The sequence below is a fragment of the Sphaerisporangium melleum genome (assembly GCF_014646695.1).
GTDB lineage: Bacteria > Actinomycetota > Actinomycetes > Streptosporangiales > Streptosporangiaceae > Sphaerisporangium > Sphaerisporangium melleum.
Genome location: NZ_BMNT01000030.1, coordinates 47,961 through 105,631 on the forward strand (window position 1 = coordinate 47,961; position 57,671 = coordinate 105,631).

Sequence of the window (57,671 nt, forward strand, 5' to 3'; positions counted from 1 at the left end):
TCTGCTCCTGAGCGGCCGTTTCGGGGCCGGTCGATTCGGAAGCGGCCGATTCCGGGCCGGTCGGTGTGGAGGCGAACAGCCACACCGCCAGGTCGTACAGGCCGGTGATCGAGCCGCCGGCACTGACGCGCAGCTCGTCGTGGACGGCACGCCCGCGCAGATCCTCCGCCGACCGCAGCGCCTCCAGCAGGCTGTCGCGGGCCAGATCCATGCTCCCGACGAACCTGGCGAGCTGCGACAACCCGGTCAGCGCGTTCATCTCCCAGATGATCTGGCCGGCGGCGCGGGCACGGGACGCGGCCTCGGTGAAGAGCCTGGCGGCCTCGTCGGCCCGTCCCTGTTCGGCCAGCTGGTCGGCGCGCAGGACGAGGTCGCGGATCGGGTTCCCCCACGCGGGAAAAGGGGCCATCGTGCGCGTGGACAGCCACGTGCGCATCTTCTTCTCCATGTTCCGGTGACCGCGGGTGCCCACCAGCACGGTGAAGGGCAGGGAGTTCATGGTGCGCGACTGCTCCCACCCCCACGCGAACCACTCCCGCGGCCCGCCGAGGGGAACCGCCGCGGCCTGCTCCGCCAGCCGGCGCGCGCCCGCCACGTCGCCGCGCCCCTGCAGCATCTGCGCCATGCCCAGCATGGCGATCCGGCGCAGGTACGGGCTGTCGTCCGGCGAGAGCAGCTCGTGGTCCAGGTCCACCGAGTCGATGCGGTGCCGGGTGAGCAGGCGGCTCCACGCGGTGTGCCTGGCCTGGGCGGCCATCCGGGGGAAGCCGAGTTCGGCGTACTGTCGGGCGCATTCCTTCCAGGTGGCCAGCACCTCGTCCTCCCACCCCAGGTACTGGTAGGCCCCCGCCCGCGTCCACAGACAGGCGGTGCGCTGGATCGCCACGTACCGCGCCAGGCGCGCCGCGTGCCGCCGGGCGATCCGCGGCGTCACCTCCGCCTCCACCAGGCCCAGGGCCAGCTCGGCCAGCTTGACGCGGCGAAGGGCCGTGTCGGCGGAATCGGAACCGGCGGTGAGGTGCGCCTCCGTGCACAGGGTGTTGATCAACGTGCGGTCGGGCCTGCGGGGACGGGACAGGACGCCGTCGTACAGCCACTCGCCCAGGTAGCCGGACACCCGCAGGGCGGGCACTCCGGGATCGAGGATCTCCGTCAGCCGGGAGAGCGTAGGTTCCCCGCGGCCGTCCAGCGCCGCCACGACGGAGCGCAGCACCTGGAACATGAGGTCCCCGGTGGCGGGAGCGTGGAACATCCGCAGGTCCGACTGCTGGGCGGTCAGCGCCCCGAAGACGACCTGGTTGACCGTCTCGGCCATCTCCAGCACGACCAGCGTGAAGGCGGGCACGGCGAGCCGCGGGTCGGGATGGGTCACGTAGGCCAGCAGGAACGGTGTCCAGGCGCACCGCAGCAGCACCGTCAGCGGCACCGACGCGGCCCCGGCCAGGACCCGCAGGAGCCCGCCGGGGCCGCGGGCCACGATGCCCAGCAGCCCCCGGATGATCCCGGCCACGACCGAGACCCCCAGTACGGCGGCCGCGAGCAGCGCTCCGCCGTACGCCGTTGCCCAGCCCGCCGCCGCCCACGCGCCGGCGAGCCACCCGCCGACGGGGGACAGGGCCAGCGCCGCGCCGGCGGCCAGGACGATGAGCGCACCCCAGCGCCGCAGCCGGGCCTGGCGGCGGAGCAGGCCGCGCGCCGCCCACATCCGGACCGTCACATGCCCGCTGACCAGCAGCCCGGCCACGGCCGGCAGCCAGGCGGGGACCCCGGTCGTCCGCCACGCCGCCCAGCCGCCGAGGACGGCCGGCAGCACGCAGGCGATCCGCCGGGCCCACGCCGACAGCCGGTCGGCCCGTCCGGGCGGGCGGATGACCGGGCCGTACGCGCGGACGGGCCGCTGCCGGAACAGGCCCCGAGGGGCATGGCTGCTGTCGGACATGACGCCTCCCGCCCACCAGGACGCCTCCCGGCCCGTCCCGGTTCACCGATAGTGCGCGGGTCATCACGAATCCGCATCACGTCTTCTCCGCGCCCTCCATCGCGGTTAGCTTCGGCATCGCGACGGTTGATCTGGCGGCGGGTGAATCAGCGCGGAGGGCCATGCCAAAGCGGGTGCGCGTCCGGAGCGGCGGTGAACCCTGGGCGCGGTACGTCGCTCGCGCCCGGCGGCGCCTGGCGACCGGCAGACCGGGGGAGGCGGCGGGTGAATACCGGCGGGCCTGCCGGGTGGCCGACCGGGCGGACGCCGATCCGGCGGTCCGGTCCGCACTGCGGCAGCGGCTCGGGCTCGCCCTGCTGAAGGCCGGCCGAGGTGACCGGGCGCTCCAGGCGCTGACCGAGGCCTGCGACCTGCTCCGCGACGACGAGGGCGACGGTCGCGGCGACGCCGGCGGCGCGGTGGCGCGGCAGTACGCCGCGACCCTGGACACCCTCGGTCTGGTGCAACGCGACCTCGGGATGCTCGCGGCGGCCGAGGAGTCCCACCGGGACGCGCTGGAGCGCCTGCGGCGAGCCGGCGCCACGCACGAGGCCGCCCGTGCCGCGGTCAACCTGGCCGTCGCCGTGAAGGACCAAGGACGGATCACCGAGGCACGCGGGCTGCTCCAGGACATTACGCCCCGGCTCCGGCGAGACGGTCCGCCAAGCCTGCTCGGGCACGCCCTGCTCACGCTCGGGCTGGTCCAGGAACTGCTGAACGACCTGGAAGCGGCCGAGCGGCTGGCCCGGGAGGCGGCGGAGGCGTACCGGGCCGCGCACGACAGGGAGAGCGAGGCCGCCGCGACGCACAACGTGGGCCGGGCGCTGGACGCCCAGGAACGGTACACCGAGGCCATGGAGTGCTTCGCGCTCTCGCTGGAGATCAACCAGGAGATCGGCGCCGAGCTCGGCGTGTCCGACGATCTCGGCGCGATGGCCTCCCTGTTCCAGCTCGCCGGACGGTACGACGAGGCCCGGCGGATGCACGAGCGGGCACTGGAGATCCAGCGCAGGGCGGGCTACCGCCGGGCCGCCGTCGCGACCCTCGGCGATCTCGGGATACTGGCCCGCGACGCGGGTGACTTCGCCCAGGCCCGCAGCCACCTCCAGGAGGCGCTGCGCGAGGCCGAGGCGATGGGCGACCCCCGTGAGGTGTACGAGACGCGGGTCCTGCTGGCCGAGATCAGCATGCTGGAGGAGGACTACGCGCAAGCCCGCGTCGCGTACGTCGCCGCCGCCGAAGCGGTGGGCGACGCCCGCCGGGCCCTGCTGGAGGAGAGCGACGCCGTCGAATACTTCAGTGAATCGCGCCTCGACGCCCTGGACATGCTGGTCCGGCTGTCGCTCCACCTGCACGACCCGACCGGGGCGCTTGAATGGGCGGACGCCGCGCGCGGGCAGGAGCTGGTACGCAGGCTCGCCCTGGCCTCCCTTCCCGCGCCGCACGGGGCGCCGCAGGAGATCCTCGCCGAGGAGGCCGAGGCGCGACGCCGGCTGCGCGATCTGGAGGCGGCGCTGGGCGGCGGCGGATCCGCGGACGCGGCGTTGTCGGCCGCCCACCGGGAGACGCTGCGCCACCTGCGGCGTCTTGAGGACCGGCTCGGCGAGCAAGCACCGGAATACGTGGCGATGCGCCGCGGCGAGCACCTCGGCTGGGCCGGCATCGCGGCCCTGCCGGTTTCCGCCGGACGTGGCCGACCGCACGAGGAGCCCGATGTGACCGACCTTGCCAACCCCGCGCCGCCCGGGTCCGGCACGTCCGCCGGTGTGGTGCTGGCCGAGTACTACGTGACCGACCATGAGACGTACGTCTTCGGTGTGACGGCGGACGCCGCCGAACCGCACATCGTCACCGTGCCGGTCACCCGCGACGAGATCCGCGAACTGGCCGGTGCGGCCCACGCGACGCTGGCCGATGAGCGGGCGGGCCTCGGCGCGCACCTCGCCGACGACCGGCTGGTCCGGCTGCTCGCGCCGGTGGCCGGCTGGGCGGCGCCCGGAGACGTCGTGTACCTCGTGCCGCACGACGCGCTGCACCTGCTGCCGCTGCACGCCGTCCCCGCCGACGGCCGCCCGCTGATCGACCGCAACCCGGTCGCCCTGGTGCCGTCGGCCTCCGTACTGCGCTACTGCCAGGCCAAACGCAGGCCGCGCCGCGACAGCGTGCTCGTCGTCGCCGACCCGCCCGCCGAGCACCCGCTGGCCTTCGCCAGGGAACAGGCGCTGGCGGTGGCGCACGAGTTCGGCGACCGGCAGATGCTGACGGCCGCCAGCGCCTCCCGCGCGGCGCTGCTCGCCGCCCTCGCCGCACCCGGCCCGGCGCCGGACGTCCTCCACTTCGCGACGCACGGGGTCTTCGACCCCGAGGAGCCGATGCGCTCGGGCATCGAACTCGCCGACGGCAGACTGACCGCCGAGGACATCCTCGGCCTGCGGCTGGAAGTGGACCTGGTGACGCTCGCGGCCTGCCAGACCGGCGTGAGCGAGCGCCGGCCGGGTGACGAGCTCATCGGCCTGACCCGGGCGCTGCTGTACGCCGGCGCGCCCTCGGCGCTGGTCGCCCTGTGGCGGGTCGACGAACTGTCGACCAGCATGCTGTTCGCCCGGTTCTACGCCGAACTGCGGGCCGGCGTCTCCAAGGCCGCGGCCCTGCGCCGGGCCCAGCTCTGGCTGCGCGACCGGACCGTGGCCGACGTGCTCGACCACGCGCGGGACGCCCACGCCCGCCTGGCCGGCGCCCCCCGGGCCCAGGCCGTCCTGCGCCTGGAGGAGGCACGGCTGCGGCGGGCCGCCGGTGACCTGGCGGCCGCGGCCGGCCTGTACGCCGAGCTGATGACCTGTCCGGACCTGGCCGAGGAACAGCGGGGGGCCGCGGAGGTGGGCATGCTCCGGACCAGGTTGACCATGGACACCGGGATCGAACCGGATTTCAGCATCCCGGCCTTCGCCGACCCCTACCACTGGGCGCCCTTCACGCTGATCGGCGACTGGCTCTGATCACCGACAAGGAGGTCGAGTGGAACGGCTACGGCCCATCTCGGAACTGAGGACGGACGACTTCACCATCGCGCGAGCGCCGGACCCGGCGAGCACCGGCGCGGGACCGGACACCCCGATCACCGTGCTGATCGGCCAGGACGGCCTGCCCGCCGGGCTCGTCATGGGCGGCCGGGCCGGCCCGGCGTACGTCGTGGACGCCGGCACTCCGGTCATCGACGTCACCACCTCGGCGGACCTGCTGCACGCGCTCGTGGCCGGCCTGCCCGGGCTGGTCCTGCTCGACGGGGACGGCGTCGCCGGTGTGGTCACCGCCGAGGCGATCAGGGCCGAGATCGCCGCCGCCGACGCCGCCCTTCTGGTCGCCGGACGGCAACTGGGCGACGCCCAGCCGCTCGGCAAGCGGGCGAAAACCGACAACGTACGCATCCAGTGCGCGGTCTGCGGCGCCACCAACACCTTCCGCCGCTTCAGCCAGGCCGAGGAGCACACCTGCCAGCACGGCGACCACATCTTCGTCCCCTACTGGAACGGATGACATGGGAGGGCTGGTCGAGGCGGCCTCAGGAGTGGCCGACCGGCGGCTGCTCACCACGACCTTCCTGCCGGTCCTGCTGTTCCTCGGCGCCCTCGCGGCCGTGGCGGTCGCGGGCGTGGGCCCGGCCGCCGCGACCCGGTGGTGGTCCGCGCTCGGCACGCAGGTGCAGGTCACCGCCTCGGGGCTCGTGCTCGCGGCGACGCTGCTGCTCAGCCAGCTCATCGCGCTGCACCGCGTCGGCCTGATCAGGATCTACGAGGGCTACTGGGACGCGCTGCCGTACGGCCGACGTCTCGCCGAGCGCTGCCGGCTCCGGTTCACGGCGGCCGACGATCAGCGGTGGTACCTCTACCCGGCCGACGAAGCCCGCCTGATGCCGACCATGCTCGGCAACATCCTGCGCGGAGCCGAGGACCACAGCCGCGAACGGTACGCCATCGACGGCGTCACGGCCTGGCCACGCCTGTATCCGGCCCTCCCCGACACCTTCCGGCAGGTGTTCGCGTCCGCGTCCGCCGACCTCGACCTCATGATCACGGTGAGCGGGCTCGGCCTCGCCTTCTCGCTGCTCGGCGGAGCGCTCGGTGCTTTCCTGCTCCCGTGGTACAGCGCCCTGCTGTGCTGCTGGATCGGCCTGTTCACCGCCTGGTGGGGCTACCGGGGCGCGGTGCGCGCCGCCGAGCCGTACGGCGAGCTGTTCCGCGCGGCCTTCGACGTGCACCGCTGGACCCTGCTCGACACGATGGGCCTGCGGCGGCCCACCGAGTACCGCGCCGAGGCCGAGCAGTGGCGGCAGCTCGACAAGCTGTGGACGGCCGGCGCGCCCGACAGCGACCACGCCGCCTCCCTCGGCTTCCCCACCCCCACAACAGGCGAACCCGCTCCCGCGCAGGCTAAGCCCCCCGCGTCGGGGCGACCCGCTCTCGTGGCAGGGGAACCGGACTCCGGGACTGGAGAAACCGTCCCTGAGGCGGTCCCGGCGGTGACCTCGGCGGGCGAGCCGGTCGCGGCGGCCGGGACACCGGCACTGGACGGATCCCAAATGCGGTCTCTGCGCCTCGCGCCATGGCTGGTGGCCGCCGCGGCCATGCTGGGACTCCTGGTGGTCGCCGGGAACCTGGTGATCCGTACGGTCACCTCGCCCGCCCACCCGCGGGCCGTACGCGCGCTGGCCCCGTACCGGGTGCTCACGGCCGCCGACGTCGAAGGCCCCTCGGCGGCGGACGCGGTGGGACGGTACCCGCTGCGGAACGTGGCGGAGGACGCGCCGCTGGGGCCGGACGTCCTCGGCCCGCGGCTGCCGCCCGGCGCGGCCGACGGGAGAGCCGTCGTCAGCCTCCGTCCCAAGCCCGGCCGGCTGTTCGCCGATGCCGCCGCCCGGGGTACGACGGCCGCACTGCGCCTGGTACCGACGGCGACGTCGCGGGGCAGGACCGGCACGCCATTGATCTTGCCCGAGGTCACGGTGCTCGACCTGCCCGGCGATGGACGTACCGGCCTGGTGGTCGCGGTGCCCGCCGAGCGCCTGACGGCACTGCTCGGCGCCCTCGCGGACAGCGACGTCTACCTCGTCACCACCCTGCGATGACCATGCTCTCGTGCCGGACGCAACTCCGGCTGAGATGCCTGCCGAGAACAGATCAGGATGGCGTCGCCGGGGTGCCGGAGGCGGCACCCCGGCGAGCGCGGTCAGCGCTGGGCTTCGGCCAGCTTGGCGCGGAGCGTGGCGGCGTCGGCCGGCTTCGCGGGCGAGTCCCAGAACGTCGCCGGGTTCTGCGCGTAGATCAGGCCGTACGCCGGGGTGTCCCGCTCGAAACGCCAGCTCTCGGCCAGGGGGCCCGCGTCGACCGCGTCATAGCCGATGCCGTCGAGGAAGGCCGTCGCCTCGGCCTTCGCGTCGGCGTCGTCGCCCGCGATCGCCAGCACACTGCGGTCGGCCGCGTCCGCGGGCCGGGCCAGGTCGTGCAGGTGCTTGAAGAAGATGTTGTTGAAGACCTTGACCACCTTGGAGTCCGGCAGGTGCCGCTGCAGCAGCTCGCTGGTGGTGGTGGACTTGTCGTCCAGCTCGGGGAAGGTGCCGTCCCGGTCCGGATAGTAGTTGTTGGTGTCGAGCACGAGCTTGCCGGCGAGCGGCTCGGCCGGAACGTCGCGGTAGGCGCGCAACGGAACGCTGACCACGACCAGGTCGCCGGCCGCCGCGGCCTCGGCCGCGGTCGCCGCCCGGGCCTTGGGCCCGAGTTCGTCGACCAGGTCCTTCAGCGTCTCCGGGCCGCGCGAGTTGCTGAGCACGACGTCGTATCCGGCCGCGACCGCGAGCCGGGCGACGGTGCCACCGATGTTCCCGCTGCCGATGAATCCAACAGTTGTCATGACCGTCTCCAACCCTCGCCATGTGCCCGACATTCCCGATCGGCTTCCAGTGCTGCGCCAGGCCCGGTGAACCGGCCGTCCGCCGCGCCGATCAGGGCTCGAGCCCGACCGGTACTACCGGTCCGACGAGGGCTTGCCCGCGCGCAGCTGGGCGATGCCGTTGTCCAGGGCGGCCTCCAGGTGGGTGGTCTGCCCGGTGGCCATGTGGATCAGTACGCCGCCCTGGATGCCGGCCAGCAGAGCGCTCGCCGCCTGGTCGGCGTCCAGCCCGGGGTCGGCCTCGCCCGCGCGCTGCATGTGCCGGATGCCCGTGGCGATCTCGTCCTGCCAGCGCCGCATCAGCTCCACGAGCACGGCCCGCGCGCCGGGAGTGTGGGCGCCCGCCGCGGACAGGACGGTGTTGATCGGGCACTGCTCGCCCTGGCCGCGGTACCGCTCGACGACCTTGTCCCGCCAGGACCGCCACGCGGGCCAGGAGGTGAGCTCGCCGAGCTCGGGCCGCTGGTCGTCGAGCACGCGATCGGCCTCGTACCCGGCCACGGCCAGCAGCAGCTCTTCGCGGCCCCCGGGAAAGTAATGGAACATCTGGCTCTTGCTCGTCGCCGTCATGGCCAGCACGTCGTCAAGGGTGGTGGCGGCCACCCCGAACTCCCGGATGTGCGCGGCGGCGCCCTCGATGATGCGCTGCCGCGTAGCGGCTCCCTTACGGGTCAACGTGCGCATGGTCGTCCTCCGCGAGTGGACTTGACAGCCCAACCTAACACGACCGCCGGACCGCGGATCGAACACCTCCAGGAGAGGCCGAGCGGCGCCGACGCGTGCGTCATCGCAGTGACCGGAACCGGGCCGGTACTCGGACCGTTGATCGATCTGGCATCTCTCTTCCGTACGGTTGTGAGGACCTTTGACCCGATTACCCATGGTCATCGTGGCGACGTCCCTGTGCATGGTCGCCGCGTGCACCACCTCGCCCCCCACCCCTGCCCCCGATGAATCCTCCGCGGGCTGGCAGCCGGTCCCGCAGGCCGTGCCCGATGACGATGAGGAGGACGAGGAGGGGTTCATCGAGATCTGCGTCACGAAGAACACGCGGGTGCGGGTCGGCTACCGCGGATGCGACGACGCGCGGCCCGGTGTCACCTGGTATTTCCTCCCGATGGACGCCCGGGTCCCCGCCGTCGGGTCGACGGCGAAGCGCGGCTCGGTCAAGAAGCCGCAGACCGATGAGATCCTCCGGGCGCCCGCGAAGGGCGGCAAGGGTGAAGACGTGGGGATCGCCGACGTCGAAGACCGCGTCGAGGTCTGTGTGGTCAGGACCACCCGGATCCGGGTCTCCGACAGCAGGTGCGAGCACCACCGGAAGGGATACGGCTGGTACTACATCCGGATCGACGGCCGGGTGCCGGCGGTGGGAAAGCAGGCGGAGGGCGGCTCGTTCCGGAAACCGTACGCCGAGGCGTACCGCGCCCGCCGGAAGGGCGGCGACGCCGCCAGGGCGGCGATCGACTACGAGGATCCGGACGAAGAAGAAGAGGAGGAGGAGTACTGCACCACGACCATCGACGGCGAATGCGTCGCCACCAACCGGTGCACGCAGACGCTGGACGGCGTCTGCACCGACTCCGGTGACAACTCGTCAGAGCCCCGCCGCACCTGCAGTCAGGTCTTCGTGAACAAGCACTGGACGCGCCACTGTCGCCCATGAGCCGCCCGCCTGGCAGGCCCGGCCCGTTCGGTACGAGCCGGGCCCTGCCGGTGCCTCGGGATCAGGCGACCTCGCCGATGGTCGTCTGCTGGGGGAACAGGTCGTCGAAGACCGCGGTCCGGTCGAAGGACATCGCGCGGGTGCGGGCACGGACCTCCAGGTCCCGCCGCTCGGAGACCGGCATGTCCAGGACCACCCGGTCCAACGCCGCGGCCAGGCCCGCGATGTCCCCGGGCTCGACGATGACGGCGGTGTCGCCGACCGCCTCCAGCGTGCCACCCGTCGCGGTGGTGACGATCGGCCCGCCGCCGGTCAGCATCTTCTCGGCCAGGGCGATGCCGAAGGTCTCCACGAAGTCCGGCTCGGGCTTGGTGGGCAGGGTGTAGGCCGCGCAGCCGCGCATGAGCAGCGGCTTCTCGTCGTCGTCGACGTCGGTCAGGAAGATCACCTGGTCGTCCTCCTTGGCCATCGCCTGCACGTGCTCCAGCGCAGGGCCGTTGCCGGCGACGACCAGCTTCACCCGCGACCGGCTGCGCATCTGGCCGAAGGCGATCAGCAGGTCGTAGATGCCCTTGGCCCGGGCCACCCGGGACAGGAACAGGATGTACCCGTCCCGTTCCAGGCCGCGGCGCGCGAGCGCGGCGTCCACCTCGGCCGGGTCGGGGTCCAGGAACGCCGAGGAGTCGATCGGCGGATAGCTGACCGTCACACGGCGCCGGCACTGCTCGGCGAAGGCCGTGCCGGAGTGCGCGTCCACCTCCTCGGCCGAGGCGATGATCTCCTGCCGGGTGTACTCCGACACCGCCACGACCTCGTCGTTGGCCAGGAACGTGGTGAACAGCGCCGTCGCCGCGCCGAACCGGCCGTCCCGCAGGCACGAGCGGATCACGTTGGTCACGTCCGAGCCGACCGCCTTGGCGATCGTGTGCACGTCGGGGGCGAACCCGGCCGCGCGCGCGGCGGCGACCGCGTCCACGACCACGTTGGTGTGCGGCGCGAGGTACATGGAAAGGCAGGTGGTCGGCACCCGCTCGGCGAGCAGCTCGACCAGCCGCCCGGTCAGCCCGGCCTGGTGGCGCCCGTCCGGCACCCGGTAGTCGCCGACCGGCTCGGGCCGCTCCACGGTGATCCCGGCGCTGTACGGCAGCAGCCGGTCCAGCGGCTTGAGCGGCAGCCCGGCGGCCTGCAGCGCGGGAATCGGCCAGGTCAGCAGTCGTACGTCGTCGAACCCGCGGGTCAGCGCCACCTCGGCGAGATTGCGGGCCTCGCCGGAATGGCCGCAGATGACCGGGTCGGCCCTGACCACGATGACAAGACGGCGGCGGGGAGGGGTCATCAGGCTCTACTCCGGTGTCGCGAAAGGATCTGAAAGAGATGGTGGGCGGATTCCCCGCCCCCAGGCCGAAGGCTCCGGGCCGAGCCGCAGATGCAGCCGGCCACCGCGGTGCACGGTCGCCGCGCTCAGATGCGTCGCGTGCAGCGGTTCGCCGTTGAGGGTAGCCGACTGCACGTACTGCACCGGCGGGTCCCGGTCGACGCCGTCCACGCCGATCGGCGTCTCCCGGTGCCCGCTGGTCTCGATGACGAACTCGTTCTCGCCCGCCCGCAGCACGGCCCGTTCGAACGCGGGCGCGTTGACCAGGAACAGGCTCTGCCCGGCGACCGGGAACAGCCCGAGCGACGCCCAGGCGTACCACGAGCTCAGGCCGCCGGAGTCGTCGTTACCGGGCAGCCCGCCGGGGCCGGTGCCGAACTGCCAGGTCAGCGCCGCCTGCACCACCTCGGCCGTACGGTCGGGCCGGCCCGCGTAGTGGTAGGCCCACGGCGTCTCCATGTCGGGCTCGTTGTTCAGCCCCTCGAACCGGTTCAGGGCGTACCCGGCCGCCATCTCCGCCGGCTGCGGGCGCCGGCCGGGCTGCTTGACCGGGGCGGCGCCGAAGCCGAAGAACCGGTCCAGCTTGCCGATGAAGGCCGCGTCGCCGCCGGCCAGCGCGATGCGCGCGGCCATGTCGTGCAGCAGCCGGAACGAGTAGTTCCACTTGCCGCCCTCGTAGAACTCCGAGTCGCGCAGCAGCCCCGTGCCCGGGTCGAAGGCGTTGACCCACTGACGGCTGCGGTTCTCCAGGTCGTCGGCCAGCCGCCGGTCGTTCAGCGCGCGGGCGAGCTGCGCCGTGCAGTGGTGGGCGTAGGCGAGGTCGAGGGTGTGCGAGATCGGGTGCACCACTCCGTGCTCGAAGAAGTCCTCGCCGTACATGCGGCGCAGGTCGTCCACCATGTGGACCAGCGCCCAGTTCCAGTCGAGGCCCGCCCAGCCGAGCGCGTGGGCGTCGGCGATCGCGGTGTGCACCAGCGCGCTGCCCTGGCGGAAGAACCGGTCGGCGCCGCGGGCCATGCGGTACCCGATGGGGAAGTTGCCCTCCTCCTCGCAGACCCGGATCAGCGACTCCAGCAGATCCACCGCCCGGTCGGGGGCGATGGCCGCGAGCAGCGGCAACTGCGTCTTGTAGATGTCCCACATGGTGCACACGTCGAACGCGTACGGCCCGCCGGTCGGCCAGAACGGGCTCTCGTCGTCGGCGACGCACGGCTTGATCAGCGAGTGGTAGAGCGACGTCGCGAACACGGTGCGGCGGTTCGACGTGCCCCCCTCGACCTGGACCCGGTCGAGGTGCTCGCCCCAGTGGGCACGCGTACGGGAGCGCACTGCGTCGAACGCCGGCTGGGCCTGCCCGCACTCGCGTTCGAGGTTCTCCCGCGCCTGCTCGCACCCGCGCAGCGAGAACCCGAGCCGCACCTCGATGGTCTGCCCCGCGACGGCCGGACCCATGAAGAGCAGGCCGAACGGCCGCAGGTTGGTCTGCCGGATGCTGTCGAAGTCCAGCCGGGTGCCGCCGTCGATCAGCCGCCGGTCGTACCAGAGCATCTGCCGCCAGCGCGGGCTGTCGACCTCCAGGTACACCGACAGCGGCACGCCCTCCATCACCACCGTGCCCTGGGCCCGGCCGTGGCCCATGCTCTCCACCTGCGCCCGCAGCGGAATCGTGCGGCCGAGCTCGATCGCCAGGCCGCCGCAGGACAGGTCGACCACCACGCGGGCGCTGCTGTGCCGCGGGAAGGTGTACCGGTGCACGGCGACCTTGGCGCCGACGGTCACCTCGCAGCGGACCCCGGTGTCCAGGGTGGCGGCGTAGTAACCCGCCTCCGCCACCTCGTCGTGCAGCGGCCAGGCCTCGCCGAGCGCGTCCAGCGGCTGCACCATCGGGGTGACCCGGACGTAGTTGTAGTACTTGCGGATCGCACCGGTGCCGGACTGCTGGAAATGGGTGAACCCGGACGCCTGGAGTTGCTCGAACATCTCCTCCGGCACGCCTTCGGTGTTCTTGCCGTACCTGCCGTAACCGGTCGGGTACGCCCCGGAGTAGGCGCACGCCGACACCATGCCCAGCGGCGACGTGGCACCCGGATGGGTGTTGCCCACCTGCGGTTTCGGCCACCACCAGGTGCCGGCCAGACCATGCGCCTGAGGCAGGTCGGTCGCCGCTGTACCGATGAAGGGATCAACGAAGTCGAGGATGGCCGGACTCTACCCGCCCCCGCCCCCGCCCAGGTTTCAGCCACGTGAACAACTTCGTCAACCTTCCCAAAACCCCCGCCACCCCCACGAGCAGCGGCTCCCAGCAACCCGCCCTCGCGCCGTCCTAGCTCGATGTCGGGTCTCGGGAGTCTTTTGGACCCATGTAGGCCGACTCACAGCGGACCGAGGAAGTCGCCCCGTCCCAGGCGGTCATCCCAACGGCTTGACACTCGGCACTCGTGGCGTGACCACGGTTCTCGCCAACCGGTCGTGCAACGTCCGGCCATCGGGGTCGAGGAAGGTCCACAGCACGTCAATCACCAGGACGAACGGCCCCACGACCGGTACGAACACCGCCCCCGGGAACACCAGCGTCCGCAGCGCCACCCGGCCCACTCCCGGTTTCGCCTCCCCTGCTCCGGCCAGGCGGATCCGCAGCAACCACTTGCCCAGCGTCCACCCCTGCCGGCTGTGCTGCGCCCAGAAGTACGCCAAGACCATCGGCAGAGCGATCAACCGGTCGGGATCCATGCTGACCGGCGACACGCACATCGCGTTCACCAGCCCCCAGTTCGTGGCGAACGAGGGGGAGCCGTCGAGGCCGGTCACCAACAGGACGAGTGCGACGACGAAGGGAAGGGCCACAACGAGGATCACGTAGTCCACCAGAAGCGCCGCCACTCGGCGCCAGGTGACCCCGGCCGCCGGTCTCTGTGCCGTGGCGATACCCGTGATCCGGGCGGCGAGCAGGACGAGCGCCGCGGCACCCAGCAGGCAGAACTGGGTAGCGCCCCAACTGCCCAGCACGGTGGCGAACCACTCGGGGCTGAGCATCGTGATCATGCCGCAGTCGTCCGGATCCGGAAGTCCATAGGCGGGGACGGCCGGCTCGAGGACCGCGATCAGCGCGAGAGCACCCGCCGCCCGTCGTCCTTCCTGCCTCGCGCTCTTGTGTCCCAGGCAGGCGATGAAGACCACGACGACCAGCAGCACCGGAACGGCCGCCGCCGTCACGTCCCGCAGGAGCACATCCAGATCGCCGCGCAGCGGGTCCAGCGGCGACGTCTCCATCGACCCGCCGAAGCAGGCGCGTATCTCCGGCTCGCCGGGCTGGAGCCGGAAACGCCACTCCTCCCACGTCGGAAAGGCGGCGACGGCCGCGGCCGCCATCCAGGTCGATAACGCGGCCCTCGACAACTGCGGGGAGTTCACCCGGGCATCCCTCTCAAGATCGACCCCCAAACCCTAACGACCCGGCGCGTCCACCACCCCGATCACCGTGAAACCGATCGTTGCTGGAAACAAGGGCTCTTCAGCGTCCATTAGCGCGTCGGCTGGGCTGTCAAGACGCCAAGACGGTCTAGATCAGGCCGGCCAAACCCGTGTCCGCGTACGACCCTCCCGGCACGATGGACCACCACGGCCGCACGCGCGTCGGCCCTCGTTCTGCCCGTCTGTCGACCCTATATTGAGATCGAACCTACATTCGAATTGGTGGCGACCATGTGCACACCTGAAGAACGCGCCGCGGTGCTCGCCCTGACCAGAGCCACCAGCGATCGGCCGTGGCACCACACCTCGCGCGTTGTCACCGGCAGACGCAGCGCCAAGGCGCTGATGGACGGTGACTTCACCGGTCTGGACGAGGACGACCGTGCCCACGCCATCCACGTTGTCACCCGGCTGCGACCTGGCGATCTCACCTGGGCGGGGCACCTCATCGCCGCCATGCGGGCCGAGGGCGTTCACCTGGTCACCGTGCTGGACGAGAGCTATCCCGGCAACTTGTACGACGCGTACAACCGCCAGCCGGTCCTGTGGATCCGCGGTCGGTTGTCGGCCCAGGACCTCCGGGCGGTCGCCGTCGTCGGTGAGCGGGACGCCGGCCACGCTGTCCAGGCGGCCCGCGCCCTGGCCAGGGCAGGGTCGACCGTCGTGGCGGGGCTGCGTTCCGATCTCGACGCGGCCGTCCACGAAGCCGCGCTGGCCTGCGGTGGCCGCACGATCGCGGTGCTGGCCGGTGGCATCGCGTCCCCGGCCGGCCTCGGCCAGTACGCCACTGTGGCAAAGGAGATAGCCACCGGCGGCGCGGTGGTCTCCCCGTTCTGGCCGGACACCATGCCGAGCGACGAGACATCCGCCCTGTCGCGGGTGGTGATCAGCGGATTGGCCGGCTCGCTGTACGTCGTAGATGGCCGTGACAACGGCCTTTCGCAGCGACAGGCCGAGGTCGCGCTCGACCACGGCACCCATGTCTTCGTGCCCCACTCGCTCCACCAGACACAACAGTGGGTCGCCACAGTGGGCTTCCGGGGAGGTATCACTGTCGTCCAGGACATTGACGACCTGACCCGCCAGACCGTCAATCTGATAGATATGTGCCGGCAGACGACGACCTTCTGATCATGGGGAACGCCGAAGCGTTCACCAATCGGTTCCTGCAGCTCTATCACAACGTTCCGCCCGTCCGTCCCGGCGTCTGCCGGATCTGCCATTCCGGGCCGAAGGACCGCCTGGATACCGGCGAACCGTATGACATCTGCGCCAGCTGCGCCCGCACCACAGCAGGCTTTCATGGGCACAGTCAGTATGTCGTGCCCATCTCGCTCGCCGTGAAGGACTCGCAGTTGTACGACGTCGTGGTCCGCAAGAGGGACCCTGCGGGGCCCAGCGGCAGAATGGATCGACTCGTCTTCCTGGCCGCCACGGTCGCGCGTTTCTATCGCACACATGCCGAATGCCTTGCAGAGGCGGCCGGTGGACCACTCACAATGGTCACCACCATTCCCAGCGCCCGGCTGGAAAGGCCTATCCCGGCGTTTCACGCCTTGCCGAAAGTCGTGCAGAAGGTCGGTGCCTTCGACAAATTCAAGAAGCCCATCCTGATGACCAACGACGAGTTCGCGCCCGTGCTGGCCGAGCGTGAGTCACACAAGGATGCCTTCTGGGTGATGGGCGGCCGGATCGACGGCCACCGAGTGCTCCTGCTGGACGACCTGTTCGTGTCCGGCGCCCATGTACAGAGCGCCGCGTCCGCACTGATCCGACATGGTGCGGCGGCCGTGGTCGCGCTCGTGATCATCCGCTTGCTCGACCCCGAATCCAATCCGCACAGAAAGCGGATCTGGGCCGAGGCCCGCGCCGAGCCGTTCAGTTTCGATCGCTGCTGCTTACGCGGCCCGACCGACCGACACGTCCAACCGAACGCTCACTAGACCCGGGCAGAACGGCAGCTGCAAGGCGGGCTCCGTGGCTCGGCCGGGTCGGACATTGACGCGAACCTGAACCGCGCGGTGGGCGTGCCCTCTTCGAGGGCGGTGGTCCGATTTTGGACGTGGCGAGGCGGTCGTCGGCCCGCACGCCTGGGAGGCAGCCGGTTCTCCTTCGGTCACCCGCGGATCGCCCATCGCGCGTCCTTGTCGTTATCCGCTACTTTGGGGAGCAGGCTGATTCGTCGATGGTCCGGGCGTGCCGCTGAAAGCGCCCATGTCATGTGCCTTCATCTCCTCGGCGCCGGAGCGCTCCGCACTCTGCGGTGAGCGGGCGCGCCGTACGGGTCCGCACCCGTGAAGACCTGCGAACCGAGCGGCGGCGACGCCCGCCGCGCTGCTTGGGACATCTGACCGCCGCGCCGCTCTGGCCGCTGCACGGGGTCAATCTCGGGACCCTGCTCCGCACGTGTGACGCCGTCGGCGCCTGCCTGGCCGTACCCCGCCTGCCATGGGTGCCGGAGGCGATCCGCCGGGGGAACACGCTGCGCCAACAGGCCTGCGTGCACTGGGTGGGCGATCCGCTGAAGTGGCTCGCCCGGCAGCGCTCGGCCGGAACCGCGGTGCTCGGTGTCGAACTGGCCGAAGACGCGGTACGGCTGGCGGACCTGCCCATGGCCCGTCGGCCGACCATCGCGCTCCTCGGCCACGAGAGCGACGGCATCCCGCCTGAGGCGCTCGACCTGCTCGACCAGGTGGTCGAGATCCCGATGATCGGCACCGGGGCCAGCCTCAACGTGGCGGTCGCCGGCTCCCTCGTCCTCTACAAACTGGCCGGTTTCGCCTGATACCTGGCGTGGTCCCTTAGGTGTGCTCGTTCTATCCGGCCGGGACGCGGGTCTCGTGGTCGTCATTGCTCTGAGTGCCGGCCGGGTGGTCGGTGGAGTAGGCGTCGGCCTGGAGGTGGAACAGTTCGGCGTATTTGCCCTGCTGGGTGATGAGCTGGTCGTGGGTGCCGGTGGCGGCGATTCGCCCGTGGTCGAGTACCACGATGAGGTCCGCGTGGCGGACGTTGGCGAGCCGGTGGGTGATCAGCACCGTGATCTTCCCGTGGTCGTGGCCGGTGGTGTGCAGGTCGCGTAGCGCGGTGAAGACCGCGTGCTCGGCGCGGGCGTCCAGGGCCGCGGTCGGCTCGTCGGCGATCACCAGGGGAGCGTCGCGGTACAGGGCCCGGGCGACGGAGATGCGTTGCCACTGGCCGCCGGACAGGTCCCGGCCCGTCTGGAAGTGCCGCGACAGCATGGTGTCGTAACCATCGGCCAGAGCGGTGATGACGTCATGCGCGCCGGAGCGGGTGGCGGCCTCCATCAGCGAGGCGTCGCCCGGGTCGGGCCGGTCGAGGCGGCCGATGCGGATGTTGTTCGCCGCCGTCATCGGCCATTGGGTCGGCGACTGCATCACGACCGCGATCCGGCTGTGCAGCTCGACCGGGTCGACGGCGGTGATGTCGACTCCGTCCCAGGTCACCGTGCCCGCGCCGGGCAGGTAGAGGCCGGTGAGCAGCTTGGCCAGGGTCGACTTGCCCGAGCCGTTCTCCCCGATTACCGCCACCAGTTGCCCCGAGCGGAGGGTGAGGGAGACCTGGGCGAGGGCGGGCTCCGGCTGGCCGGGGTAGGTGAACGACACCCCGGTCAGCTCGATCACGCTCGGGCCCGCGGCGGGCAGGGCCGGTCCCGCCCCGAGCGCGCGACGGCGGGTCCTGCGGCGGGCGTCGTCCAGGCAGTTCTGATAGATGTCGTGGTAGAGGCTCGACTCGTAGAGCTGGTTGCCGGTGCGCACGATGGTGCCGACCGCGCCGGTGGCGGTGCGCATGGCGAGGACGGCCGCACCGGCGAGGGCGAGGGGCAGCGCGCCGGTGTAGATCAGAGCGCCGAGCACGAGGTAGGCCACCGCGGTCCCCACCCCGGCCAGCGTCCGGCCGGCCAGGCGCACCAGGTTCTTCTTGTGCTCGACGTCGAGCGTCTCGTGCATCAAGCGCAGCGAGATGCGCCGATGTTCGGCCAGCAGCAGATCTTGCGCGGTGAAGGCGCGGATCTCGGCGGCGTCGGAGCGCGAGGTGATCAACCCGGCGGTGACGGCGCGGCGGCGTAGCTGGGAGGTCATCCTGTTGAAGGCGTCATAGGCCAGTCTGGCCGACTGGATGCTCGCCCATCCCTGGGGTACGGCGGTCAGCAGGACCACCGGAGCCAGCAGTGGGTGCAGCAGCCCGGCGCCGACGGTGGCGGCGGCCACCGACACCAGCGAGGCCACCAGGTCGCCGATCGCGGCGGTGGTGTGCCGCAGGGACTGCAGTGACGTGGCGCTGGCGTTGCGCACCAGTTCGGTGAAGTCCGCGTCGTCGAACGCCGGCAGGTCGACGCCCATGACCGCCGTGTACAGGTCGTCCTCGACGGCCCGCTCCACGCGCGGCGCCAGGGCCGCCTGCGCCGCGCCGTTCGCCGCGTCCAGCAGGCCCCGGACCGCGTAGGAGGCGACGACCCAGCCGAGCGCGGGGAGCGCGGCGAGCAGGCGGTCCGGGGTCGGCCCTCGCTCCAGCAGTTCGACGAACACGTTCGCGGTGGCCAGCAACCCGAGTGTGGTCGCGATGCCCACGCCGAGCTGGACCAGGCCGGTGGCGAGGGTCAGTCCGGGGGCGGCCCGCCAGGCGCGCCGGGTCATCAGGGCGACCATCCGTGGCGCCGTCCGCGCGATCCGGCCGACCCCGGCCGAGGACACCTGCTGGTCGATGGCGGACCAGTAGGGCGTCTCGACGTCGTCGACGCCGATGAGACCGCCTGCGGTCTCGGTCTTCGCCTCTCGGGCCACGTCCGTTGCCTCCCACGCGCTGATCCGGCCGGTGTCGCTCGCATTCGGGTGAATTCACAGAAGTGAAGGAGATGTCAGGGCATGCGAGCCAGGCGCAGCATAGTCACCGATTCATCCGCGCCGTCGCCTTCGTGGACGTCCGTTTGGCCAGGCGGAACTCGGAAAACGCCATCTACCTGTGGATTTATGACCCACAAGGGTCTTGATGGGTATTTTTACCTATTCCGTGATCGGCGAGAGCTGTTAGAACTTCCCCCCGTAAGTGCCGCGACAGGTGGCACGAGCAAGTAATGGAAGGAGTAAACATGCCCAACGCAACCACGGGCGCCGTACTGGACTCCGAGGACCTCTTCGACCTCGACCTCCAGATCGACAGCGTCGAAGTCGAGTCGTCCTGGGTCGGGCTGCGCACGACCGGCGGCCCCGGCTCCATCTTCGAGCGGTGCGTCGAGTCCGGCTGCTGTAAGTAATCCGCAGGACAGGCGCCCGTCAGGGCGCCGTTAGAGGGTGAAGACCGGTGGACGCCGGCTGCGCGGCGTCCACCGGTCGGCTCCGGAGGAACACAAACCATGCCCAGCCACTCGGCTCGGTCCCTGTACACCTGCCTCGACACCGCTCTCATCCGGCTGCCCGTGCTGCCGCGAGACCACATCAGGCGGACCCGGCCCGGCATCAACGCCGATGACATGACCGATGACGCGGCCGCGATGCGGCGGCGGCTCGCCGATCTGGTCGCCGACCCGGTCGTGCGCGAGGCGATAGCGGTGTCCAGCAGAGCACTGGCCGAACAGGTCGACGAGGCGCTCGCCGGACGCGAGATCCCGCCGAACCGGCTGGGCGACCTCGTCAACGCCGTGACCCGCTACCTGCTCAGGATGGCGACCAGACCGACGCCGTTCGGGCTGATGGCCGGCGTCGCACCGGCCCGGTTCGGCGATGACGCCACGGCGTGGCTCGGCACACGGCACCGCAAGAGTGCCCGCCCCGACATGGGATGGCTGCTCAGCCTGGTCAACCGCTGGGAGTGCCTCCCCGAGGTGTGGCGGCACCTCGACATCGTGGCCAACGACCTGTGCGTACGACGCGGGGACCGGATCGTCCTGCCCCTCCCGCCGTTCGCCGACGGCACCGACCACACCGCGCCGATGGCGGCCGAGGTGTCGGTACGGCACACGCCGGTGGTGAAGGCGGCGTTGCGGATGGCCGCCGTGCGCATCCCCGGCGACCGGCTCACCGCGGCGCTGGAACGGCTGTTCCCGCACGCCGCGCCGGGGGCGGTGCCCCGGCTGATCGGCCAACTGGTGGCCAAGGAGATCCTGCTGACCAGCCTGCGCCCGCCGGCGGACACACCCGACCCCCTCGCCCACGTCCTCGAACGACTCCGGCACGCCGAGGACCTCCCCGAGCGGGACGTCCTGGCCGCGATCCACCGGGACCTGCGTGCCTACGCGGCCGCCGAACCGGGGGCGGGACTGCCGAAGTGGAACGCACTGACCGCCACGATGCGGAGCCTGGCGCCGCGCGACCAGGTGGTCCAGGTCGACCTCGCCATGGACGCGCACGTCACCCTGCCGCAATGCGTCGCCGAGGAGGCCGAACGCGCCGCGAGCGCGCTGACGCGCATGGCGACCGGCCCCGACGCGCCCGAGTACCTGCGGCGGTACCACCTGGACTTCCTCGAACGCTACGGCGCCGGACGGCTGGTGCCGATCAAGGATCTACTCGACCCCGCGGTCGGCCTGGGCACCCCCGCCGGGTACCAGGTGCCGCCCGGCGCCGGACCGGCGGCCCTGGCCAGGGAGCAGGCCCGTGACAACGACCGGGACCGCCTGCTGGCCGCGCTGGTGATGGACGCCGTGCGACGGCGGGCCCGCGAGATCGTCCTGGACGATGCGACGGTGGCCGCGCTGAGCCCGGGGCCGCCCAAGCCGCTGCCCTCGCTGGAGCTGTACGGGACGGTGGTGGCCGGCTCCATGCGCGAGATGGCCGCGGGGAACTTCCGGCTGTGGCTGACCTCCGACACCGGCTCCGGCCAGGCCGGGGCGACCGCCGGCCGGTTCGCCCGGCTGCTCGGAGAGGAGACCGCCGTCCTGGCCGTGGCCGCCACCGACCCCGGCCGGCTGCCGCCCGGCGCGCTCGCGGCCCAGTTGTCCTACCGGGGCGCCTTCGCCCGCACGGCGAACCTCACCCAGGTGCCGCAGTGGCTCGGGCACCGCATCAGCGTCGGGGAGTTCGCCGACCCCGCCGATCCGCGCACCATCGGCATCGACGACCTCGCCGTCGGCGCCGACGAGACGCGGCTGTACCTCGCCTCGATCAGCAAGGGGCGCGAGATCGCGCCGATCTGCTTCTTCATGGCCAACTCCCGTACCCAGGCGCCCAACCTGGCCCGGTTCATCCAGGAGATCGCCTGGAGCGGTACGGGACCGTGGACGGCGTGGGACTGGGGAGCCCTGTCCTCCCTCCCCTTCACCCCGCGCGTCCGCCACGGCCGCACGGTGCTCGCCGAGGCGCGCTGGTCGCTCGACGCCGCCTCCCTCCCCGACGCCCGGGCCCCGGAGAAGGACTGGCGCCGCGGCTTCGACCAGTGGCGCGACGACTGGGCGGTGCCGGACGCGGTCCGCCTGTCGTCGGGCGGCAGGGAGATCGAGCTCGACCTGAGCTCGCCCGCGCACACCCTGCTACTCCGCGAGGAGATCATCAAACGCCCCGACTCAATCCTGCGCGAGGTCCCCGACGACGGCACGCTCCCCTCCGGTCGGCGTACCGGAGACGGTGTCTCTCCGTCCGGTTGGCTCATCGGGCCAGGCGGCGCGCACGTCAACGAGGTGGTCTTCGCCCTGACCTCGCCCACCCGTCACAAGCGGGCGGCCGGGTTCGCGGTCCGGCGGCCGGGCACCGGCGACCACCTGCCGGGCGGGCAGTGGCTGTACGCCAAGGTCTACGGCGCCGAACGCGACCACGACCACATCCTCGGAGAGCGGATCCCCGCGCTGCTGGCCGGCCTGGAGGGGAACGTCACCCGCTGGTTCTTCATCCGGTACCGCGACCCCGAACCCCACCTGCGGCTCCGCTTCCGATGCGCACCGGGCGTCCAGTCAGGCGAGCTGCTGCCCGTCCTCGCCGCCTGGCTGAACGAACTACGCGAAGCGCGGCTCGCGCGCGGCCTCGCGATCGACACCTACGACCCGGAACTGGAGCGATACGGCGGGACGGAGGCGATGGCGGCCGCCGAGGCCGTGTTCTGCGCCGACAGTTCGGTGGTCATCGCGCAACTGCGCGCCCGCAACGCGGGCCGGCTGACCCTCGACCGCAGGTCGCTCGCGGCGCTCAACTACCTCGACATCGTGCGGGCCTTCCACCCCAAGGGCGAGGGAGCCGAGCCGCTGCTCGGCCTGTACCCGAGGGGTGAGTTCCACGACCGGACGCGCCGCGAACGCGACGCGCTCACCAGATTGGTCACGGCCCACGGCCCCGAGGATCTCCTGTCCGCGCTTCCCGTCGGCGACGCCCTCGCCACCGCATGGCACGCCCGGGCGGAGGCCCTGCGGCGGTACGCCGAGGAGCTCGGCGGCAGCGAAGCCGAAAGCACGCCCGACGACGTCCTGGCAAGCCTCCTGCACATGCACCACAACCGCCTCGCCGGCATCGACCGCGCCGGGGAACGGATCAGCCTCGCCATCGCCAGGGGCGCCGCCGAGGCCTACCACTCCCGCCTACGAGCACTGCGATGAACGACGACAACCCGATGCGCGACGACAACGTGTCCCACGCCGACCACCCGACCAGCGACGACAACAGGCCCTCCGACGAGACCGGGACGCGCGACGACGTGGTCCGCAGCGGAACCCAGACGTGGGGTGGGAACGTGACCCACGAGGAGACCGGGGCGCGCGACAGGAAGGTGGCCCACAGCGGAACCCGGACCCAGGCCGCGTCCGTGACGTTGGAGGACGCTCGTACCCGCGACGAGAACGTGACTCGGGACGGTCACCGGACCCGGGACCAGTACGCGACGCGCGAGGAAAGCCGGACCCGCGACGAGCACATGACCCCCGGTGAAAGCCGGACGCGGGACGAGAACCTGGCGATCGTGCGGGACGTGGCCGGGCGGCTGGCGGTTCCCGGGGTCGTCCACCGCACGGTGACCGCACCCGAACTCGTGTCGCTGCTCGCCGCCGGGCCGCCGCGCGAGGCCTGGCACCACCTGTCGCTCGACGAGGGCTACCCGGGGATCGTCCTGCTGTTCGCCGAGCTCGGGCACACCGACCCTCGGGCAGGCGAGATCGCCCACGCCTACCTGAGCGCCGGGGCTCCGCACGCGGCGGCCGCCGCTGCCGCCCCCGACGGCATCTACCGGGGGATCCCCGCCCTCGCCTTCGCCGCCGCCGCGGCGGCCCGACGCCCCGGCGAGTACGCGAAACTGCTCGCGAACCTGGACGAGATCATCGCCGCGCGTACCTCCGGCCTCCTCCAGCAGGAGAACGCACGGCTGGACGCGGGCATACCGGGCGTCCGGCTCGCGGTGTACGACGTGATCTCCGGGCTGACCGGCCTCGGACGCTATCTGCTGTCCCGGCCGGCGGCCTGCCGTCCCGCGGCCGTGGCCGTGGCCGAGTACGTGGTCCGGCTCTCGCGTCCCGTGACCGTTGACGGGCACGAGGTCCCCGGCTGGTGGTCACCGGACGGCGCGACCCAGGACACCCGCCTGCACCCCGCCCGGGGCCACCTCAACCTGGGCATGGCGCACGGCATCGCCGGGCCGCTCGCCCTACTCGCCCTGGCACACCAGCACGGGGTGAACGTGCCGGGCGCCGGCGAGGCCGCCCACCGCATCGCCGAATGGCTGCTGTCCTGGGTTCGGACCGACGCCTACGGGCCGCACTGGCCCGCGCTCGTGACCTTCGAGGAGCAGGTGGCGGGCGCCGCCGAGCCGTCCCGGCCGGTGCGCCCGAGCTGGTGCTATGGCGCTCCCGGCATCGCCAGGGCCCTGCAACTGGCCGCGCGGGCCTTCGGCCGTCCCGAATGGGAGCGCACGGCACTGGAGGCCGTCCGGGCCGCCGTCACCAGACCGGTGACCGACCCCCGGATGACGGGGGACGGCGGCGTCTGCCATGGATACGCCGGCCTGCTCCAGATCATCCGGCTGATGGCACGCGACACCGGCGACCCGGCGCTCGTCCAGGCCACCGCCCCGGTGGCCGGCCGGCTCGCCGGCCTCTTCCGGCCGAACAGCGCCTTCGGCTACGGCCTGCGCCTGCCCGGCGGGGAGACGATCCCCCGCGCGGGTTTCCTCGAAGGCGCGGCCGGCTCCGCGCTGGCGCTGCTCGGCCACGCGACCGGACGCCAGGCCACAGCCTGGGACAGCGCGCTCCTGCTCACCTGAGGACCACCGATGACCACTGACACGACCATGCTTCCGCGACACATCGAGGACGCGTTCCTGCGCGGCCACGGGCGGCGACATCCGGTGATCCAGCGGCCGGTGGACCCACCGCCCCCCGACTCCGACGTCGCGGACGACCTGGTGCCCACAGGGCTGATCCCGTACCCCCGGCTCACCACCACCACCGACAACCGCTGCGCCGACTTTGTGAACACCGCTGACCGGAGGCACCCGTGAAGACCGACCCGCGACAGGACGGCTGGGAATGGTTCGGCCTGGAGGAGGCGCTCACCGCCGGGCGCGCCGACCTCGCCCGCTGCGTGGGCGACGTGGAGAAGTTCCTGCGCACGCATTGGGAACAGGACCTCCTGCTGCACGACGGCGAGGATTTCTCCGACCTGCTGAGTCTTGAGGCGTTCGACCGGATCCTCACCCAGTACCCGATCCCGGTGGCCTCGCTGCACGTGGTGCGCAGCAGCGTCGCCGCGCCGGCGGAGGCGATCGTCCACTACCCGGGCGGAACCGGCCCGCTGGCCGACCCCACAAAGGTGCTCGACCAGTTCGACGGCGGAGCCACCCTTGTCCTGCACGGCCTGCACCGCTGGTGGCCGCCGCTGAAGGACATGTGCCGGCGGCTCAGCGCCGTGCTGGGTCACAAGGTGGTGGCCGACGCCTACCTCACCCCGCCGGGTCAGAACGGCCACCTGCGCCACTACGACACCCACGACGTCCTCGTACTCCAGATGGCGGGAGCCAAGCACTGGCGGGTCGAGGAGCCGGTGGTGACCCTGCCGGTCAGAAGCCAGCACAACACTCCAGAGCGGCTCGTACCCTCCCGGATCATCCTCGACCAGGAGATCCGGGCGGGGCAGTGCCTCTACCTGCCGCGCGGCCACATCCACACGGTGAGCTGCCTGGCGGAGCCGAGCCTGCACGTGACCCTCGGCATCGAGGCCGTGACCTGGGAGGACGCGATGGTGCAGGCCCTGCGTTCCCGCGCCCACGAGGACGTGGCGCTGCGCCGGGTGCTTCCCCTCGGCTTCACCGGGACGCCGGTCGACCTCGACGGACCGGGCGAGGCGCTGCCCCGCGGCTTCCACCACGGGCTCGTCGCCGCCGCCCGGGAGAGATTCTGGGCCGAGGACCACCGCAACGGCAGCGAGGGAAGGCTGCTGTCCATCCTGGACGTCCACGAGGTCGAGGGCACCACCCGGGTGCGCCGATCTCCCGGGCTCGTCGCCCGGCTCCGCGTGGACGAGACCGGCGTTGCCCTCCGCGTGGACGACCGCGAGCTGCGCTGCCCCCTGGTGACGCTGAAGGCGATCAGAGCCCTGCTGTCCGGCGACGGCACCGCGGTCGCCGACCTGCCGGGGCTTGCGCCCGCGTACCAGGTGTCGCTCGTCCGCCGGCTGCTGAGAGCGGGCATCCTCGTCCGCGCCTGACCGGCGGGTCACGGCCTCTACGGTGCGGGGATGCGGGGGTTTCCGGCGCTTTCTTCGCCCAGGGTGTCACGCATCAGGGTGCTGAGCGGTCTGAGCTGGTACACGGCCGGACCGACCCGGCCACCGTCACGCGAAGGACGCTCCATGAGCACCGATCACGGCCACCATCTGGAGAACCCCGACAAGAGCGGGCCGCCGCCGAAGATCGAGGTGATCGGCAGTGTGGCCGATGCGCCGCCCCCGCCGGAGGGGGCCGAGGCGATGACGATCCTGGTCACGCTGCCGCCGAAGAGTCCCGGCGCGCCGCCGCACCGGCACTCCGGGCCCGCGTACGGGTACGTGATCAAGGGGGCGATCAACTTCGAGCTCGAAGGCGACCCCGTACGGGTCGTCCGGGCGGGGGAGACGTTCTGGGAGCCCGGCGGGGACGTGATCCACTACCAGGACGGCAACCACCTCGCCGACGAGGAGTCGGCGTTCGTGGTGACGATGTTCTGCGCCCCCGGCCAGCCGATGCTCACCGTGGTCGAGCCGGAGGAACTGGAAGCCCGTCGCGACCGGCGCGCGCCGCGGTCATGACCAAGGTCGCACTGACCGCGCTCGCCGGCGAACTGCTCACCCGCGTCCATGCGACCGGGAGCGGACGCGCCGCCAGCACCGTCCACGGCGGGCACGACCGTTCGCTGCGGCAGACCGTGATGGCGTTGCGGCAGGGCGAGCACATCCACGAGCACGAGCACCCAGGCGAGGTCACGCTGCACGTGCTGCACGGGCGGGTGCGGCTGATCGCCGGGCCCGAGTCCTGGGACGGGCTGCCCGGTGATCTGCTGGTCATGCCCGAACGCCGGCACCGCGTGGAGGCCGTACAGGACTGCGCGTTCCTGTTCACCACCGCGCGCTGAACATCGAGGAAGGCGGGAACCGGTCGCGGTTCCCGCCTTCGGCGTTCCCGGAACGTCATCCTGTCTCAGGGCCTCGTGCCGGGACGAGCGCAGGCCGGCGAAGCCGTCGCCGCCCGAGTTCCCGCCGAGCTCTCGGATAGGATTCAACCGCCAAAGACCCTCTGTATCGGTAAATCCCAGCGAAGGTGACACCGTGCCTGAGATCGGGCGGCTGCGGGGGCGGCATCGCGAGCTCGCGGAGCTGGACGGATTGATGGGCCGGGCCCGCGCCGGGCACAGCGGCGCGCTGGTCGTCTCCGGCGAGGCCGGCGTCGGCAAGACCGTACTCCTGGACCAGATGGCGTCCCGCGCCGTGGCGGGCGTCCGGGTTGAGCGCATCGTCGCGTCGGAGTCCGAGATGGAGCTGGCCTACGCCGGCCTGCACCAGCTGTGCGGGCACATGATGGGCTCCGCCGGACGGCTGCCCGCCCCGCAACGCGAGGCGATCGAGGCCGCGTTCGGCCTGCGCCAGGGCTCGGCGCCCAGCCCGTTCCTCGTCGGGCTCGCCCTGCTCGGGCTGCTCACCGAGGCCGCGGGCGGCCGGGCGCTGCTCTGCCTCGTGGACGACGCGCAGTGGCTGGACGAGGCGTCGGCCCGCGCCGTCGCGTTCGCCGCCCGGCGGCTGGACGCCGAGGGGATCGCCCTCGTGCTCGCCATGCGCACGGTCGGCGAGGCGTTCGCCGGGCTCCCGCAGCTGGTCGTCGAAGGACTGGGCCACGACGACGCCCGCGAACTGCTGCGCCTCGCCGTCCCCGGCGGCCTCGACCGGCGGGTACGCGACCAGCTCATCGCGGAGGCGCGCGGCAACCCCCTCGCACTGCGGGAGCTGCCCCGGGCGCTGAGCCCGGCCGAGATCGCCGGCGGGTTCGCCCTCACCGGTTCGATGCCGCTGGAGAGCCGCATCGAGCAGAGCCTGATCGCGCAACTCGACCCGCTGCCCGGCTCGGCACGCCTGTTGCTGCTGCTGGCGGCGGCGGACCCGACCGGCGATCCCGGGCTGCTGTGGCGGGCGAGCGTGGCACTGGGCCTCGGCCCGGCGGACTTCGACGCCGCCACGCACGCCGACGCGCTCGTCATCGGCACCCGCGTCGGGTTCCGCCATCCGCTCGTGCGCTCGGCGGTGTACCGATCGGCCTCGCCCGAGGACCGGCGGCGGGTCCACGCCGCACTGGCCGACGTCACCAGCGCCGGCCAGGACCCCGATCGCCGAGCCTGGCACCGGGCCAGCGCGACGCTGCTCCCGGACGAGGACGTCGCCGCCGACCTGGAGCGGTCCGCGGTACGCGCGCGCACCCGGGGTGGCGCGGCGGCCGCCGCCGCATTCCTGGAGCGGGCGGCCGAGCTGACCCCCGAGCCGGTCCGCCGCGGGCAACGGCTGATCGCCGCCGCCGAGGCCAAGCACGACGCCGGCGCCCCCGCGGCGGCCCTGCGGTTGCTCGACACCGCACGCGACCTGCCGCTCACCGCGTTACAGGAGGCGCTCATCGCCCGGCTGCGCGCCCGCGCCGGGTACGCGCTGCGGCGCGACGGCAGCGGGGCGCAGCTGCTCCTCGCCGCGGCGCAGGGCCTGGAAGGGCTCGACCCGGTGCTCGCCCGCGACACCTACATCGAGGCGCTCGCCGCCGCCATCTACGGCGGCCGGCTCGGCGACCCCGAACAGGTGGCCACCGTGGCGAACGCCATCCTCGCCGCGACCGACGCCGCCGAGGAGTCCGACCGCGCCAGGGACCTGATCCTGCGCGGCCAGGCACTGCTCGCCGCCAAAGGACAACAGGCCGCGATCGCGACCCTGCGCCGCGCGCAGCGGGCCTTCCTCGACCAGGTCCCGGACGCGCTGGAACTGCACTGGATGTGGTTCGCCTCCCGCGCCGCCCAGGACCTGTGGGACGTCCGGGCACTGCGTGCGCTCGCCGACCGGCAGGTCGAACTCGCCCGCGCCGAAGGCGTGGTCACGGTACTGCCGATCGCCCTGAGCCTGCTCATGCTGGCCCAGACGGTCGACGGTGACCTGGACGCGGCCGAGGCGTCCTGCGACGAGATCGACGCCATCAAGGACGTCACCGGCCACCCGCTCCCACAGTACGGGCGGCTCTTCCTGGCGGCCTACCGCGGGCAGGCCGCCGAGGCGGAGCGCTGGGCGGAGCAGATCCGCGCCGACGCGTACGCGCGCGGCGAGGGCTACGGGCTGAGCGCGGTCAACTTCGCCGAAGCCATCCTGTACAACGGGCTGGGGCGCTTCGCCGAGGCGATGGCCGCCAGCCGGCGCGAGCTGCCGTACACGCACGAGCTGAGCCACGCGATGCGTACGCTGCTCGAACTCGTGGAGGCGGCCGTGCGGACCGGCGAGCGAGAGCTCGCCGAGGAGGCGTTCGAGCGACTGGCGAGCGTCACCCGGCCGGCCGGGACCGGCTACGCGTCCGGCGTGCTGGCGATGGCCGAGGCACAGCTGCGCGAAGCCGGCGAGGCCGAGGCCCTGTACAAGGAGGCGATCGGGCACTTCGAGCTGGAGCGCATCCCGATCATGGTGGGGCGCTGCAGCCTGCTGTACGGGGAGGAGCTGACCCGCCGGCACCGGCACGCCGAAGCGCGCGAACGGCTCCGCACCGCGTACGAACTGCTGTCGGGGTGCGGGCTGACCGCGTTCGCCGAGCGCGCCGCACGCGGGCTGAGCGCCAGCGGCGAGACCCTGCGCGTGCCCGCGCACGGATCGGCGGCGCACCTCACCGGCCAGGAGCTCAACGTGGCCCGCCTCGCCCGCGAAGGGCTCACCAACCGGGACATCGGCGCGAGGCTGTTCATCAGCGCGCGCACCGCCGAGTACCACCTGCGCAAGGTGTTCATGAAGCTCGGCATCAGAGGCCGCGCCGAACTGAGGTCCGCGCTCGCCGAACTCGATCCGCCCCCGCCGCTCCGCCCCGCGAGGCCGACAGGCCCGGGCCCCGCACCCGGACCCCGGCCATCCCTCTGAGATTCGCACGAGCTCCGGCCCGCCCAGGATCGCGGGGCGCGGAATCTCACACCTGCACGTGGCCGACGGCGTCGCGGATGACGGCGGTCACGGCGTCGGGCCGCGAGGCGGCGACCGCGTGCGAGGCGCCGGGGACCTCGAAGGTGCCGCGGGAGCCGGCGCGTTCGGCCATGAACCGCAGCGCCGCGGCCGGGATGTTGAGGTCGCGTTCGCCGTACACGAACCAGGACGGGGTGGTCCGCCAGGCCGGCTCGTCCACCGTCAGGACGCCGGTCAGCGCCCGCTCGGTCACCGGCCGCTGCGTCGCCGCCATCAGCGCGGCCTCGCCGGCGTCCAGGTCGGCGCAGAACTGCTGGTGGAACCGGTCGGTGGCGATGCGGAACTCGTTGCCGCCGGAGGCGAGCGGGTAGGGCTCCAGCGCCGCGCCCAGTGTGCTGCCCTCGAACTTGCCGGCCAGCAGGGACGCGCCCTCGCCGGATTCCGGGGCGAACCCGGCGACGTACACCAGGGCGCGTACGGCCGCATTGCCGGCCGCGGCCTGGCTGATCACCATGCCGCCGTAGGAGTGGCCGACCAGCACGACAGGGCGGTTCAGGCCGGCGATCACGTCCCGCACGTACGCGGCGTCGCCCTCGACATCGCGTAGCGGGTTGGCCGCGGCGACGACGGTGCCGCCGTCGCCGCTCAGGCGCTGGATGACGCGGTTCCAACTGGCCGATTCGGCGAAGGCGCCGTGGACCAGGACGATGGCGGGCTGCTCGCTCATGAGTGAGCCTTTCCGGTGTTCAGAGGTAGGTTCCGGACGTCGATGCCGTGCGCGGCGACGCGCCTGCCGCACGATCGACTCACCTACTCAGACCAGCCGGCCCCCCGCATCCGTGACAGGGATCAGCAAGGCACCCCCCAGAACCCGCGACTCGGTTTTGGCGAGGAGCGCGTCGCCATGGGCGGCGGCGTACATTCCGGCGCTGTCGTCGGTGACGACGGTGCGGCGGTCGCCGCGGGCGGCCAGAGCGATCCGGCCCGGCTCGTCGGAAGACCTCAGGGCCGGCTGTCACAGATCCGGGGGACCGTCCGATCACCGTCGAACCCGGTGGAACCCCCCCGCGCGAGGCGAGTCCCGCTCCGGCCCCCGTACCTCCACCAGGGCCCCAGTAGGCCCGCGGCACCGGCGCCAGGGTATGGACCAGGGTGTCCCCGGGACGCGATAGAGGGCCCCGGCAGGCGAGCGTGATCGCAGTGGCATCACTCGGATGCCGGTGCGAACGGAGCCGAGATCGTGACCATCGACCTGCTGGAATCCCTTGCCGACCCCGCAGAGCAGCCGGGGGACCGGTCGGCCGGACGGGGCGACGGCGCCGCGGCGGCGTTCGTCAGCGCCGCGCCCCGCCTCTTCGCGATCGGCATGCGCGTCCTGCGGGACGTCGGCGAGGCCGAAGACGTCGTACAGGAGACCTGGCTGCGTTGGGCCGGCACCGACCGCTCGGTCGTCAACAGCCCACCCGCGTTCCTCGCGCTGACCACCACCAGGCTCGCCCTCAACGTCGCCCAGTCCGCCCGCAAACGCCGCGAGACCTCCGCCGGTCCCGTCCTGCCCGAGACGCCGGACCGCGCCATCGGCCCCGAGACGGCCGCCGAACGTCACGACGCGGTCGAGTCCGCGATCCGGCTGCTGCTGGAACGGCTGACCCCCGCCGAACGGGCGGTGTACGTGCTGCGGATGGCCTTCGACTACCCCTACCGCCGGATCGCCGAGGTCTTGCACGTCGGCGAGGACCACGCGCGGCAACTCCTGCGCCGCGCCCGCCACCACCTGGCCACCGACCGGCCCCATCCCGTGAACACCACCGCGCACCGGCGCCTCGTACGCACGTTCCTCGCCGCCGCCCGCACCGGCGACCTCGCCCCCCTCGAATCCCTCCTCGCCACCGACCTCGCCCGCTGATGCCGGTAGCCACCTACCACCGCCACCGCCACCGGCCCGTCGTCCGGCCGCTCCGTCCTCAGTGCCGAGCCTCGGGCGGCCTGGGCCCCGCGTCCTCGGGCACGGCGGCGGTCGCGCCGCAGTAAGCACGGATCAGCGCGATCACGGTGTCCGCGGTGTGATCGAGGCGGCTACGGCCGTAACGCGGATCCACCGCACCACGAACCGGTCTTCCACCTCGGTTCGCAGACCGCCATCGACTGAGTGGACGTCGCCCGTAGCCTGCTGGAGAGGCCCTACCGGCGGCCGGCGGGCAGTGGCCGTCAGTGCCCTTGGACATCGGGAAGGACCTGGCTGAAGTCGCGGGCGGCAAGTCGATCCCGGCGAATGCCGATCAGGATGCCTCCGTCTCCGAAGATCATCCCGTTGTCCTCGTCGAGTTGGAGAAGGTTGACCCACTGTGAGGCCTCCGTCGCGAAGCCGGGATCCTCCGGAGCCGGCCCGGCCGCGTACGCGGCCGTGGCTTCGATCGGTGTGTGCAGAGCGTCGGAGTAACCGCCGACCTGGTGCGCACGGCCACCCTCCGCGTCTTCGAAATCGGAGAGCAGGTCGCCGAACACCTCCCACGGTTCCTCTCCCACGAGGCGATCCCAGAAATCGTCGCCCAGTTTCACCAGGACGTCATGGCCACGCGTCGGCCAGGTGGCCACGGTCTCGGCGGCGAGCCGGGTCTCGGGGTAAAGCCGCGTCTCCTCGCCGACGGGCACCTCCCGCTCGGGTACACGTCTGGTGCCGGTAGGCAGCAGGATCACCCGCGCGGCCGTGCTGTCCCAGGCGGCGAAGAACAACAGTGCCCCCTCGGGGGGCAGGTCGATGTCCGACTCGTACGCCGCGAGCGCCGCGCAGTCCAATTCGGCGAGAAACTCCATCGGGGAATTGCCGGTGCGCGGCCACGGCATCCCCTCGGGCAGCCGGGGCAGCCCGCCCAGCCGGCCGACAATGGTTTGGCCCACCTCGGCGGTTGACAGCCGGATGGCCGGACGCGCCAGGGCGATGAACGGCTCGGCGAGCTCCTCGGGTAACAGCTCTCGGACATACTCCGCGAAATCCAGCATCCAATCATGCATGCCGCCCATCCTGGCGGGTCTGATCTCTATCGGAAACGGTGCGCGAGTAGCGCGCATGCGAACGCCGTCAGGCCAGTGGCGGCCATGCCCGAGATGCCGGGGTGCGGCAGGGTCAGCGTGCGAGCCACTCCCGGTAGGTGGTGGTGGCGATCACCGCGCCGTCCTTGGCGAGGAGGGTGTCGCCCTGGGCGGCGGCGTACATGCCGGCGCTGTCGTCGGTGACGACGGTGCGGCGGTCGCCGCGGGCGGCGAGGATGATCCGGCCCAGCTCATCGAGCGGGATGACCTCCGGGCCGGCGATGTCCCGGGTGCCGTACAGCGGGGCGCCCACGCTGACGTCGGCCACGACCCGGGCGACGTCGTCCGCGGCGATGGGCTGCATGAGCGTGCCGGGCAGGCGGACGGTGTGCTCGTCGGCGTTCCAGGACATCACCGTGTCGATGAACTCGAAGAACTGCGTGGCACGCACGATCGAGTACGGCACCGGGCCGGCCTTCAGGATGTCTTCTTCCAGCACCTTCGCCCGGTAGTAGACCAGATCGGGCACCAGGTCGACGCCCACGATGGACAGGATGACCACATGCCCGACACCGGCCGTCCCGGTGGCCTCCAGCAGGTTTTCCATGGTCGCCTGGAAGAAGGCCGGCGAGTCGTCGCCGAAGGTCTCCGGCTTGGTCAGATTGACCACGACCTCGGCGCCGGCCAGCGCCTCCGCCAGGCCCTTCCCGCTGAGCAGGTCCATCCCCGTGGACCTCGCATGCGGCACCGCCTCGTGCCCCTCCGCGTTCAGGATGTCCACCACCCGGGCCCCGATGAGACCGGTCCCACCCATAACAGCGATCTTCATTTCCCCCGGCCTTCCTCTGGTTCTCGGACTCCTCGTACCCACCTGCCCACGCCGGCCCGCGTACGCACTCGGTCGCGAAGTGGTCGTGATGCCCGCCGGCCCTGCGCGGGGGGCCTGGGTGCCCCGTCCTCCAGCGCGCCGCAGTAGGTACGGACGAGGGCGATCACGGTGTCCGCGGTGTGACCGAGGTGGCTGCGGCCGTCGGGCAGCCACGCGTCCGGACTGATGTAGCTGCGCCGCCCGAGGTGGGTGGCCGGGTCGAGCCGGTGCACGGTGATCTTCCCGGCCCGCTCGGCCTGGTTCCACGGACTGCGGCGCAGCAGCCGCCAGCGCTGCGGGAAGATCCAGACACTGGACCGCTCGATCCAGTCGCCGTCACTGGTGAGCCGATGCAGGTGGTGCGCGTGGCGGAGATCGTTGGCGCCGTTGTGGAACCCGCCGAGCGTGATCAGCAGAAGCGGGGCGCGCAGCCGGGCGTACAGCTCGCCGACCGCGCCGGTGGCGGCCTGGGCGCCGCCGCTGTAGCTGAGCAGCACCACGGGGATGCCGCTGCCGGGCCGGTAACCGGCCAGCCGCAACTGCCCGGCGATCTGGGCCCCCACGGCCCGGTTGTACAGCGGACGGTAGCGGTGGTCGGCGGCCACGAAGATCTGCATGACGTTGTGCAGGAACAGCGACAGTCCGGCGTGGCGGCGCAGCCACGCCCACAGCGGCCGGTCGGACAGCGGGTCGGCCAGTGGCGAGTACGGCTGCACCTGCCCCAGCACCCGCAGCTCCGGCGCCCCGGCGATCACCGCCTTGACGAGCTGCCCGCCGTCCCGGGTGTCGTGGAAGCGGCGTTTGCCGATGCCGTCCAGATAGACGAGGTACGCGGCCGGTGGCCGGTCGGGGTCCGCGCCCCGCGCGTACGGCATGCCGCGCGGGAGTTCGTTGGTGGGGGTCCGCCAGCCGGCCGTGTACGACATCACCTCGTGGCGGGCGAGCAGCGCCTCGGCCAGCAGCACCGGACCGAGCAGCAGGACCAGAAGCGGGAACTCGGTCACGTCAGCGCCTCCCGCGTACCGCCCTCTGTGGCGCTGAGCGTCACGACCAGGCGCCGGACCGCCTCGACCGCGGCGCCGAGCCCGACGCCGGCGACGGCCACGCAGCCCGCGGCGGCCCACCAGCCCAGCCCGGTGCCCGCGGCGAGCGGGGCGGCCAGGCCCGCCCCGACCCCCACGAAGAGCAGCAGGTGCAGCAGCGGCCCGAGCAGCGGGAACGCGAGGACGGCGGCGAGCAGCAGCGGCGCGACCAGGCCCGGCGTCCAGGCCAGCGCGGCGGCGTCCGCGGGCCGTACCAGTTCGGCGACGATCGACGCGGCCGGCGGCCACAGCGCGAACACGGTGCCTTCGAGCACGGCGCCGGCCAGCAGGAACAGGACGGTGGCGGGCCGCGACGTACCCGCCCGGCGCGACACCAGAGGCAGGACCCGCCCGGCGGCCTCCGACAGCCCGGCGAGTAGCAGGAGAAAAGTGACGGAAGGCGACATCGGTCAACGCCCCCGTGGTGCGTCCACCGAGACCGGCCGGCTGCCCCGGCGCGTCCGCCGCAGGTACTCCTCGATCTCGTCGGCGGCCCGCAGGTAGCCCCCGGCCTCGCGCTGGGCGACCCGCAGGGCGGCCGCCGCGGTCCGGAACCGCGGCTCTTCCAGCAGCCGGCGCGCGAGAACGTTCAGCGTTCCCGCGTCGGCGTCCCGGGTAGCGATCGACAGACCCGCGCCGAGCTCGACGACCCGCTGGGCCACCACCGGCTGATCCGCGCCCTGCGGGACCACCAGCATCGGCACCCCGGCGTACATGGCCTCGTTCACGCTGTTCATCCCGCCATGCGTGACGAACAGCGCGGCCCGGGCCAGCACCTCCGGCTGCGGCACGAAGCGGCGGGTGATCACATTGCCCGGCAGCCCGTTCAGCGCAGCCGGATCGACCTCCCCGGTGGAGACGACCACGGTGCCGCCCAACGGCGCCAGCGCGATCGCGAACGCGCGCAGCAGCCCCGGATCGGCGCTGAACACCGTGCCGAGCGACGCGTACAGCACCGGGTCCCGCAGCCGATCGGCCGGGAACGACGGATCAGGCGGCCGGGCCCCGATGCTCGGACCGACGAACCGGTACGGCCTGTCGAACGCGCCTGCGCCCGGCTGGAACGCGGACGAGGTGAACACCAGATTCAGCGGCTGCCGGACGTTCGCCAGATCGAGCGCCGGCAACCCGCCGGTGTCGTAGCGGCGGCGCAACGCCCGCCGCGACCGCAGGAAGCTCCGGACGACGCGCGGCCTGGCCGCCGCCGAGGCCAGCAGCTTCCACGACGCACGCGTAGGGCTGGGCAGCTGCCGGTCGAACGCGAACGTGGTGAACAACGCCGCCGCCGGCACCCGCAGCTCGCGGGCGGCGACCGCGCCCCACGGGCAGGCCGAGCCATGGACGATCAGATCGGGCCGGACCTCGCCCAGATCGGAGAGTACGGCGGGCAGCAGGCCGACGGCGGCGCGCATGAGCCCGTCCAGCATCGTCACCGGCAGCGGCGGATCGGGCAGCGGCCGGTCACCTCCGGGATACAGCCGCACGTTCGCCCCGGTGGCCGCGATCTCCCGCGCGAACGCGGGCGAGGTGTGATATGTGACGGCGTGCCCCCGGCGTACGAGCTCGGCGACGACCGGCAACGTCGGATTCACATGCCCGTGCAGCCCGACGTTGAGAAACGCGATCCCACTCACCGGCCACCCACTCCCATCGACTGCTCCGCACTCACCCGCGGCCCCTGTTCCAGCGCACCCTGGCTCAGCAGCCGCCCCTTCTCATCGGCTTCATCGGCGAGGTCGGCGACCTGCTGCGCTGATTCGAGAGGGCCGTCCGCCCGGTACAGGCCGGGCCCACTGACCCGCAGCCCGTCCAGGAAGTGGCCCGCCTCGGACGCGGCGGTGTCGATCAGCCGCTGCGCATGGCCGAAGTCCCACGGGGCCGGCCAGGCCTCGACGCCGTTCGGCACCACGACGGTGGGAACCTGCCGGGACACCTCGCACAGGTCGCGCTCGATCTGATGGCGCAACAGCAGCAGCCCCGCCCGTGCGGCGACCGCGGCGGCTCGCCAAGGTGGGGTGACCGGGGGCGGTGTCCGGCTCTCCGGCCCGGTGGACACCACCACCAGGCTGGCCGCCCCGGCCCGCAGAGCAGCCCGTACCGGGACGAACGCCACCACTCCGCCGTCGATGAGCGTCCGGCCCTCCCGGTCCACCGGGGGCAGGATCCCCGGAATGGCCGTACTGGCCAGCAGAGCAGACGCGAGGTCTCCGTGGTCGAGCAACACCTCCTCGCCAGTGGCCAGATCCATGGCCACCGCGGTGAAGGGCACCCTCAGCTGCTCGATCAGCGACGGCAGCCCGGCATGGGCGATCAGCCTGCGCAGACCGCGATCCGCGAAGACGCTGTCCCGCGCCGGCAGGTAGCCGAGCGGGAACACCTCCCGGCGCCGCGCGTGGGTCCACACCCGGGCCAGCCACGGCGCGGCCTCGCCCGGATGAGCCGCCGCCGTCGCCCCGTTGAGCGCACCCACCGAGGTCCCGACGATCAGATCAGGAACGAACCCGCACCGCTGCAGCGCGTACCCGACGCCGACCTGCGCGGCCCCGAACACCCCGCCGCCCCCGATCACCACCGCCACCGGACGCGGCAGGCCGCGCAGGCCGGCCGAACCCGATCCTTCGCCTGACCAGGGCGGCATCACAGCATCGCCGCTGGTCATGGTGCGACGCTCCTCGTGCCGGCCGCCGCCCCCGGTCTCATCAAAGGCCGAGGAACCCGATCTCGGCGACATGTCAGATGCATGCATGGTTCGCCTCCCTATCTCGGTGCCGAACCGGCTTGCGTTCACCGGTTAGGACAGGACGGTCAGAAGGTCTGTGACACCGCCGGCCGCAACGTCCGCCCTTGGACCGGAACCGGCGACGCCGCCCCGCTTCGACTCGGCGGGTCCGTCATCGGCCTGCTCCAACACCCTTCCGGCCAGCCCGCGGAGACCACAGGCCGAGCCGGCCTGTGCGGCACACGGGGTGAGCCGACACGGGCCCGCTCGTGCTGCACGCGGTTCCCGCGCCTGCCGAGGCCGTTCCGCGAAGTTCGGCGCGTCCAGCACGCCTTTGCCGAGGGCGTGCGGCCGTCCGGTGCGCTTGAGGCTTCGCGGTCCGGCTCCCCGAAGCAGGGTGGCGGAACGTCCAAAGCGGTGATCATGGCCATGACCTGGGGAGATCTGCATGGTCCGTCCGAAACTCACTCAACGGATCCGAGGATGATTTAGTATCAATCGATACCGTATCGAACGAACGTATTCCCGGTAGTATTCCTCCATGGTCCCCGACAAGCCTCAAGGTCCCACCGCCTCGCGTGCCACCGGCCGTCCCGGCGACACATCGCCGTTCGCCTTCGGCCTGCTGCTGCGCAGGGCGCACTGGCGGGCCGCCGCCGCGATCGGGGAGACGCTCCGGCCGCTCGGCATCGAGTTGCGGCATTTCGCCGTCCTGCTGGAACTGGTCGACCGTGGCCCTACCCTGCAGCGGGACCTGGTGACGGCGACCGGCTCCGACAAGGCGGGCATCATGCGCGTGGTGGACGACCTGGAGCGCATGGGGCTGGCCGTACGCAAGACCGTTCCGGGGGACCGGCGGGTGCGCGCGGTCGAGATCACTCCCCAGGGCCTCGAACTCTTCGACGCGGCCCACGTGGCCGCGCAGCCGCTGACCGAACGCCTGGTCACCGAACTGAGCCCCGACGAGGCACGGCAACTGAAAGACCTGCTGACCCGATTCGCCTACCCGGCCGGCGACCAGCCCTGAACGCTCAACATCGCTGACCGCAAGGCCGGACCTCCCGGTGCTGTCCGTCCTCAACTCCGACAAGGGGGCCTTCTTTCCTCAACTCGTATCGAATGATACAGTATCAAGTGTTACGAAGTCCTGGACGCCGTCGAGTAGGGGGAGGCAGGCGATCATGGACGTGTATCAAGCGGTGACAAGCAGACGAGCGGTACGCCGGTTCACCGACCGGGAGGTCCCCAGGGAGGTGCTGGAGCGCGTACTGTCCGCCGCGGCCTGGGCGCCGTCCGGGTCGAACATGCAGCCGTGGAACACCTACGTACTGACCGGCAGCCGGCTGGCCGAGCTCAAGAAGCGCGCCATCGAGCGCGCGGCGAGCAGCGACCCCAGCGACGAGCGGCAGTTCGAGATCTACCCGCCGGCGCTGAAGTCCCCGTACATCGACCGCCGACTGGCCTTCGGCCGGAGCCGCTACGGCGCACTCGGCATCCTGCGCGAGGACACCGCGGCGCGCCGCAAGGTCGCCCTCGCCAACTGGGACTGCTTCGGCGCGCCCGCCGCCCTGTTCTGCTACATCGACCGGGACATGTGCCGGCCCCAGTGGGCCGACGTCGGCATGTACCTGCAGACCATCATGCTGCTGCTCCGCGCCGAAGGGCTGCACAGCTGCCCGCAGGTGGCCTGGTCGATGTACCACCGGACCGTGGCGGAGGTGCTGTCACCCCCGCCGGGGCTCGTCCTGTTCTGCGGCATGTCGATCGGCTACGAGGACACCACGGTGCCCGAGCCCCGCACCGGCAGAGCACCCCTCAGCGAAACGGTCACGTTCATTGAAGACTGACGGGAGCTACCGGGCCGGCCTCTCGGGCGGACTCGGTGCCGGTGGCCGCTGGTGAGTGAGCACTCTCGTCGACCGGACCCTGGACTTCTACGGTCAGACCGTGCCCGCACCGTTGGTCAGGGCCTTGATCGCTGATGCATGTCGTGCTCCCAGAGGGTCTGGGGGAGAACCGACCCTTGGCAGCCGGGATCGCTCGACGCGCCCCCTAGTCGGCCGACCCCACATCCGCAGAAAACGCAATCCGGGTCGCACTACGTCGGAGCCCTGCTACGCGGCTCCTGCGGCGACCTTCCGCTTCCCAACATCCACCACAACCAGCGAAATGGCCGACAGGAGAGAGATGACCGGCAGGGAAGAGATCATCCACAGTGCAGGAACGACCGGCGAGGGAGGGATGACCGGCCGGGAAGAGACGACCGGTGGGGGAGAGGCGAGCAACCGGTTCCGGCTCGGCGGCGACCGAACGATCGACCGGCTCGGCTTCGGCGCCATGCGCCTGCCCCAGAGCCGCCCGGGCGGACCGGCCCGCGACCCCGAGTCGAGCCGCGCCGTACTGCGCCGCGCCGTCGAGCTCGGCGTCGACCACATCGACACCGCCGCGTTCTACCGCAGCGAGGACGGCTCGGTACACGCCAACACCCTGATCCGCGAGGCCCTGGCCCCGTACCCCGACGACCTGGTCATCGCCACCAAGGTCGGCCCGGTCTTCGGCCCCGGCGGTCCCCGCCAGGGTACGGCCGCCGACATCCGGCCCCAGGTAGAGGCCAACCTGGAAAGCCTGGGCGTGGACCACCTCGACCTGGTCTACCTGCGCATCGGCGCGGCCCAGCCCCCGCACGGCGCCTCGCTCGCCGACCGCTTCGAGGCGCTCGCCGCGCTCCGCGAGGAGGGCCTGATCCGCCACCTGGGCATCAGCAACGTCGACGTCGATCACCTCGCCGAGGCCCGGACGATCGCCCCCGTCGCGGCCGTCCAGAACAACTTCCACATCGCCAACCGCGACGAGACCGCCGTCCTGGACGCCTGCCGGCAGGCCGGCATCGCGTTCGTCCCGTTCTTCCCCCTCGGCGGCGGCCGAGCCGACCTCACCGACCCCGCCCTGCTCAAGGTCGCCGACCGCCACGCCGCCACCGTCCCCCAGATAGCCCTGGCCTGGCTCCTGACCCTCTCCCCGACAACCCTCGCCATCCCCGGCACCGGCTCCATCCCCCACCTGGAAGAGAACCTCGCCGCCCGCAAGATCACCCTCACCGACGAGGACCTCGCCGACCTGGCCTAGAGGCGCAAGACCCAGCACGCGCCGCGGTTTGTCGGTGGCGGGATTTACTGTCCCGGCCATGACTTCTGCGACGCAGGCGTACACCTACGCCGCGCCCTCCTCCCTTGTCGATGGTCGTCTCGGGCTGGCGACCTCTGGCGGGCGGGCCCTGTCCGGGCCGGCCGTGGCGCCCCGGTTCTTCAGCGGCGTGGTGACCCAGGCGGCCCCCGCCGCGGCGGCCCTGCTCGGCGTCGCCGATGTGGCGCTGGCCCGCTACCACCAGCCGCAGCAGCGGCCCGGCTGGGTGCGCGACCCGGTGGTGACGTGCAACGGAGACCGGCTGCGGTTCGAGTCGTTCTCGGCCTGCGGCGGGGTGTACGCCCGGCTCGACCTGCTGAGCGGCGCGCTCGACGGCGAGGTGTTCGACCGGGGCACCACCAACGTCGACGTGAACGCGCCGCTCCGCGAGGCGCTGGCACGCATCGGCGCACGCGACCCGTTGCACCTGGGCGTGGGCCTCGACGAGCTGGTCGTGACCACGATGGACGGCGCGGTGGTGGAGAAGAAGGTGCCGCTACCCGAGCGCTGGCTCCGCGGATTCGCCGAAGTGCAGGTCATGGCCTCGGGCATGGACCAGCGCGGCGAACTGACCGGCATGGCGGCCGTACGGTTCCTGCGCGGGCTGCCCAAGAAGGGCACGGTCTGGGTGGCGCAGTCGGGGCGTGACCTGAAGATCTCCGACAGCCGGCTTCCGGGCTCGGTCCAGCTCGCCGGCCCCCATCGGATCGGCACCCTGCTGCCGCTGCTCCGGTTCGCGAAGTCCCTCCGGGTGTACGGCCCGGCCGACGCCGCCTCCAGCGCCTGGGAGTTGGAGCTTCCCGGCATGCGCTACACCCTCACCCTCTCGCCCGAGCGCTGGCGCGGCTTCTCCGGCGAGGGCGCGGTGCTCGACGACCTGGCCACCGACGAGGCCGAGAACGACGCCGACGTCGTGGGCATGCTGCTCAACTTCGAGCCCGAGGTCGAGATCGGCCTGCTCGCCGACCGGGCGGGCATCCCCGCCGACCGGGTACGGGCCGCGCTGACCCAGCTCGGCGTCGCCGGCCGGGTCGGCTACGACCTGGCCGAGGCCGCGCACTTCCACCGCGAGCTGCCCTACGACAAGGACAACGTCATCCTGCTCAACCCGCGGCTGGCCAAGGCGCGCAAGCTCGTCGACGCGGGCGCCGTCCACCTCGAAGGCGAGTCGGCCACTGTCCACACATCGGGCGGCGCGCGCCGGGTGTCGCTCGCCGACGGCTCCTGCACGTGCGAGTGGTGGTGGGACCATCGCGGCTCCCGCGGACCGTGCAAACACGTGCTGGCCGCCCGCATCGTCGCCCGCGCCGCCGTGGAGGTCTCCCGATGACCCTCTGGACCGAGATCAGCGACCTGATCACCCGCAACCAGCTCGCCCACCTGGCCGACCGGCTGGTCACGCTCACCGAGGAGGAGCGTGCCGAGCTGGGCGGGCAGCTGCCCGGCCTGGTCAAGGAGCTGCGCCGCGTCCGCACCGAGGAGGTGCGCGCTGAGTATCCCGACGACGTCGAGGACATGGTCTTCTGGGAGGTGGGCGACCTGCTCGACGAACTGGCCGGCGGGCTGCTGCTGACCGGTGTCGGCGTCATCACCGGCCCGGCGGCCGCGGTGACCTGGATGACCAGCCGCGACGTCAACCGTCGCTGGGCCGAGGAGATCGACGTTGCTCGGGTGTGCCGGGTGGCGGCCACCCGCCCCCTGGAGTGGCGTCGGGACGTCGCGGTCCGGCTCGCCCAGCGGATACGCCGTCCCGCCGACCGCATCGCGCCGCTGGCCGTGGCCCTGCTGCGCGCGTCCGGCGCCGTGCCACCCGACCACGACCCGCTGGTGGCCGCCTGGCTGGACGCGCCGAGCGTGGCCGGCGACCCGCTGACCCCCGTACTGCTGCCTCGGATCTTCACCGCCGACGGCGCGGGCCGCGCCCTCCGCGATGAGCGGCTGGACCCCCGGCCGACCCGCTGGCTGGCCGCCGCCGCCCGCGAGCTGCCCAGAGATCAGGTGCTGGACGGTTGCGTGAGCCGTTTCCTGCGCGGCGGCGAGGCGCAGGACCTGCGGTTCTTCGTCCGGCTGCACACGTTCCTCGACCCCACGCCCGCCGAGTCCGCTCCTCGCCTGCGCGACTACCTGCGGCTACTGCCTTCGGCCCCGGGCACGGTCGCGAGCTGGCCGCCGCGCAGGTGCGCCGGGCGATGCCACTCGACCACGCTGACCTGGTCGAGGCGGTCGACGCGCTCACCTTCCGGGACGAGGCCAAGCTCGCCGCCATCGGCCTGCGCTGGCTCGACCAGGCGATCAAGGCCACGCCCGAGACGGCCGCCGACTTCGTGACCGCGCTGACCACGGCGTACGCGCACAAGTCCTTCGACGTGCGCAACCGCGCGGCCGAGCTGACCCTGAAGTACGCCGACCTGCTCACCGGCCACGCCGAGGCGATCCTCGACGAAGCCCGCCACCTCCCCGCCCACCTGGCCGCGAAGCTGGCCGAGCGGTTCGGCGGGGAGACCCCGGTCGAAGACGCGCCGCCACAGAAGGAGTTCCCGCCGCTCCCCGAACTCCCCGAGGCGCGACGGTTCCCCGAGCCGTCGATCACCCCGAACTACCAGGAGCGCTGGGTCGGCCAGGAACGCTGGCTCGCGGCCTTCGTCGCCGGCATCGCCGACGACCGGACGGAACTACGCCGCAAGCTCAAGCCGCATGTCGAGCAGGACCACGGCCACTGGCGATCCAGGGACGTGCGCGTCAACCCCGCCGACTGGCAGGCGGTGCTGGCCGCCGAACTCGTCACCCCCGGCAGCGTGCCGGAGGTGCCCCCGATCGCCCCGGAGAAGTTCTGGGACGGCGCGAACCACTCCCTACGAGTACGCGCTCTCACCCGTGGCGAGGAATCCGGCCCGGAGCAGCCCTGGGGATTCGCGATCGGCGGCGTCTACCGGCCTGGCCGCTACCTCGACGACGACGCCCCGATGCGCGCCTTCTTCATCACCTGGACCAGCGACGACGGCCCCGGCGCGGCGGTGGCCCACGAGGGCGACCAGCAGATTCCCTTCGCCCAAGGCCGCATCCACCTGAACGGCGCTCCCACCGACCTCGAGCAACCGCGGCACCACGATGCCGCGGGATGGATGCGCGGACTGCCGGACAGGCCCCATCCGGTGCGGACGAGGCCCGGCATCCTGTACGACGACTCCGTGGAGGCGATGCCGTCCTTCATCCTCGAAGACGCCTACGAGCGCATGGCCGAACTCGGCGTCGTCCCCGCGCGGATCGCGGCGATGCGCGCGGGAAAGCAGGTGCCCCCACCGAACCCGGACGAGCCGCTCGTTGAGGTGACCGTCCTCTTCGTCCCGCCCCGACTGCGTTCCTTCGTCCCCGAGGAACTGCCCGAGCACGACGAGTGGCGACGGCGCAACCACCTGCCCCACCTCCATCGCGTCTCCCCACTGCACGACTTCCTCCTGCACCGCTACGCCGAACTCGCCGAGGCCCTCCGCAACGACACTCTGCCGCCGGTGCTGCTGGCCACGCCGACCTGGATGAGCGGCCACCTCGACCCCGACGTACTGGTCGACCGCCTGGAGACCAGCGCCGCCGCCGGCGTGGAACCACTCCCGGCCGACCTGGCACAGGCACTGCTGCGCTTGCCCCGGGGCTCCCACCCCGCCGCGGCCGACCGGGCCGCCAAAGTCGAATCAGACGCGGCACGCTCGGCCGCCCGCTGGCTCGCCGGTGACGGCATGGCCGACCCCGAGTGCGGCCACGTGTGGCGCCACATGGTCGGCGCGTCCATGGTCGACTTCGGCGATGGTGAACCGGAGCACTTCACCGAGGTCAGACTGCAGCCCGTGCTACGAGTGACGGCTCCGACCGGCCATCGGCTGATCGACGAGGTGCTGCTGCGCCAGCCGTCCGACTGGACGGCCGACGAGTCCGGCGGCACGCTCAGCGCATGGCCCGCCATGCTGCCCTCGCACCGCGAGGTCGTGGCCGTCAACTTCCTGCCCTTCCTGCTCCGCGGCCACTGGGGCACGTGGACGGCTCCGGCGGAGCTGAACAGCCTGGAGATCGCCCAAGGCCCGCTGGGCGAGTCCACCGCGGTGATCGTCGCCTTCCTCCTGGCCGGCGGCGTCCCCGGCACGATCCCGGTGATCCTTGCAATGGCCGCCAGAGGCGACCTCCCCGCCGAGGCGATCGGCCGCCAACTCGCCCTGGTGCTACGCCGCACAAGGCGCGAGACCCGCCCCGCCATCGCCGCCCTCACCGAACTGGCCGAAGCCGGCGCCCACCACGAGGTCTGGCGCATCCTCCGCACCCTGCTCCCCGAAATCCTGCCGCGCGAGGGCCAGCGCATCACCGCAACCCACGCCGACCTCGTAGCCTTCGCCACCGACGTGGCCCACTGGACAGGCGCCCGCGGCGAGATCCCGATAATCGCCGACTTCGCCAAGAGCCGCCGAACCATCCGCTTCACCCACGAATGCAAACGCCTCCACACCCACCTCACCGCTCCCACGCCCTGACCTCCGTCGACACCCCCACCCAGACCAGGACGCTCATATCCAGCGTGTTCGGTCGTGGGGTCATCGTGCGCTTCTTGGGCCGGGTGAGGTTCCTGGACACGGCCGAGGGCAGGCACCTTTCCGCGGAGCCTGCCCTCGGCCGTCACCCCAAAGACGATCGGCGGGAGCGTCGATACGACATCGGCGGCCACGACTTGCCTCAGACGACCAGCCGGAGGCCCGGATTCGCCCGTACCAGTCAGCAAGGCGCAGGTTGCTCGAATGACGCCCGTGCGGTCGCTGTGATCAGGCGGACTGGCCGCGGGCGATGTAGAGGCTCATGTCGGTGAAGTCGAGGGTGATGGTGCAGGGCTTGTGGAAGCTGTGGAAGAAGGAGGCCGGCACGTCGAACCCGTTGGGGGCGAGCGGCGCGTTGGGGGGCGTGAAGCAGTAGATGCCGTTGGCGGCGACGTCGCCGAGGCGCATCTCATTCGGGTAGCAGGGGTAGGCGACGGTCGGGTGGCTGCCGGCGAAGGTCTCGACCGGGCGGTCGCGGTCGATGCGGACCTGCAACTGCTTGGCCGTTTCCGCGTTGACGATCCCGGCGACCTCGCTCTCTCCACCGAAGAGCACGCCCACCACCCCGGTGCCGGAGCCGGCGCCGCCGGCGATGCTACCCCTGGTGTGCAGCGCGTGCTCGCGGGCCAGCCACATCGGCAAGGGCTTGGTGCCCGCCCCTGCGGCGGCCGCGCGCGCCTTCCTGGCCGTCTCGGGGGTCCGGCGGCGCAGGATCAGCTGCCGGCCCGCGTAGTCGAAGGTGGTCAGCAAGTGGTAGAAGACCCACATGCCGATCATGCCGTCGCTGTCGGTGTCGACATCTTCGCCCGAATCCGTCGTCGACCAGCTCACGGGGACGTTTCGCAGTTCGATGCCGCCCAGCTTGATCGACTCCAGCGCCCCGTAGTGCACCCACACGGTGCCGTTCAGGAAATCGATTTTCTCACTGACGACGGGGCTCAGCCCGGCCTCCTTGGCCACCGACCCCGTCACCTGCAGATTGGGAGCGCCGGTGTAGAACGTGAAGGTCTTCGCCGGCCCGCCGTTGACCGAGACTCCCTCCACCAGCGGTATCGGGTCCATCTGCTTCCACTTCAGCTGTGCGGTGTCGCCGTGGACCTGATACGCCTCGCCAGAGAACGACGCGAACCATTTGGCGTAGCTGTCCTCTTCGGCGACTCGCCAATGGGGTGCGGAGAGGGAAAGCTTGTCCTGCCGGATGTAGCAGTCGGCCAGCAGCCGGTTGGCATCCCTGTCGTCGGGCGCCAGCGTGACAGCCAGCTTGAGATATCTCTCGGCATCGGTGAACTGGTTGGCCAGTAGCCCGACATAGCCACGCCGGGTGGCCGCGTGCAGGTTCTTGGGGTCTTTTTTCAGGATCTCCTCGTACGCGCGGCCGGCCTGTTCGAACTTGCCGGCCTTGAACAGCGCGTCAGCATCGTCGCCACCGGCTGACGCCGTGGCGGTCCCGCTCAGCGACGGCGCGGCCGTGGCAGTCCCGGCCAGCAGCGGCGCGGCCGTGGCGGCACCGGCCAGCACGGCGGCGCCCCGCAGCAGCGAACGCCGGTCCCATTGTCTGTCCTCAGGCATGGCCTTCTCCCTTTCGTGGTCGCCTTCACCGGACCTTTCTGTCCGGCGGGCCGGTCACGGCCGGGTTTCGCCGCACGCTCGCCACCTCGGCCGCCGACCCCCACCCACTGTCGGCCAGCCGTGTCCCCGCCCCGTCCGCGCAGTGTCATGACCGTGTCACGGCCGCAACCGACGCGGGCAGCCCCGTTCCGGTCGCTCCAGCACCTACCGGCCTGGGCCGACCGCCGCCGCACCTTCGAGCGCGTTGCGGCCTCGCTGCGCCCGGGGGACGCTTCGCCTGGAAGGCCGTCGCCTTCGACCAGCACATCGCCGTACGTCTCGACGGCGAGCGCCAGCCGACACCCGTACCGAACACCACCCGCTTCGCCGTGGGCGGCGACCGCATCGACATCGTCCTCGACGACGGCTCGACATCGTCCTCCTGGTGGGCGACGAAGAACGAGTGGCTCGGCCTGATCGACGTCGCGGGCCTCGAACTGGCAGCGCTGTACGGCGGCTTCTCCCACGAACCTTCCACCGAGGACAGTCGCGAATACGCGTTCATCACCCGCCGACCTCCCGCGCCTGGGGCCTGTCCAAGAAAACCACCCTGTACAGGCCCCTTGAACGGTCACCCGCTGGATGTTTTGGCCCATGGACGCAGCCGGGGCCACCAGCCGGGTACGGCCGCGCGATATTCCTCGTACTCGGCGCCGAAGCTCCTGCGCAGGGCCGGCTCCTCGTATAGCCGCACGAAGCAGAAGACCGCGACGAACGTGATGGCGGCGTACCAGAGCAGCCCGGACCGCGCGAGCAGGAGCCCTTGGCCGACGATGGCCGCGAGTACTCCCACGTACATCGGGTTGCGGACATACCGGTACAGCCCGCCGACCACCAGGTGCTCGGGAGGTGCGACGGGCGCGGGAGTCCCGAACCCTTCGGTCACGAAGCGGACGAAGGCGTCGACCAGCACGGCGCCTCCCACCAGGATGAGCACGACCCCGGTCACTCGAAGCGGGACGGCGGCCCACGAGAGTCCGTCGGGCAGGTCCGCCATCCGCCAGCGAGTGACCCACCACGGCCCGAACCCAGCCACACCGCCCGGCGCCAGGGCAAAGAACACCGCACTCCCGACGGCCGCAGGCGTCCTGCGCATGTCCCACCACGCCCCTTCGCAGATAACTCATCAGATGATGAATAATCATCTCGAGCTTACCCCGCGGACGATCAGCCGGCGAGGGGTGATCCACTTTCGGAGGACGGCGATAGCGAGATGGACGTCACCGGTCCAGAGCGTCGGCCAGTTCTTCGGGTCGGCTGAGCGCGACGAGATGACCCCCGGGCAGGGTCTCGGGAGTGATGCCGAGGCGCTGCTGGGCGACGCGGGTCTGGAACTCGACCGGGAACAGCCGGTCCGCAACGCTGCTCAGGACCACGGTGGGCACATCGGGCCAGGCGTCCAGCGGCCATGGCTGCTCGAACGGCGTACCCGACTGCGGTGGCTCATTGGTCGCCATCGCCTCCTTGACGATGTGCTCGGGCACGTCGTGGAAGAAGTACACCAACGGGTCGAACGGCTCATCGGACGGACGACCCTCACGGAGATCACATTCGCGACGGGCCTGGTCCTGACCGGTGTTGGTCCACCATTCGCCTCCGGTCTCACCGGGTGCCGGAATCATCGCATTGACGAGGACCAGCCGTGAGACCGGCAGCCGATCGCAGACCAGCGGGGCGGTCAGGCCGCCCATCGACTGGCCCACGACCACCAGGTCGCCACGCCGGCCCGCCGCCTCGATCACCGTGTCCGCGTACTCCGACAGGCCCGCGCTGTCGTCCGCCGCGGGCAGGTCGACCACGATCGCTTCGTGGCCGCGCCGCTCCAGCTCGGGGACGAGCCGATGCCAGTACCAGGCGGCGCCGCCGGCGCCGGGGATGAGGATGTACGTCGCCATGGTGCGAAGTTAGCACCAATCGGTGTCAAACCAATACTATAAATGGGTGACGCGCGCATATGACGATCCCTGCGGCCTTGCCCGGGCACTCAACCTGGTCGGCGACCGATGGGCGTTGCTGATCGTCCGTGAGCTGCTGCTGGGGCCGAAACGCTTCACCCAACTGCGGCGCGGCCTTCCCGGAGCGAGTCAGAGCATGCTCACCGCCCGACTCGCCGAACTGGAAGAGGCCCAGGTCGTACGGCGGCGCAGGCTGGGCCCGCCGGCGAGCACATGGGCGTACGAACTGACCGAATGGGGTCGCGAGCTCCAGCCCGCCCTGGTGCCGCTGGCCAGGTGGGGCAGTCGAAGTCCGCTGACCTCGTCGGCCGAGCTGAGCGTCGACGCGCTGGCCCTCGCCCTGACGACCACCTTCGACCCGGCCGCGGCGGGTGATCTGGAGGTTCGGTGTCAACTCCGCCTCGACGGTGACACCCTCCTGCTCACCATCTACGACGGAAAAATGGATGTGACGCGCGCTGATGCGTCCGACGCGGACATGGTGATCGAAACCAGCGCCGTGGGGCTCCGCGCGCTCACCTTCGGCGGCGCGTCTCTCGATGCCGTCGACGCCACCATCCAAGGCGACCGCGAAACCGTGGCCCGGCTCCTGCGACTCTTCAAACGCCCAACGCCGATCACCACACTGGACTGAACACGTCCAGCGGAAGTAGCCACGTGCCCGGTTGCTCGTCAGATGCTGTGAGCACGCACGCGCCGACGGCGGATGGTCGGGGGCGGGGTCGGGCCCCGGTAGAACCGGAAGGCAGAGGAAGGCGCGCCGTGCAGGCTTCGAACCGGAGTAAGCGCCTCGGCTTCGTCGTACGCAGTTCACCCTCTGGGAGCCGTCTGCGCCTCAAGCCCGGAAATCCACCTGTGGCGATCTGGGGAGGTGCTACGCCTGATCGCGACAGACCCGCGTGCCGGTTACGCGGCCAGCTTGTGGTCGTACAGTTGGGCGAACTCTGAGGAGTCTCCGGCCGCGTGGCGGAGTGGAGCCAGTTCCTCCAGCGTCCTGCGTGAGCCGTTCACCCTGGCTAGTAGTTCCATTCCCTCCGCCAGGGCGTCGGCGGTCTCTCCTGAGGCGAGCAGCGCGTTCGCCAGGCATGAGCGGTAGTAGAGACGGTTTCGTTCCCCGAGCGCCGGATCGGTGAGCAGGCGTTGGAAGTGGTCGACGGCGATCAGTGGTCTGCCGAGGACCATCGTGGTTAGCCCTTCGAAGTAGGTGAGCACGTTGGGGGTCAGGAAGCCGGTCCATTCGGGGTCGTCGTCGTGGCTGCCGCGTTCGAGCTCCCGCCAGGCCGTCGCGATCGCCTGGCGGCAGGGTAGCTGCTCGCCCAGCGTCGCCTGAGTGGTGGCCTCCCGGATCCCCAGCAGCGCGTACACCCGAGGCGTTGCCCATCCGCGCGCCGCGTCCCTGCCCACCGCGACCATCCGCAACGCCTCACGCGCCCGGCCGGGATTACACCGCGCGTCCCGCACGGCCTGCATGGCCAGGTAGGACGCGGCGTTCACCCGAAGTTGCTCATCACTCGCCTGGCCCGAATACAGGTACGCCTCGCTGTACAACCGCCGGGCAGCGTCCTGATGCCCGGAGTCGTAGGCGAGCCATCCCGCGCAAAGGCACAGCTCCCCGGCCATGGACAACAGCCGGTGCCCCACCGATTCGGTGTAGTCGGCCTCGTCGAGCATCCGCCGCACGCGGGCGAGCTGGCGAAGCGCGGGACCGAACAGAATGCCACCGCCGACCTGCTGGTCCTGGACCCAGTCGTCGCCTCCAGGCACTTGAGATGCGCCACGTCGACCTTGCCTGGAATGTCCGCCGAGCCCAAGCCCATGCCTACGGCGAGACCACCGGCCACTACACCGGCGAAATGCCGCCGATCCATCTCCATATCAGCATTGGTGCCCGCGAAGTCGGCGCTCGCCACACGGGCTTGCCCATGATCAATGGCAGCAGGGCGTGGCGGGGCATGTCGATGGCGTCGGCGAACCGGACCAGTTCCCGGATGTCGTACAGGGTGCCGCGTTCGCCGTGTTCGATGCGGTTGACGGTGCTCTGTGACCAGCCGACCAGGCTCGCCAGCTCCAGCTGGCTCAGCCCCATGGCCGCGCGGACCAGCGCGACGAACGCCGGCAGGTCACCGCAGGCCAGTACCTTGCGCATCGGCTCCGAGTCCCATAGCCACGCCGGGTTCGCGGGACGGGCACCCCGGCTCACCCGCAGACACGGCGCACACGCCGGGTCACGGCTGTACCAGCTCAACCTGGCCCTCCGGCACCCCGGACACAGCCGCCCACTCATCGGCCACCCCTCCACCGCCGTCCCAGGCAGGTCACCGTACGGCGGCCCCACCACATCCGCCATGCCAACCTGGCATAACCGACTGTGTTGTGTCGATGACTTTCCGAGGTTGGGCTTCGGCTCCCGCTATCCGACGCTGGCAGCCGCCCGCGACAGCGGCTCCACAGCCCGGCAGAGGGGATCGACATGCAGCAACGCGTCACCCATGTCTTCACCGTGATCTCGACCGTCGACCAGGTACCGGTGGCCAGGCACGAGACGGTCAAGACGCTCGCCACCTGGGGGATCGACGAGGAGAACGCGTACACCGCGAGCCTGATCGTCACCGAACTGGGTCGCCAACGTCGCCGAGCACGCCGCGGCCCACTCGCCCATAGCGACCGTGCTGCTCGCCGCCGACGCCTACTGGCTCACCATCGCCGTACACGACACGCACCCGCGACTGCCCCGCATACCGGCGATCCCGCACGACGACGGCGGCCGAGGACTGCTCATGGTCATGCTGCTGACCGAGGAGTCCGGTGGCCGACACACCATCGAACCGACACCCGAGGGCGGCAAACACATCGTCGTCCACCTACCGCGCCCTATCGTTGCAACAGACCCGCTTGAACCTGGTGGCGCGGCGGCAGAGAGGCGGATCGAAACTCACTATCCCGGACGGTGAGCCGACCCAGCACCCCCCAGTAGGGGTATTCACTAAGTGACAAGTTCCCCCAGTACGAGGAACCGTCCCCTGGGCGTGACGATGAACGGCGTGCCGTAGGCGTAGAGGAGGAACTCATCCTCTCCACCTCCTGCTCGGGGAGGGGCACCCTACCGTGAGTCAGTCTGACGTGCGACTGTCGACCTCCTAGAGAGGCGTTTTGCTTGTCTCTCTCGGAACGCTGCTTCCCACTGACGATGGAACTCGTCCGGATCGCCACCGAGCTGCACGATCAGCCGTTGGAGAGGCTGCCAGCTGGGGAGGTGTCGTCCCGAAAGGATGCTGTACGCAGTTGAGCGGGCCATGCCGGCCTGCTCCGCGTAACGACTTAGCTTCCAGACTGGCGCTCTCTGCTGAAGAGTCCGCAGTGCGATGACGAGTCCCATGTGAGCAGGGCTAAGGCTGTCATCTGGATTCTTTTGGCCGCTATCGGATTCTTCTGGACGATCGTCGCGCTCCTCGTCTACCGCGTCTTCCCATAAAACAAGCACCTGACGCATCGACTCCTCGCCACCAAGAGCCTTCCCTAGGGCTTCCGTGACCGCACGGCTTGGCATATTTGGGCCGGTCAGAGCCTTGTAGACGGTCTGATGCGAGTAGTTGATTTGTGAGCCCAACGTTGACACGGGTGGGTCCCCGTGACGCAGTACAAGATCTTGAAGGAAGAGGAAAAAGTCGAGACGCTTCCCTGGCGGCAAGGAAGGGCGTCGAAGAGGTTTCTTTGCCACAGCGCATCACCTGCCGTTTTGTCCTGGTTTGCGTAGTGCTGTCCGCATCTATCAGTACGGTATCAACTGGATGTCTACTCTTTGTCACGTTGCAATTGCTATGGCTACCTGCGGTTCTAGTGTCTGAGAGAGTAGACGTCCAATAGACAACACGAAGACCCGCACGTGATGGCCGGATCGGCTCGCAACCATGACCGGCATCTCGCACGGGTCTTCTGAGACACGAGGAGAACTATGGCGGCTCCCAGTCCCGATTCCATCATGCCCGATGACCGCTCGCAGGTGGAAGTTTCTGAGCTCTCCACGAACGCGGCACCCGACCGGTACGGGCGGGCGGGTGACTTGATCGCGTTGGTGCTGATACTGGCCGCACCGCTGACCTTGGTGCTCTTCGGCAAGGCCAGTGTGGCGATGGTCATCGCCGTCGCCGAATTCGTCGCCATCGTGCTTCGAGCCTGGTGGCGCGGCCACAAGTAGCTAGCGCTGTTACGGCTCGCCGAACTTCCCCAGGTCTGCTCTCTGAAATTCCCCAGGTGAGGCGGCTCGCCGATCGAGGTGATCGGTTCGGTGGGTGGGTCTCCTCGACGCTGCGGTTGTCACGATCGCAACTTGTCGAGGAGACCCGTAACACATGCTCACATGGGGGGAAGACGTGGAAGCGCACGCACTGCGGAAACGCGGCTGGACGATCTCGGCGATCGCGCGGCATCTCGGCCGGGACCGCAAGACGATCGCCGCGTATCTGAACGGGACACGCGTTCCGGGCCGGCGACGCACCAGCGTGGTCGATCCGTTCGCGGTGTTTGAGGAGTACTGCCGGGTATGCGGGCGGGTATTCCACCTTCACCCGGGTGATCCGCAAGCGGGGTCTGCGCCCGCACTATGAGCCGTGCCAGCGTGTCGATAGGCGGGATGTCGCGATCATCGCTCATGAGCCGGGTGAGGAGGTGCAGTGGGATTGGGTTCACCTGTCTGGCCCCGCCTGCTCATTTGGCAGTGGCCGCACGCGGAGGCTTATCTGCTGGTCGGGGTGTTGCCGTATTCGGGGCGGTGGTGCGGCTGGCTGGCCCCGTCGACGGATCAGGCGCACCTGGTGGAGGCGCTGCATGAGGTGTGCTGGCGGTTGGGCGGGCTGACCCGGGTCTGACGTTTGATCAGAGGCCGGCGGTGGTGGACTGGCAGACCCGGGTCTGACGCCGTCGTTCGCGCAGGTCGCCAAGTACTACGGTGTTCAGGTCGCGGTGTGAGCTCTGCGGGTTGCCAACCGCAAGGGCGCGGTGAAAAGGGCCGACGACAGCGCCGCGCAACGGTTTTGGCGCACTCTGGGCGAGGACGCCGTACAACCCCACGTTAATTATACCCTGGTACGCTTGCCTCCCAAATGAATGGGATGGGTGCCCATCGATAGCCTGCGTGGCTGCTGGAGGCTTAAGCATAACGATTTCTGTCAATTCCAGGAGTCAGGGCCTCGATAAATCTCAACACGTCAGGAGTTGAAGCTTCATGCGGAGCTGTAGAAGCGGAAGGTGCATCCAAATGATCGATGGTTTGACCTTTACGATCGGCCCTCTTGTGGCTCTCTTTAGGGTCGAATTCTTCGGGGTCGAACAACGTGTCGCATTCCCAGGGGGTTTTGGTCGATGGTGACCTGCTTTCGCCCGGCATGCCGCTGGCGCGAGGCTGGTTGGCACGGCAGAAGGATTCGTACAGCTCGATTAAGATTTGCCGCTGGCGAGCGTCCAAGACTTGGTCGGTCTGCAACGCAGCAATGACTTCAGGCATCTCGCCGGTCTCGGCATCCGCCAGGAGTACCCGTACGTTGACGCTTAATGCCTTAGCAATCTTGTCGACTACCTCAGCGCTTGGATCACGCAAACCGCGTTCAATCTGGCTGAGATAGGGGTTGGAAATCCCCGCATCCTCGGCCAGCTGCCTTAGGGATACCGCGGCACGCATCCGGTGGCGTCGGATGGAGTGGCCTATGGAGGAGCTCCTTGGAGACGACATGCGATCAAGTTTGCCGCCTCAGACTTGGCGCCGCTGGGGCGCCGGATGACGAAATGGTTACAGGTAAGCTGACGAAGAGGAACGACACCGTCCGCGGGTAGGTGGTTCACCTTGCCCAAGGAGTCTCGTTGACACTCCGTCTCGGAGTGTTCCGGCGGGTTGGGGTGGCGAGAGGTCTATCTACTCACGCGTCACTCCCTCTTCGCTTCTTCTGCGAAGTCCGCTCGCGGAGCCTGCGACCGTTTGCCTGGTCTGGAGGTCGCGTCGGCGCAGATCGTCCAGGTCTTGATGTTGGGCACAAGTCCTCGGTGCTAGGGGACGGCACTCCAGCCCAGACGATTGCCGTGGCGGACCGACTCGACTCGGTGTTGGCTGTGAGCCCGATAGTCAGTGTGGTGTCAGCGTCGTTCGCCAAATAGGCGCCTGGCTCCGAGCTAGCGCTGTGTTTCGTACAGATCTGACGCTCATTGCTCCCTGATTCTGGGCTGGTGCGTCGGACTGCAGGGATGCATCGGTTTGGACGGCATGGCCGTGTCCATGAAAACCCAACGTCGTTGTCGGTTTCGATGCGGGCGGGCCGGCATCGCCGAGGCTGGAACAAATGGGCGGATCCATGCCATCTAGTGTTGTACGGGACGGAACGCTGAAGTAGATCTTGTCCTGGCTCCGTGAGGTAGAGCGCGGCGCCAAGGATTCGGTCCGGTAGACGGTTGCTCCATTGCAGGATCGAGGGTAGACCCTGAACTTCGTCGCCTTCTCCTGATAGACATGGGTCGCATGGATATCAAATGAGGAGGCGCTGGTGGTCTTCGGTGGCGTCTTGGAGGAGCTCCGGGCAATCTCCGAGCGGGGCGCGCGAGCTGCGAGAGCCGCTGAATGTGCTCTTCGCTTAGCGCAGGTTGAGACTGACGACCCGATCGGTGTGCTCCTAGCAGTCGATCTCCTTCCGTCCCTCGATGTCGGGCGCCGGTGCGCCACAGGCAGAGCACGGAGGGTATTGAGCGCCGTCGGCCTCTCCACGCTCTCATCACTACTGAAGGTCTCCGTGCCGACACTCTGGGAGCTTAAGGGCTGTGGTGACCGAAGCGTCACAGATATCCTCACTGCGGTTCTGCTGACCGCAACGGATGCGAGTGCGCACGACTTGAAGTGCATGGACCCCGTCCAGGCGACCTTTGTCATGGAGTTGAGCGAGTCGCCTGCTCCTGAGGATCGTCACCGTCTACTGATCAGGCGGGCGAAGCAACTCGCGGCTAGCGAGAGCCAGGACCCTCTAGGTCGTCTCCTTGGTGTGGAGCGTCCGGATCATCGTGATGTTCGTCCCCGATGCGGGTCGATCCGTTCCGTGGGTGTTCTAAATGCCAACGGGCTTGCTACTGTCTCCCATCTTGCACCGCTGTCCGTGCAGGATCTTTGGGATCTGCAGGGGAGTGGCTTAGACGTAGTCCAAGACATCTTGCAGGCCCTCATCGTCACAGTCACAGAAGGCATTGGCACGACGGACGACGAGGTCGTCGTCGAAGCGGATGTCGACCCTGATACGACGCTCGCGGATCTGCTCGAACTGTGGGTCTCACAGCTCGACGACCGCCAGCTGGCGACCTTCCGGCATCGGGTTGTCTCTCGTGATCAGACGTTGGATGACCTGGGGAAAGAGTTCGGGGTGAGCCGGGAGAGGATCAGGCAGGTTGAGCAGAGGGTCGTCGAGGACTTTGAAGCCTGGCGGGAGAGTACGGCTGTGCAGTGGCGCCTGAAGGCGCTTGAGACAGAGGTGAGGGCCGCCGTCCCCACCTTGATCGGACTGGCTGCTCTAACTCAACGATTCCCGCAGCTCAGGGAGGAGCTTCGCTTTATTGGACCGAGGCTTGGCGATGTTGTCGGGGTGCTGTTTCCCAGTCTGTATGTGGAGGAAGAATGGGTGGCGACACGGCCGCTGCCAGACCTCCGGGACGAGACAGTTCGTGCAGCAGCGGAAGCCAACCTCGACACCTTCCGCGATCAAATCTCGCTGCATGGTGAGGAGTGGGCTCGGTGGTTGGACTCGTGTGGTCTGCGGAGCGTCGGCAGCCTGGTTGTACGAAAGACTGCCTCTCAACCAGAACTCGCGGTAGCGGTTCTGCGTCAAGCGGGGCATCCCATGCGGACGGAAGAGATCGCCGAACTTCTCGGGCTCGACGCTATCCGGTCACTGCGTAACCGGCTCCTGGACGACGAGCGGATCGCTCGGGTAGGGCCGAACTCCTTTGGGCTGCCGGAGTGGCAGCTCGAAACTTATGAGGGCATCCGTGATGAGATTGTGCAGCGGATCGAGCGTGCTGGCGGACGGGCATGGCTCCCCGCCGTTGTGGATGAGCTCGTGGAGCAGTTTGGAGTCTCTCCGCGCAGCGTCCGGGCATACGCCACACGGAAGGAGTTTGTTCGCACGGATGGATGGATCAGTCTCGCGGGCCAAGGATCTGCAGCGCCTGGACGTCCGCGGACTGCGATGGCAACGCCTGCGGAAACCCGGCGCTGCTTCCTTTATAAGGGTCTGTGGTGGTTCCGCGTCGACGTTCGTAAAGACCTACTTCGCGGGTCAGGGCTGACAGCCCCAGTGGGTGTCATGACCCTCTTTCAAGTTGCTGAAGGAGCAGAACGCGTCCTCTCAGCCCTAGGTCAGGACATCCGGTTCTCCTGGACAGCGGCGCAGCCACAGATCGGCAGCCTCCGCCCGATCGCTTCGAGGCTCGACGCGAAGGAAGGTGATGTTCTTTGGCTGACGCCGACAGGCGGTGGTGCAGTCCGGGTCCGGTTGGTTCGGGGCTGGAAGAAGGGTGAAGATGATGAGGTCGCCATCCGTACCGGTGTCCCTCGCGGTCTGACCGGAGAGGACCTTCGCGTAGCGGTAGCCGGCGCGCTCATGCTCCCCGAAGAAAC

At 70.7% G+C, this 57,671-nt stretch carries 47 protein-coding genes and 1 pseudogene (1 of these 48 only partly in view); 27 read left to right on the forward strand and 21 right to left on the reverse strand.

Annotated features, from left to right (window positions below; all coding sequences use genetic code 11):
* A partial coding sequence (locus tag IEY93_RS25110; protein WP_189165572.1) for a tetratricopeptide repeat protein occupies positions 1 to 1,939 on the reverse strand: 1,939 nt, incomplete at its 3' end.
* A gap of 161 nt (positions 1,940 to 2,100) precedes the next feature.
* Between IEY93_RS25110 and IEY93_RS25115 the strand changes: the two genes are divergently transcribed.
* From IEY93_RS25115 to IEY93_RS25125, 3 genes are read left to right on the forward strand one after another with little or no spacing between them, the layout of a single operon-like run.
* Complete coding sequence (locus IEY93_RS25115) at positions 2,101 to 4,974, forward strand: CHAT domain-containing protein (protein ID WP_189165573.1); 2,874 nt, start codon at positions 2,101 to 2,103, stop codon at positions 4,972 to 4,974.
* 19 nt (positions 4,975 to 4,993) lie between these two features.
* On the forward strand, positions 4,994 to 5,512 hold the full coding sequence (locus IEY93_RS25120; protein ID WP_189165574.1) for a hypothetical protein: 519 nt from the start codon (positions 4,994 to 4,996) through the stop codon (positions 5,510 to 5,512).
* Position 5,513: 1 nt separating this feature from the next.
* Complete coding sequence (locus IEY93_RS25125) at positions 5,514 to 7,100, forward strand: hypothetical protein (RefSeq protein WP_189165575.1); 1,587 nt, start codon at positions 5,514 to 5,516, stop codon at positions 7,098 to 7,100.
* Positions 7,101 to 7,201: 101 nt separating this feature from the next.
* Here the strand turns inward: IEY93_RS25125 and IEY93_RS25130 are convergent, their stop codons facing one another.
* Both IEY93_RS25130 and IEY93_RS25135 read right to left on the reverse strand, forming a co-directional pair.
* A complete protein-coding gene (locus tag IEY93_RS25130; protein WP_189165576.1) occupies positions 7,202 to 7,915 on the reverse strand; it encodes an NADPH-dependent F420 reductase in 714 nt (237 codons plus the stop codon).
* An 81-nt stretch (positions 7,916 to 7,996) separates the two neighbouring features.
* Entirely contained in the window at positions 7,997 to 8,605 is a 609-nt protein-coding gene (locus IEY93_RS25135) for a TetR/AcrR family transcriptional regulator (RefSeq protein WP_189165577.1), read from the reverse strand.
* A 181-nt stretch (positions 8,606 to 8,786) separates the two neighbouring features.
* Between IEY93_RS25135 and IEY93_RS25140 the strand changes: the two genes are divergently transcribed.
* The gene (locus IEY93_RS25140; RefSeq protein ID WP_189165578.1) at positions 8,787 to 9,587 is read left to right on the forward strand and encodes a hypothetical protein; all 801 of its coding nucleotides are present in this window, start codon (positions 8,787 to 8,789) and stop codon (positions 9,585 to 9,587) included.
* A 61-nt stretch (positions 9,588 to 9,648) separates the two neighbouring features.
* On the opposite strand, the gene IEY93_RS25145 is transcribed toward IEY93_RS25140, so the two are convergent.
* From IEY93_RS25145 to IEY93_RS25155, 3 genes are all read right to left on the reverse strand, one after another.
* A complete protein-coding gene (locus IEY93_RS25145) occupies positions 9,649 to 10,923 on the reverse strand; it encodes a glycosyltransferase (RefSeq protein WP_189165579.1) in 1,275 nt (424 codons plus the stop codon).
* A gap of 6 nt (positions 10,924 to 10,929) precedes the next feature.
* Positions 10,930 to 13,161: a glycoside hydrolase domain-containing protein gene (locus tag IEY93_RS25150; protein ID WP_189165635.1), complete on the reverse strand. Its 2,232-nt coding sequence runs from the start codon at positions 13,159 to 13,161 to the stop codon at positions 10,930 to 10,932.
* Between the two features lie 210 nt (positions 13,162 to 13,371).
* Positions 13,372 to 14,373 (reverse strand): RDD family protein, encoded by a 1,002-nt coding sequence (locus IEY93_RS25155; protein WP_189165580.1) that lies wholly within the window; start codon positions 14,371 to 14,373, stop codon positions 13,372 to 13,374.
* 291 nt (positions 14,374 to 14,664) lie between these two features.
* On the opposite strand from IEY93_RS25155, the gene IEY93_RS25160 reads away from it, so the two are divergent.
* From IEY93_RS25160 to IEY93_RS25170, 3 genes are all read left to right on the forward strand, one after another.
* Entirely contained in the window at positions 14,665 to 15,564 is a 900-nt protein-coding gene (locus tag IEY93_RS25160) for a DNA-processing protein DprA (RefSeq protein WP_229691464.1), read from the forward strand.
* Entirely contained in the window at positions 15,540 to 16,376 is an 837-nt protein-coding gene (locus IEY93_RS25165) for a phosphoribosyltransferase (RefSeq protein WP_189165582.1), read from the forward strand. The genes IEY93_RS25160 and IEY93_RS25165 overlap by 25 nt, the downstream gene beginning before the upstream one ends.
* A gap of 395 nt (positions 16,377 to 16,771) precedes the next feature.
* Positions 16,772 to 17,218 (forward strand): TrmH family RNA methyltransferase, encoded by a 447-nt coding sequence (locus tag IEY93_RS25170; RefSeq protein ID WP_229691451.1) that lies wholly within the window; start codon positions 16,772 to 16,774, stop codon positions 17,216 to 17,218.
* A gap of 31 nt (positions 17,219 to 17,249) precedes the next feature.
* Here IEY93_RS25170 and IEY93_RS25175 read toward each other — a convergent pair whose 3' ends face one another.
* Positions 17,250 to 19,235 (reverse strand): ABC transporter ATP-binding protein, encoded by a 1,986-nt coding sequence (locus IEY93_RS25175; RefSeq protein WP_189165584.1) that lies wholly within the window; start codon positions 19,233 to 19,235, stop codon positions 17,250 to 17,252.
* A 305-nt stretch (positions 19,236 to 19,540) separates the two neighbouring features.
* Between IEY93_RS25175 and IEY93_RS25180 the strand changes: the two genes are divergently transcribed.
* The 8 genes from IEY93_RS25180 (at position 19,541) to IEY93_RS25215 (ending at position 29,972) form a co-directional block, all read left to right on the forward strand.
* The gene (locus tag IEY93_RS25180) at positions 19,541 to 19,705 is read left to right on the forward strand and encodes a hypothetical protein (protein ID WP_189165585.1); all 165 of its coding nucleotides are present in this window, start codon (positions 19,541 to 19,543) and stop codon (positions 19,703 to 19,705) included.
* 99 nt (positions 19,706 to 19,804) lie between these two features.
* Complete coding sequence (locus tag IEY93_RS25185; RefSeq protein WP_189165586.1) at positions 19,805 to 22,969, forward strand: lantibiotic dehydratase; 3,165 nt, start codon at positions 19,805 to 19,807, stop codon at positions 22,967 to 22,969.
* A complete protein-coding gene (locus tag IEY93_RS25190) occupies positions 22,966 to 24,621 on the forward strand; it encodes a lanthionine synthetase C family protein (protein ID WP_189165587.1) in 1,656 nt (551 codons plus the stop codon). Before IEY93_RS25185 ends, IEY93_RS25190 begins: the two co-directional genes overlap by 4 nt.
* A 9-nt stretch (positions 24,622 to 24,630) precedes the next feature.
* Positions 24,631 to 24,858 carry a hypothetical protein gene (locus IEY93_RS25195; protein WP_189165588.1) on the forward strand — a complete coding sequence of 76 codons (228 nt, stop codon included), beginning with the start codon at positions 24,631 to 24,633 and terminating at the stop codon, positions 24,856 to 24,858.
* On the forward strand, positions 24,855 to 26,063 hold the full coding sequence (locus tag IEY93_RS25200; RefSeq protein WP_189165589.1) for a cupin domain-containing protein: 1,209 nt from the start codon (positions 24,855 to 24,857) through the stop codon (positions 26,061 to 26,063). The genes IEY93_RS25195 and IEY93_RS25200 overlap by 4 nt, the downstream gene beginning before the upstream one ends.
* A gap of 144 nt (positions 26,064 to 26,207) precedes the next feature.
* Positions 26,208 to 26,642 (forward strand): cupin domain-containing protein, encoded by a 435-nt coding sequence (locus IEY93_RS25205; RefSeq protein WP_189165590.1) that lies wholly within the window; start codon positions 26,208 to 26,210, stop codon positions 26,640 to 26,642.
* Positions 26,639 to 26,965 (forward strand): cupin domain-containing protein, encoded by a 327-nt coding sequence (locus IEY93_RS25210; protein WP_189165591.1) that lies wholly within the window; start codon positions 26,639 to 26,641, stop codon positions 26,963 to 26,965. Before IEY93_RS25205 ends, IEY93_RS25210 begins: the two co-directional genes overlap by 4 nt.
* Positions 26,966 to 27,158: 193 nt before the next feature.
* A complete protein-coding gene (locus tag IEY93_RS25215; RefSeq protein WP_229691452.1) occupies positions 27,159 to 29,972 on the forward strand; it encodes an AAA family ATPase in 2,814 nt (937 codons plus the stop codon).
* Between the two features lie 46 nt (positions 29,973 to 30,018).
* Here IEY93_RS25215 and IEY93_RS25220 read toward each other — a convergent pair whose 3' ends face one another.
* Positions 30,019 to 30,738, reverse strand: a complete 720-nt coding sequence (locus tag IEY93_RS25220; protein WP_189165592.1) for an alpha/beta fold hydrolase — start codon at positions 30,736 to 30,738, stop codon at positions 30,019 to 30,021.
* A gap of 513 nt (positions 30,739 to 31,251) precedes the next feature.
* Between IEY93_RS25220 and IEY93_RS25225 the strand changes: the two genes are divergently transcribed.
* Positions 31,252 to 31,917: a sigma-70 family RNA polymerase sigma factor gene (locus IEY93_RS25225; RefSeq protein WP_229691453.1), complete on the forward strand. Its 666-nt coding sequence runs from the start codon at positions 31,252 to 31,254 to the stop codon at positions 31,915 to 31,917.
* A 302-nt stretch (positions 31,918 to 32,219) separates the two neighbouring features.
* On the opposite strand, the gene IEY93_RS25230 is transcribed toward IEY93_RS25225, so the two are convergent.
* From IEY93_RS25230 to IEY93_RS25255, 6 genes are all read right to left on the reverse strand, one after another.
* Positions 32,220 to 33,023, reverse strand: a complete 804-nt coding sequence (locus tag IEY93_RS25230) for a YwqG family protein (RefSeq protein ID WP_189165593.1) — start codon at positions 33,021 to 33,023, stop codon at positions 32,220 to 32,222.
* Between the two features lie 112 nt (positions 33,024 to 33,135).
* Positions 33,136 to 33,870 (reverse strand): SDR family oxidoreductase, encoded by a 735-nt coding sequence (locus tag IEY93_RS25235; protein ID WP_189165594.1) that lies wholly within the window; start codon positions 33,868 to 33,870, stop codon positions 33,136 to 33,138.
* Entirely contained in the window at positions 33,867 to 34,913 is a 1,047-nt protein-coding gene (locus IEY93_RS25240; RefSeq protein ID WP_203968103.1) for a hypothetical protein, read from the reverse strand. Before IEY93_RS25240 ends, IEY93_RS25235 begins: the two co-directional genes overlap by 4 nt.
* Positions 34,910 to 35,398 (reverse strand): hypothetical protein, encoded by a 489-nt coding sequence (locus IEY93_RS25245; protein WP_189165595.1) that lies wholly within the window; start codon positions 35,396 to 35,398, stop codon positions 34,910 to 34,912. Before IEY93_RS25245 ends, IEY93_RS25240 begins: the two co-directional genes overlap by 4 nt.
* Before the next feature lie 3 nt (positions 35,399 to 35,401).
* On the reverse strand, positions 35,402 to 36,625 hold the full coding sequence (locus IEY93_RS25250; RefSeq protein WP_189165596.1) for a macrolide family glycosyltransferase: 1,224 nt from the start codon (positions 36,623 to 36,625) through the stop codon (positions 35,402 to 35,404).
* A complete protein-coding gene (locus IEY93_RS25255; RefSeq protein ID WP_203968100.1) occupies positions 36,622 to 37,650 on the reverse strand; it encodes a patatin-like phospholipase family protein in 1,029 nt (342 codons plus the stop codon). Before IEY93_RS25255 ends, IEY93_RS25250 begins: the two co-directional genes overlap by 4 nt.
* 601 nt (positions 37,651 to 38,251) lie before the next feature.
* Here IEY93_RS25255 and IEY93_RS25260 point away from each other — a divergent pair.
* The 6 genes from IEY93_RS25260 to IEY93_RS38595 all read left to right on the forward strand — a co-directional run bounded on the left by IEY93_RS25260 (position 38,252) and on the right by IEY93_RS38595 (position 45,410).
* The gene (locus IEY93_RS25260) at positions 38,252 to 38,737 is read left to right on the forward strand and encodes a MarR family winged helix-turn-helix transcriptional regulator (RefSeq protein WP_189165597.1); all 486 of its coding nucleotides are present in this window, start codon (positions 38,252 to 38,254) and stop codon (positions 38,735 to 38,737) included.
* Positions 38,738 to 38,909: 172 nt separating this feature from the next.
* A complete protein-coding gene (locus tag IEY93_RS25265; protein ID WP_229691454.1) occupies positions 38,910 to 39,557 on the forward strand; it encodes a nitroreductase in 648 nt (215 codons plus the stop codon).
* A gap of 340 nt (positions 39,558 to 39,897) precedes the next feature.
* Positions 39,898 to 40,836, forward strand: coding sequence for an aldo/keto reductase (locus IEY93_RS25270; protein ID WP_229691455.1), 939 nt, complete (start codon positions 39,898 to 39,900; stop codon positions 40,834 to 40,836).
* 58 nt (positions 40,837 to 40,894) lie between these two features.
* A complete protein-coding gene (locus tag IEY93_RS25275) occupies positions 40,895 to 42,223 on the forward strand; it encodes an SWIM zinc finger family protein (RefSeq protein ID WP_189165599.1) in 1,329 nt (442 codons plus the stop codon).
* Positions 42,220 to 43,221 carry a serine/threonine-protein kinase gene (locus IEY93_RS38590; RefSeq protein ID WP_229691456.1) on the forward strand — a complete coding sequence of 334 codons (1,002 nt, stop codon included), beginning with the start codon at positions 42,220 to 42,222 and terminating at the stop codon, positions 43,219 to 43,221. The genes IEY93_RS25275 and IEY93_RS38590 overlap by 4 nt, the downstream gene beginning before the upstream one ends.
* Positions 43,222 to 44,165: 944 nt before the next feature.
* Complete coding sequence (locus IEY93_RS38595; protein ID WP_229691465.1) at positions 44,166 to 45,410, forward strand: DUF7824 domain-containing protein; 1,245 nt, start codon at positions 44,166 to 44,168, stop codon at positions 45,408 to 45,410.
* A gap of 285 nt (positions 45,411 to 45,695) precedes the next feature.
* Here IEY93_RS38595 and IEY93_RS25285 read toward each other — a convergent pair whose 3' ends face one another.
* The 3 genes from IEY93_RS25285 to IEY93_RS25295 all read right to left on the reverse strand — a co-directional run bounded on the left by IEY93_RS25285 (position 45,696) and on the right by IEY93_RS25295 (position 48,970).
* Positions 45,696 to 47,036, reverse strand: coding sequence for an aspartyl protease family protein (locus tag IEY93_RS25285; protein ID WP_189165601.1), 1,341 nt, complete (start codon positions 47,034 to 47,036; stop codon positions 45,696 to 45,698).
* A gap of 610 nt (positions 47,037 to 47,646) precedes the next feature.
* The gene (locus tag IEY93_RS25290) at positions 47,647 to 48,072 is read right to left on the reverse strand and encodes a methyltransferase family protein (RefSeq protein ID WP_229691457.1); all 426 of its coding nucleotides are present in this window, start codon (positions 48,070 to 48,072) and stop codon (positions 47,647 to 47,649) included.
* A 223-nt stretch (positions 48,073 to 48,295) separates the two neighbouring features.
* Entirely contained in the window at positions 48,296 to 48,970 is a 675-nt protein-coding gene (locus tag IEY93_RS25295; protein ID WP_189165603.1) for an alpha/beta fold hydrolase, read from the reverse strand.
* A 46-nt stretch (positions 48,971 to 49,016) separates the two neighbouring features.
* Here IEY93_RS25295 and IEY93_RS25300 point away from each other — a divergent pair, with 46 nt between their 5' ends.
* Positions 49,017 to 49,664: a winged helix-turn-helix transcriptional regulator gene (locus IEY93_RS25300; protein ID WP_189165640.1), complete on the forward strand. Its 648-nt coding sequence runs from the start codon at positions 49,017 to 49,019 to the stop codon at positions 49,662 to 49,664.
* A gap of 272 nt (positions 49,665 to 49,936) precedes the next feature.
* Here IEY93_RS25300 and IEY93_RS25305 read toward each other — a convergent pair whose 3' ends face one another.
* Together IEY93_RS25305 and IEY93_RS25310 are read right to left on the reverse strand one after the other, a co-directional pair.
* Positions 49,937 to 50,794, reverse strand: coding sequence for an NsdA family TPR-like regulatory protein (locus IEY93_RS25305; RefSeq protein WP_189165604.1), 858 nt, complete (start codon positions 50,792 to 50,794; stop codon positions 49,937 to 49,939).
* Between the two features lie 76 nt (positions 50,795 to 50,870).
* Positions 50,871 to 51,176 carry a helix-turn-helix domain-containing protein gene (locus tag IEY93_RS25310; RefSeq protein ID WP_189165605.1) on the reverse strand — a complete coding sequence of 102 codons (306 nt, stop codon included), beginning with the start codon at positions 51,174 to 51,176 and terminating at the stop codon, positions 50,871 to 50,873.
* A gap of 478 nt (positions 51,177 to 51,654) precedes the next feature.
* On the opposite strand from IEY93_RS25310, the pseudogene IEY93_RS25315 reads away from it, so the two are divergent.
* Positions 51,655 to 51,981 (forward strand): annotated as a pseudogene (locus IEY93_RS25315) (ATP-binding protein); the annotation flags it as partial.
* A gap of 149 nt (positions 51,982 to 52,130) precedes the next feature.
* Here IEY93_RS25315 and IEY93_RS39975 read toward each other — a convergent pair.
* On the reverse strand, positions 52,131 to 52,577 hold the full coding sequence (locus IEY93_RS39975) for a helix-turn-helix domain-containing protein (protein WP_506344923.1): 447 nt from the start codon (positions 52,575 to 52,577) through the stop codon (positions 52,131 to 52,133).
* 405 nt (positions 52,578 to 52,982) lie between these two features.
* On the opposite strand from IEY93_RS39975, the gene IEY93_RS25320 reads away from it, so the two are divergent.
* Positions 52,983 to 53,225 (forward strand): hypothetical protein, encoded by a 243-nt coding sequence (locus IEY93_RS25320; RefSeq protein ID WP_189165607.1) that lies wholly within the window; start codon positions 52,983 to 52,985, stop codon positions 53,223 to 53,225.
* A gap of 154 nt (positions 53,226 to 53,379) precedes the next feature.
* On the forward strand, positions 53,380 to 53,634 hold the full coding sequence (locus tag IEY93_RS25325) for a helix-turn-helix domain-containing protein (protein ID WP_189165608.1): 255 nt from the start codon (positions 53,380 to 53,382) through the stop codon (positions 53,632 to 53,634).
* Positions 53,635 to 54,176: 542 nt separating this feature from the next.
* Here the strand turns inward: IEY93_RS25325 and IEY93_RS25330 are convergent.
* A complete protein-coding gene (locus tag IEY93_RS25330; protein ID WP_189165609.1) occupies positions 54,177 to 54,755 on the reverse strand; it encodes a helix-turn-helix domain-containing protein in 579 nt (192 codons plus the stop codon).
* Between the two features lie 802 nt (positions 54,756 to 55,557).
* Between IEY93_RS25330 and IEY93_RS25335 the strand changes: the two genes are divergently transcribed.
* On the forward strand, positions 55,558 to 57,671 hold the 5' portion of the coding sequence (locus IEY93_RS25335) for a sigma factor-like helix-turn-helix DNA-binding protein (protein WP_189165610.1). It continues 148 nt past the right edge of the window; only the first 2,114 of its 2,262 coding nucleotides appear in the window; the start codon lies at positions 55,558 to 55,560; the stop codon falls past the right edge of the window.

Coding starts and splice junctions, on each gene's coding strand:
- IEY93_RS25115 (WP_189165573.1), top strand. CDS start 2,101: ATGCCAAAGCGGGTGCGCGTCCGGAGCGGCGGTGAACCCTGGGCGCGG.
- IEY93_RS25125 (WP_189165575.1), top strand. CDS start 5,514: ATGGGAGGGCTGGTCGAGGCGGCCTCAGGAGTGGCCGACCGGCGGCTG.
- IEY93_RS25130 (WP_189165576.1), bottom strand. CDS start 7,915: ATGTCGGGCACATGGCGAGGGTTGGAGACGGTCATGACAACTGTTGGA.
- IEY93_RS25135 (WP_189165577.1), bottom strand. CDS start 8,605: ATGCGCACGTTGACCCGTAAGGGAGCCGCTACGCGGCAGCGCATCATC.
- IEY93_RS25145 (WP_189165579.1), bottom strand. CDS start 10,923: ATGACCCCTCCCCGCCGCCGTCTTGTCATCGTGGTCAGGGCCGACCCG.
- IEY93_RS25160 (WP_229691464.1), top strand. CDS start 14,665: ATGTGCACACCTGAAGAACGCGCCGCGGTGCTCGCCCTGACCAGAGCC.
- IEY93_RS25180 (WP_189165585.1), top strand. CDS start 19,541: ATGCCCAACGCAACCACGGGCGCCGTACTGGACTCCGAGGACCTCTTC.
- IEY93_RS25185 (WP_189165586.1), top strand. CDS start 19,805: ATGCCCAGCCACTCGGCTCGGTCCCTGTACACCTGCCTCGACACCGCT.
- IEY93_RS25190 (WP_189165587.1), top strand. CDS start 22,966: ATGAACGACGACAACCCGATGCGCGACGACAACGTGTCCCACGCCGAC.
- IEY93_RS25195 (WP_189165588.1), top strand. CDS start 24,631: ATGACCACTGACACGACCATGCTTCCGCGACACATCGAGGACGCGTTC.
- IEY93_RS25205 (WP_189165590.1), top strand. CDS start 26,208: ATGAGCACCGATCACGGCCACCATCTGGAGAACCCCGACAAGAGCGGG.
- IEY93_RS25210 (WP_189165591.1), top strand. CDS start 26,639: ATGACCAAGGTCGCACTGACCGCGCTCGCCGGCGAACTGCTCACCCGC.
- IEY93_RS25220 (WP_189165592.1), bottom strand. CDS start 30,738: ATGAGCGAGCAGCCCGCCATCGTCCTGGTCCACGGCGCCTTCGCCGAA.
- IEY93_RS25230 (WP_189165593.1), bottom strand. CDS start 33,023: ATGCATGATTGGATGCTGGATTTCGCGGAGTATGTCCGAGAGCTGTTA.
- IEY93_RS25235 (WP_189165594.1), bottom strand. CDS start 33,870: ATGAAGATCGCTGTTATGGGTGGGACCGGTCTCATCGGGGCCCGGGTG.
- IEY93_RS25245 (WP_189165595.1), bottom strand. CDS start 35,398: ATGTCGCCTTCCGTCACTTTTCTCCTGCTACTCGCCGGGCTGTCGGAG.
- IEY93_RS25255 (WP_203968100.1), bottom strand. CDS start 37,650: ATGACCAGCGGCGATGCTGTGATGCCGCCCTGGTCAGGCGAAGGATCG.
- IEY93_RS25260 (WP_189165597.1), top strand. CDS start 38,252: ATGGTCCCCGACAAGCCTCAAGGTCCCACCGCCTCGCGTGCCACCGGC.
- IEY93_RS25270 (WP_229691455.1), top strand. CDS start 39,898: ATGACCGGCAGGGAAGAGATCATCCACAGTGCAGGAACGACCGGCGAG.
- IEY93_RS25275 (WP_189165599.1), top strand. CDS start 40,895: ATGACTTCTGCGACGCAGGCGTACACCTACGCCGCGCCCTCCTCCCTT.
- IEY93_RS38590 (WP_229691456.1), top strand. CDS start 42,220: ATGACCCTCTGGACCGAGATCAGCGACCTGATCACCCGCAACCAGCTC.
- IEY93_RS38595 (WP_229691465.1), top strand. CDS start 44,166: ATGCGCGCGGGAAAGCAGGTGCCCCCACCGAACCCGGACGAGCCGCTC.
- IEY93_RS25285 (WP_189165601.1), bottom strand. CDS start 47,036: ATGCCTGAGGACAGACAATGGGACCGGCGTTCGCTGCTGCGGGGCGCC.
- IEY93_RS25290 (WP_229691457.1), bottom strand. CDS start 48,072: ATGGCGGACCTGCCCGACGGACTCTCGTGGGCCGCCGTCCCGCTTCGA.
- IEY93_RS25295 (WP_189165603.1), bottom strand. CDS start 48,970: ATGGCGACGTACATCCTCATCCCCGGCGCCGGCGGCGCCGCCTGGTAC.
- IEY93_RS25310 (WP_189165605.1), bottom strand. CDS start 51,176: ATGCGCAAGGTACTGGCCTGCGGTGACCTGCCGGCGTTCGTCGCGCTG.
- IEY93_RS39975 (WP_506344923.1), bottom strand. CDS start 52,577: ATGCCAAGCCGTGCGGTCACGGAAGCCCTAGGGAAGGCTCTTGGTGGC.
- IEY93_RS25320 (WP_189165607.1), top strand. CDS start 52,983: ATGGCGGCTCCCAGTCCCGATTCCATCATGCCCGATGACCGCTCGCAG.
- IEY93_RS25325 (WP_189165608.1), top strand. CDS start 53,380: ATGCTCACATGGGGGGAAGACGTGGAAGCGCACGCACTGCGGAAACGC.
- IEY93_RS25330 (WP_189165609.1), bottom strand. CDS start 54,755: ATGTCGTCTCCAAGGAGCTCCTCCATAGGCCACTCCATCCGACGCCAC.